The organism is Paenibacillus sp. 8b26, from assembly GCF_050626875.1.
Lineage (GTDB): Bacteria > Bacillota > Bacilli > Paenibacillales > Paenibacillaceae > Paenibacillus.
The window spans coordinates 4,012,501-4,069,528 of record NZ_CP192445.1 but is presented as its reverse complement, the minus strand read 5'-3'; the positions used below and the strand labels follow the sequence as shown (position 1 = coordinate 4,069,528).

67 protein-coding genes, 2 rRNA genes, 1 pseudogene and 1 other annotated feature (2 of these 71 running past the window's edge) are annotated in these 57,028 nt (G+C 46.5%); of the genes and pseudogenes, 1 reads left to right on the top strand and 69 read right to left on the bottom strand.

The genetic code is table 11. The annotated features are described in order from the left end of the window. Positions 1–1,214 (top strand): annotated as a pseudogene (locus tag ACQ4MX_RS18760) (NAD-dependent malic enzyme) (it extends 485 nt beyond the left edge of the window). 366 nt (positions 1,215–1,580) lie between these two features. Here ACQ4MX_RS18760 and rpsI read toward each other — a convergent pair. The 69 genes from rpsI to ACQ4MX_RS18415 all read right to left on the bottom strand — a co-directional run. Beyond that, positions 1,581–1,973: a 30S ribosomal protein S9 gene (gene rpsI / locus ACQ4MX_RS18755; RefSeq protein ID WP_013312140.1), complete on the bottom strand. Its 393-nt coding sequence runs from the start codon at positions 1,971–1,973 to the stop codon at positions 1,581–1,583. A gap of 20 nt (positions 1,974–1,993) precedes the next feature. Then, positions 1,994–2,431: a 50S ribosomal protein L13 gene (rplM, locus tag ACQ4MX_RS18750; protein WP_014278298.1), complete on the bottom strand. Its 438-nt coding sequence runs from the start codon at positions 2,429–2,431 to the stop codon at positions 1,994–1,996. A 183-nt stretch (positions 2,432–2,614) separates the two neighbouring features. Further along, complete coding sequence (gene truA, locus ACQ4MX_RS18745; RefSeq protein WP_431086598.1) at positions 2,615–3,400, bottom strand: tRNA pseudouridine(38-40) synthase TruA; 786 nt, start codon at positions 3,398–3,400, stop codon at positions 2,615–2,617. A gap of 150 nt (positions 3,401–3,550) precedes the next feature. After that, positions 3,551–3,916, bottom strand: a complete 366-nt coding sequence (gene rplQ, locus ACQ4MX_RS18740) for a 50S ribosomal protein L17 (protein WP_013312143.1) — start codon at positions 3,914–3,916, stop codon at positions 3,551–3,553. 34 nt (positions 3,917–3,950) lie between these two features. Then, on the bottom strand, positions 3,951–4,895 hold the full coding sequence (locus ACQ4MX_RS18735; protein ID WP_014278300.1) for a DNA-directed RNA polymerase subunit alpha: 945 nt from the start codon (positions 4,893–4,895) through the stop codon (positions 3,951–3,953). Positions 4,896–5,030: 135 nt separating this feature from the next. Continuing rightward, positions 5,031–5,426 carry a 30S ribosomal protein S11 gene (rpsK, locus tag ACQ4MX_RS18730; RefSeq protein WP_013312144.1) on the bottom strand — a complete coding sequence of 132 codons (396 nt, stop codon included), beginning with the start codon at positions 5,424–5,426 and terminating at the stop codon, positions 5,031–5,033. A 19-nt stretch (positions 5,427–5,445) separates the two neighbouring features. Continuing rightward, positions 5,446–5,814, bottom strand: coding sequence for a 30S ribosomal protein S13 (rpsM, locus tag ACQ4MX_RS18725; RefSeq protein WP_007432560.1), 369 nt, complete (start codon positions 5,812–5,814; stop codon positions 5,446–5,448). 21 nt (positions 5,815–5,835) lie between these two features. Further along, on the bottom strand, positions 5,836–5,949 hold the full coding sequence (gene rpmJ, locus ACQ4MX_RS18720; protein ID WP_003333770.1) for a 50S ribosomal protein L36: 114 nt from the start codon (positions 5,947–5,949) through the stop codon (positions 5,836–5,838). Positions 5,950–6,066: 117 nt separating this feature from the next. Next, positions 6,067–6,282 carry a translation initiation factor IF-1 gene (infA, locus tag ACQ4MX_RS18715; RefSeq protein WP_006212898.1) on the bottom strand — a complete coding sequence of 72 codons (216 nt, stop codon included), beginning with the start codon at positions 6,280–6,282 and terminating at the stop codon, positions 6,067–6,069. 2 nt (positions 6,283–6,284) lie between these two features. Further along, on the bottom strand, positions 6,285–6,593 hold the full coding sequence (locus ACQ4MX_RS18710) for a KOW motif-containing protein (RefSeq protein WP_431086595.1): 309 nt from the start codon (positions 6,591–6,593) through the stop codon (positions 6,285–6,287). Positions 6,594–6,602: 9 nt separating this feature from the next. After that, complete coding sequence (locus ACQ4MX_RS18705) at positions 6,603–7,142, bottom strand: M24 family metallopeptidase (protein ID WP_431086593.1); 540 nt, start codon at positions 7,140–7,142, stop codon at positions 6,603–6,605. Positions 7,143–7,147: 5 nt separating this feature from the next. Next, entirely contained in the window at positions 7,148–7,792 is a 645-nt protein-coding gene (locus ACQ4MX_RS18700; protein WP_431086591.1) for an adenylate kinase, read from the bottom strand. A gap of 90 nt (positions 7,793–7,882) precedes the next feature. Continuing rightward, on the bottom strand, positions 7,883–9,181 hold the full coding sequence (gene secY / locus ACQ4MX_RS18695; protein ID WP_025685931.1) for a preprotein translocase subunit SecY: 1,299 nt from the start codon (positions 9,179–9,181) through the stop codon (positions 7,883–7,885). Beyond that, positions 9,181–9,621, bottom strand: a complete 441-nt coding sequence (rplO, locus tag ACQ4MX_RS18690) for a 50S ribosomal protein L15 (protein WP_013312149.1) — start codon at positions 9,619–9,621, stop codon at positions 9,181–9,183. Before rplO ends, secY begins: the two co-directional genes overlap by 1 nt. A 43-nt stretch (positions 9,622–9,664) precedes the next feature. Continuing rightward, positions 9,665–9,850 carry a 50S ribosomal protein L30 gene (rpmD, locus tag ACQ4MX_RS18685; RefSeq protein WP_014278305.1) on the bottom strand — a complete coding sequence of 62 codons (186 nt, stop codon included), beginning with the start codon at positions 9,848–9,850 and terminating at the stop codon, positions 9,665–9,667. Between the two features lie 12 nt (positions 9,851–9,862). Further along, positions 9,863–10,360, bottom strand: coding sequence for a 30S ribosomal protein S5 (rpsE, locus tag ACQ4MX_RS18680; protein WP_013312151.1), 498 nt, complete (start codon positions 10,358–10,360; stop codon positions 9,863–9,865). Between the two features lie 27 nt (positions 10,361–10,387). Beyond that, the gene (gene rplR / locus ACQ4MX_RS18675; RefSeq protein WP_431086587.1) at positions 10,388–10,756 is read right to left on the bottom strand and encodes a 50S ribosomal protein L18; all 369 of its coding nucleotides are present in this window, start codon (positions 10,754–10,756) and stop codon (positions 10,388–10,390) included. A 115-nt stretch (positions 10,757–10,871) separates the two neighbouring features. Then, a complete protein-coding gene (rplF, locus tag ACQ4MX_RS18670) occupies positions 10,872–11,414 on the bottom strand; it encodes a 50S ribosomal protein L6 (RefSeq protein WP_014278307.1) in 543 nt (180 codons plus the stop codon). Between the two features lie 33 nt (positions 11,415–11,447). Next, complete coding sequence (gene rpsH, locus ACQ4MX_RS18665) at positions 11,448–11,846, bottom strand: 30S ribosomal protein S8 (RefSeq protein ID WP_014278308.1); 399 nt, start codon at positions 11,844–11,846, stop codon at positions 11,448–11,450. Positions 11,847–11,878: 32 nt separating this feature from the next. After that, a complete protein-coding gene (locus ACQ4MX_RS18660) occupies positions 11,879–12,064 on the bottom strand; it encodes a type Z 30S ribosomal protein S14 (RefSeq protein ID WP_013312154.1) in 186 nt (61 codons plus the stop codon). Positions 12,065–12,140: 76 nt separating this feature from the next. Then, entirely contained in the window at positions 12,141–12,686 is a 546-nt protein-coding gene (gene rplE, locus ACQ4MX_RS18655; protein WP_025685933.1) for a 50S ribosomal protein L5, read from the bottom strand. 31 nt (positions 12,687–12,717) lie between these two features. Further along, on the bottom strand, positions 12,718–13,071 hold the full coding sequence (rplX, locus tag ACQ4MX_RS18650) for a 50S ribosomal protein L24 (protein ID WP_013312155.1): 354 nt from the start codon (positions 13,069–13,071) through the stop codon (positions 12,718–12,720). A gap of 36 nt (positions 13,072–13,107) precedes the next feature. Continuing rightward, entirely contained in the window at positions 13,108–13,476 is a 369-nt protein-coding gene (gene rplN / locus ACQ4MX_RS18645; protein ID WP_007432573.1) for a 50S ribosomal protein L14, read from the bottom strand. A 34-nt stretch (positions 13,477–13,510) separates the two neighbouring features. Beyond that, entirely contained in the window at positions 13,511–13,774 is a 264-nt protein-coding gene (rpsQ, locus tag ACQ4MX_RS18640) for a 30S ribosomal protein S17 (RefSeq protein WP_025685934.1), read from the bottom strand. A gap of 50 nt (positions 13,775–13,824) precedes the next feature. After that, positions 13,825–14,022 (bottom strand): 50S ribosomal protein L29, encoded by a 198-nt coding sequence (rpmC, locus tag ACQ4MX_RS18635; RefSeq protein WP_014278310.1) that lies wholly within the window; start codon positions 14,020–14,022, stop codon positions 13,825–13,827. Beyond that, positions 14,012–14,446, bottom strand: a complete 435-nt coding sequence (rplP, locus tag ACQ4MX_RS18630) for a 50S ribosomal protein L16 (RefSeq protein WP_431086584.1) — start codon at positions 14,444–14,446, stop codon at positions 14,012–14,014. The genes rpmC and rplP overlap by 11 nt, the downstream gene beginning before the upstream one ends. A gap of 2 nt (positions 14,447–14,448) precedes the next feature. Continuing rightward, on the bottom strand, positions 14,449–15,114 hold the full coding sequence (rpsC, locus tag ACQ4MX_RS18625) for a 30S ribosomal protein S3 (protein ID WP_014278312.1): 666 nt from the start codon (positions 15,112–15,114) through the stop codon (positions 14,449–14,451). A 13-nt stretch (positions 15,115–15,127) separates the two neighbouring features. After that, positions 15,128–15,460, bottom strand: a complete 333-nt coding sequence (gene rplV / locus ACQ4MX_RS18620) for a 50S ribosomal protein L22 (protein WP_013312157.1) — start codon at positions 15,458–15,460, stop codon at positions 15,128–15,130. A gap of 36 nt (positions 15,461–15,496) precedes the next feature. Continuing rightward, entirely contained in the window at positions 15,497–15,775 is a 279-nt protein-coding gene (gene rpsS / locus ACQ4MX_RS18615; RefSeq protein WP_025685935.1) for a 30S ribosomal protein S19, read from the bottom strand. A gap of 72 nt (positions 15,776–15,847) precedes the next feature. Continuing rightward, complete coding sequence (gene rplB / locus ACQ4MX_RS18610) at positions 15,848–16,678, bottom strand: 50S ribosomal protein L2 (protein WP_134912313.1); 831 nt, start codon at positions 16,676–16,678, stop codon at positions 15,848–15,850. Positions 16,679–16,708: 30 nt separating this feature from the next. After that, positions 16,709–16,999 carry a 50S ribosomal protein L23 gene (gene rplW / locus ACQ4MX_RS18605; protein WP_013373266.1) on the bottom strand — a complete coding sequence of 97 codons (291 nt, stop codon included), beginning with the start codon at positions 16,997–16,999 and terminating at the stop codon, positions 16,709–16,711. Then, positions 16,999–17,622: a 50S ribosomal protein L4 gene (gene rplD, locus ACQ4MX_RS18600; RefSeq protein ID WP_025685937.1), complete on the bottom strand. Its 624-nt coding sequence runs from the start codon at positions 17,620–17,622 to the stop codon at positions 16,999–17,001. Before rplD ends, rplW begins: the two co-directional genes overlap by 1 nt. A gap of 26 nt (positions 17,623–17,648) precedes the next feature. After that, complete coding sequence (rplC, locus tag ACQ4MX_RS18595; RefSeq protein WP_013312161.1) at positions 17,649–18,272, bottom strand: 50S ribosomal protein L3; 624 nt, start codon at positions 18,270–18,272, stop codon at positions 17,649–17,651. Between the two features lie 32 nt (positions 18,273–18,304). After that, complete coding sequence (gene rpsJ / locus ACQ4MX_RS18590) at positions 18,305–18,613, bottom strand: 30S ribosomal protein S10 (protein ID WP_005544556.1); 309 nt, start codon at positions 18,611–18,613, stop codon at positions 18,305–18,307. A gap of 338 nt (positions 18,614–18,951) precedes the next feature. Next, the gene (gene tuf, locus ACQ4MX_RS18585) at positions 18,952–20,142 is read right to left on the bottom strand and encodes an elongation factor Tu (RefSeq protein WP_134912310.1); all 1,191 of its coding nucleotides are present in this window, start codon (positions 20,140–20,142) and stop codon (positions 18,952–18,954) included. Between the two features lie 93 nt (positions 20,143–20,235). After that, positions 20,236–22,314, bottom strand: a complete 2,079-nt coding sequence (gene fusA / locus ACQ4MX_RS18580; protein ID WP_431086578.1) for an elongation factor G — start codon at positions 22,312–22,314, stop codon at positions 20,236–20,238. A gap of 44 nt (positions 22,315–22,358) precedes the next feature. Continuing rightward, positions 22,359–22,829 (bottom strand): 30S ribosomal protein S7, encoded by a 471-nt coding sequence (gene rpsG, locus ACQ4MX_RS18575; RefSeq protein WP_007432586.1) that lies wholly within the window; start codon positions 22,827–22,829, stop codon positions 22,359–22,361. 50 nt (positions 22,830–22,879) lie between these two features. Next, a complete protein-coding gene (gene rpsL, locus ACQ4MX_RS18570; protein WP_007432587.1) occupies positions 22,880–23,302 on the bottom strand; it encodes a 30S ribosomal protein S12 in 423 nt (140 codons plus the stop codon). A gap of 143 nt (positions 23,303–23,445) precedes the next feature. Continuing rightward, the gene (locus ACQ4MX_RS18565) at positions 23,446–23,697 is read right to left on the bottom strand and encodes a ribosomal L7Ae/L30e/S12e/Gadd45 family protein (protein ID WP_044647204.1); all 252 of its coding nucleotides are present in this window, start codon (positions 23,695–23,697) and stop codon (positions 23,446–23,448) included. 231 nt (positions 23,698–23,928) lie between these two features. Next, complete coding sequence (gene rpoC, locus ACQ4MX_RS18560; RefSeq protein WP_044647203.1) at positions 23,929–27,543, bottom strand: DNA-directed RNA polymerase subunit beta'; 3,615 nt, start codon at positions 27,541–27,543, stop codon at positions 23,929–23,931. A gap of 144 nt (positions 27,544–27,687) precedes the next feature. Then, positions 27,688–31,233: a DNA-directed RNA polymerase subunit beta gene (rpoB, locus tag ACQ4MX_RS18555; RefSeq protein ID WP_044647202.1), complete on the bottom strand. Its 3,546-nt coding sequence runs from the start codon at positions 31,231–31,233 to the stop codon at positions 27,688–27,690. A 342-nt stretch (positions 31,234–31,575) separates the two neighbouring features. Next, the gene (locus ACQ4MX_RS18550; RefSeq protein ID WP_431086574.1) at positions 31,576–32,190 is read right to left on the bottom strand and encodes a class I SAM-dependent methyltransferase; all 615 of its coding nucleotides are present in this window, start codon (positions 32,188–32,190) and stop codon (positions 31,576–31,578) included. A gap of 147 nt (positions 32,191–32,337) precedes the next feature. Then, positions 32,338–32,703 (bottom strand): 50S ribosomal protein L7/L12, encoded by a 366-nt coding sequence (gene rplL, locus ACQ4MX_RS18545; protein WP_025685943.1) that lies wholly within the window; start codon positions 32,701–32,703, stop codon positions 32,338–32,340. A gap of 69 nt (positions 32,704–32,772) precedes the next feature. Next, positions 32,773–33,276 (bottom strand): 50S ribosomal protein L10, encoded by a 504-nt coding sequence (gene rplJ, locus ACQ4MX_RS18540; RefSeq protein ID WP_044647200.1) that lies wholly within the window; start codon positions 33,274–33,276, stop codon positions 32,773–32,775. 72 nt (positions 33,277–33,348) lie between these two features. Then, positions 33,349–33,500, bottom strand: a sequence feature (ribosomal protein L10 leader region). A 68-nt stretch (positions 33,501–33,568) separates the two neighbouring features. Beyond that, complete coding sequence (gene rplA, locus ACQ4MX_RS18535; RefSeq protein ID WP_014278322.1) at positions 33,569–34,261, bottom strand: 50S ribosomal protein L1; 693 nt, start codon at positions 34,259–34,261, stop codon at positions 33,569–33,571. 88 nt (positions 34,262–34,349) lie between these two features. Then, positions 34,350–34,775 (bottom strand): 50S ribosomal protein L11, encoded by a 426-nt coding sequence (rplK, locus tag ACQ4MX_RS18530; protein WP_014278323.1) that lies wholly within the window; start codon positions 34,773–34,775, stop codon positions 34,350–34,352. Between the two features lie 73 nt (positions 34,776–34,848). Then, positions 34,849–35,382, bottom strand: coding sequence for a transcription termination/antitermination protein NusG (gene nusG / locus ACQ4MX_RS18525; protein ID WP_014278324.1), 534 nt, complete (start codon positions 35,380–35,382; stop codon positions 34,849–34,851). Positions 35,383–35,404: 22 nt separating this feature from the next. Beyond that, positions 35,405–35,596, bottom strand: coding sequence for a preprotein translocase subunit SecE (gene secE, locus ACQ4MX_RS18520; protein ID WP_013312170.1), 192 nt, complete (start codon positions 35,594–35,596; stop codon positions 35,405–35,407). 20 nt (positions 35,597–35,616) lie between these two features. Continuing rightward, the gene (rpmG, locus tag ACQ4MX_RS18515; protein WP_023990562.1) at positions 35,617–35,766 is read right to left on the bottom strand and encodes a 50S ribosomal protein L33; all 150 of its coding nucleotides are present in this window, start codon (positions 35,764–35,766) and stop codon (positions 35,617–35,619) included. Between the two features lie 332 nt (positions 35,767–36,098). Then, positions 36,099–36,743, bottom strand: coding sequence for an RNA polymerase sporulation sigma factor SigH (gene sigH, locus ACQ4MX_RS18510; protein ID WP_016324748.1), 645 nt, complete (start codon positions 36,741–36,743; stop codon positions 36,099–36,101). Positions 36,744–36,920: 177 nt separating this feature from the next. Next, positions 36,921–37,442, bottom strand: coding sequence for an NYN domain-containing protein (locus ACQ4MX_RS18505; protein ID WP_431086568.1), 522 nt, complete (start codon positions 37,440–37,442; stop codon positions 36,921–36,923). A gap of 4 nt (positions 37,443–37,446) precedes the next feature. Continuing rightward, complete coding sequence (rlmB, locus tag ACQ4MX_RS18500) at positions 37,447–38,193, bottom strand: 23S rRNA (guanosine(2251)-2'-O)-methyltransferase RlmB (protein ID WP_431086566.1); 747 nt, start codon at positions 38,191–38,193, stop codon at positions 37,447–37,449. 59 nt (positions 38,194–38,252) lie between these two features. Next, complete coding sequence (locus ACQ4MX_RS18495; protein ID WP_134912295.1) at positions 38,253–38,711, bottom strand: Mini-ribonuclease 3; 459 nt, start codon at positions 38,709–38,711, stop codon at positions 38,253–38,255. Then, the gene (cysS, locus tag ACQ4MX_RS18490; RefSeq protein ID WP_431086562.1) at positions 38,708–40,111 is read right to left on the bottom strand and encodes a cysteine--tRNA ligase; all 1,404 of its coding nucleotides are present in this window, start codon (positions 40,109–40,111) and stop codon (positions 38,708–38,710) included. The genes ACQ4MX_RS18495 and cysS overlap by 4 nt, the downstream gene beginning before the upstream one ends. Before the next feature lie 24 nt (positions 40,112–40,135). Then, positions 40,136–40,816 carry a serine O-acetyltransferase gene (gene cysE, locus ACQ4MX_RS18485; RefSeq protein ID WP_134912291.1) on the bottom strand — a complete coding sequence of 227 codons (681 nt, stop codon included), beginning with the start codon at positions 40,814–40,816 and terminating at the stop codon, positions 40,136–40,138. 486 nt (positions 40,817–41,302) lie between these two features. Then, complete coding sequence (gene gltX / locus ACQ4MX_RS18480; RefSeq protein WP_431086560.1) at positions 41,303–42,763, bottom strand: glutamate--tRNA ligase; 1,461 nt, start codon at positions 42,761–42,763, stop codon at positions 41,303–41,305. A gap of 24 nt (positions 42,764–42,787) precedes the next feature. After that, positions 42,788–43,279, bottom strand: coding sequence for a 2-C-methyl-D-erythritol 2,4-cyclodiphosphate synthase (ispF, locus tag ACQ4MX_RS18475; RefSeq protein WP_134912287.1), 492 nt, complete (start codon positions 43,277–43,279; stop codon positions 42,788–42,790). Beyond that, complete coding sequence (ispD, locus tag ACQ4MX_RS18470) at positions 43,276–43,974, bottom strand: 2-C-methyl-D-erythritol 4-phosphate cytidylyltransferase (protein WP_192512910.1); 699 nt, start codon at positions 43,972–43,974, stop codon at positions 43,276–43,278. The genes ispF and ispD overlap by 4 nt, the downstream gene beginning before the upstream one ends. A 70-nt stretch (positions 43,975–44,044) precedes the next feature. Further along, positions 44,045–45,130 carry a PIN/TRAM domain-containing protein gene (locus ACQ4MX_RS18465; RefSeq protein ID WP_431086556.1) on the bottom strand — a complete coding sequence of 362 codons (1,086 nt, stop codon included), beginning with the start codon at positions 45,128–45,130 and terminating at the stop codon, positions 44,045–44,047. A 191-nt stretch (positions 45,131–45,321) separates the two neighbouring features. Continuing rightward, entirely contained in the window at positions 45,322–46,068 is a 747-nt protein-coding gene (pssA, locus tag ACQ4MX_RS18460; protein ID WP_134912282.1) for a CDP-diacylglycerol--serine O-phosphatidyltransferase, read from the bottom strand. Between the two features lie 54 nt (positions 46,069–46,122). Then, positions 46,123–47,199 (bottom strand): DNA integrity scanning diadenylate cyclase DisA, encoded by a 1,077-nt coding sequence (gene disA, locus ACQ4MX_RS18455; RefSeq protein WP_134912280.1) that lies wholly within the window; start codon positions 47,197–47,199, stop codon positions 46,123–46,125. A 12-nt stretch (positions 47,200–47,211) separates the two neighbouring features. After that, positions 47,212–48,585 (bottom strand): DNA repair protein RadA, encoded by a 1,374-nt coding sequence (radA, locus tag ACQ4MX_RS18450; RefSeq protein WP_134912279.1) that lies wholly within the window; start codon positions 48,583–48,585, stop codon positions 47,212–47,214. Between the two features lie 314 nt (positions 48,586–48,899). Continuing rightward, a complete protein-coding gene (clpC, locus tag ACQ4MX_RS18445; protein ID WP_137060438.1) occupies positions 48,900–51,344 on the bottom strand; it encodes an ATP-dependent protease ATP-binding subunit ClpC in 2,445 nt (814 codons plus the stop codon). Between the two features lie 44 nt (positions 51,345–51,388). Next, positions 51,389–52,453, bottom strand: a complete 1,065-nt coding sequence (locus ACQ4MX_RS18440; protein WP_134912277.1) for a protein arginine kinase — start codon at positions 52,451–52,453, stop codon at positions 51,389–51,391. Positions 52,454–52,482: 29 nt separating this feature from the next. Then, the gene (locus tag ACQ4MX_RS18435; protein WP_025685962.1) at positions 52,483–53,007 is read right to left on the bottom strand and encodes a UvrB/UvrC motif-containing protein; all 525 of its coding nucleotides are present in this window, start codon (positions 53,005–53,007) and stop codon (positions 52,483–52,485) included. Positions 53,008–53,070: 63 nt separating this feature from the next. Further along, entirely contained in the window at positions 53,071–53,535 is a 465-nt protein-coding gene (locus ACQ4MX_RS18430; RefSeq protein ID WP_014278341.1) for a CtsR family transcriptional regulator, read from the bottom strand. Between the two features lie 569 nt (positions 53,536–54,104). After that, a complete protein-coding gene (locus ACQ4MX_RS18425) occupies positions 54,105–55,292 on the bottom strand; it encodes a GNAT family N-acetyltransferase (protein ID WP_431086550.1) in 1,188 nt (395 codons plus the stop codon). A gap of 164 nt (positions 55,293–55,456) precedes the next feature. Further along, positions 55,457–55,573 (bottom strand): 5S ribosomal RNA (gene rrf, locus ACQ4MX_RS18420). A gap of 133 nt (positions 55,574–55,706) precedes the next feature. Continuing rightward, positions 55,707–57,028, bottom strand: a 23S ribosomal RNA gene (locus ACQ4MX_RS18415); it runs 1,605 nt beyond the window's last position.

The following is a 57,028-nucleotide window of genomic DNA, read 5'->3' as shown; positions in this document are numbered from 1 at the left end:
GTATCGGGAATTGGGGTGTGGGAGGCATTAAGATCGCCATAGGTAAGTTAGTGGTGTATACAGCGGCAGCTGGTATTAATCCGGGGCGTGTGCTACCTGTCGTTTTAGATGTTGGGACGAACAATGAAAAAACTGCTACAAGACCCTCTCTACATCGGTAATCGACAACAGCGGGTGCGTGGAGAGCAGTATACCGTTTAATTGAAGCGTTTGTACAGCATACATTGGGACAGTTCCCGAAGGCACTTCCTCATTGGGAAGATATGGGTAATGTTAATGCCCGTAATATTATGGAAAAGTACGGAGAACATATTCTCACGTTTAATGATGACATACAAGGAACGGGTGCGGTTACATTAGCAGCTGTTATTTCGGCGTTAAAGGTGACGGGAATTCCGCTGCAGAAGCAACGTATTCTTATTTTTGGCCCCGGTGCTGCAGGGATTGGAAATGCCGACCAAATTCGAGATGCTATGATGAAGCAAGGACTATCTGAGAAGGAAAGCAGCCAACGTTTTTGGACTTATGATTACCGAGGGCTGTTAACCGAGGGGATGGAGAATATATTCGATTTTCAAAAGCCCTATCTACGTTCCGAAGACGAAGTACGTTCATGGGCACGGTCCGATGACGGTAAAATTACTCTGCTTGAGGTCATTCGTCAGATTAAGCCTACTATACTGATAGGCACCTCAGGTGTCCACGGGGCTTTCTCAGAGAAAATTATAAAAGAAATGGCTAACCACGTTGAACGGCCTATCATTATGCCTATGTCTAACCCTACAGCGCTCGCAGAGGCAATTCCAGAGGATCTGATCCGCTGGACACAAGGTAGGGCGCTTATCGCTACTGGAAGCCCCTTTGAGCCTGCTACCTATGAAGGGACGGTTTATGAGATTGGACAATCGAACAATGCATTTGTGTTCCCAGGATTGGGGCTTGGCGCGATTGCAGTACAGGCCAAGACGATCACTGGAAGTATGTTTACTGCCGCTGCAAATGCTGTAGCCGAGATGGTGGACAGCACTAAACCCGGAAGCGCCCTTCTCCCCAGTGTACACAAGCTGAAAGAGGTATCCTTTGCTGTAGCCTTAGCTGTGGCCAAAGCAGCTATACAGGACGGTACAGCCAGTGTCCAACCAGATCATATAGAGCAGTCGCTTCGTGAACTCATGTGGAGACCGAACTATAGACGTATAACTGCGCTAAGCTAAGACGATTATACGGAAGTATGTTAAGTATTCACTTCTTGTTGTATTTAGTCACAGGTTATGAACATAACGGGATAACTGGATTTGAAATAAACAAATACGATTGTGCATAATATAACTGCCTTTGATCACAACGTGGACAACTTCGAGTGTTCCTTGCAATCAAGGCGGTTATTTTGTGTCCATACGGCTTTATAATTCACTCCTACCCTTTACTATCTGGTTACATAAAGGGTTGAGGATGAATCAAACATTCTAGTTAGGGCAGCTGTAGCACTTATCCACATGTGGATATTTTTTTAAAAAATATTTATAAAATCAAAAAAAGAACCCTTTCCATAAGGAAAAGGTTCTTCTGTATTCGAAATATTAACGTTTCGAGAACTGTGGTGCACGACGAGCGGCTTTGAGACCGTATTTTTTACGTTCTTTCATACGTGGATCACGAGTCAGGAATCCTGCTTTTTTCAAAGCTGGACGGAATTCCGGATCTGCTTTCAGCAGAGCACGGGAAATACCGTGGCGAATTGCGCCTGCTTGACCAGAGATACCACCACCATGAGCGATAACGAGTACGTCATAGCTACCCACTGTTTCAGTCAGGTTCAATGGTTGTTTTACGATCAGTTTGAGTGTTTCCAAACCGAAATATTCATTAATATCACGCTTGTTGATGACAATGCGTCCTTCACCCGGTACGAGACGAACACGAGCTACCGAATGTTTACGACGACCTGTCCCATAGTATTGTACTTGTGCCATGAAACTGTCCTCCCTTTTAATTATCCGCGAAGTTCGTAAACTTCAGGTTTTTGTGCTGCATGTGGATGCTCTGCGCCTTTGTAAGCTTTAAGTCTCAGCTTCATTTTCTCGCCTTGACGAGTTTTAGGAAGCATACCGTGAACAGCCAATTCCAGCATACGCTCAGGCTTGTTCTTAACCATGTCTTGTGCAACCGTTACTTTCAGACCACCCGGATGCAGGGAGTGACGGTAGTATTTCTTCTTCTCCATTTTCTTACCAGTCAATACGATTTTCTCCGCATTGATTACAACAACAAAATCACCTGTGTCCACATGTGGTGTAAACTGTGGCTTGTGTTTGCCGCGAATCAACGCAGCCGCTTCGCTTGCCAGACGGCCGAGCGTTTTGCCTTCGGCATCAATGATGTGCCAGTTGCGCTCAACTTCATTTGGCTTCGCCATATACGTAGTACGCATGAAAAGTTTCCTCCTTAAGTTCGTTAACAGAAATCATCATTTATCTTCGTTCGTTAAGTTGCTGCATTATTGATGGATTAGATGTTGTTTGAAAGTGATCGTCTTAATTGGGGCTGTGGGAAAGCCATTAAGAAAACACAACTTTTATATTACAGGATAACCATCAATTCTGCAAGGGTAAAATCAATGTTTTTTGATGTTTTCGTCGTACTCCACATTCCAGAGAATCAAAGCATGTCCAACAGCCGTAGGACCGGCCTTTGAGCGATTCTTGGCTTCTAAAATGGAAGGAATATCACCCGCCGATTTTTTGCCTTCTCCCACTTCCAGCAAAGTTCCCATAATGATCCGAACCATGTGCTGCAAAAAACCGCTGCCAGTAATATAAGTATGAATAATTCCCTGATCATCCGAATCCGGACGTGAAAAGGAATGGTCTACCATCATGTAGGCTTCGTAAATTGTACGGACATGGTTCGTTTTCTGGGAACGTCGGGATGCGAACGATGTATAGTCAAAAGTGCCGATCAAATGGGCCAGCCCTTCCTCCATCGCTCGTATATCCAAACTCGTCGGGTGATGTGCCTGTGTACGACGGTGAAAGATGTCCGGAAACCGGTTCGCATTAATGCTGTACCGATACGTCTTCCGCTTCGCCATACGGCGTGCATGAAAGGACAACGGCACCTCTTTCGCATCCGTAACGATGATATCACGAGGAAGCCAGGCATTGAGTGCCAGACACCAGCGCTGTACCGGAATCGGTGATTCAGTATGAAAATTGAATACCTGTCCATATGCATGTACACCTGCGTCTGTGCGGCCTGAGCCTGTGATTTTAAGACGTTCGCCCGTCAATGAGTAAATAGCATTTTCAAGATAGTCCTGAATGGTATTACCACTGGGCTGCGTCTGAAAGCCATCATAGCGGGTTCCGTCATAGTTCACCTTCATGCACAAGTTCCGCATGTCTCTCACACCTTTGCGGGGTATTCACTGGCCTTATAAGGAATAACCGTACATAACAAAGGAGAAGCCCCTCAAGGACTCCTCCAAGAGAAAAAAAGGGTTGTTCAGAATCAAGCTGATTCTGTCCACCCTTCCCTCATCTTCGCCTGTTTACGCGCGGTCAACCAGTTCCAGATATACCATTGGAGCGGCATCGCCACGACGAGGTCCCAATTTCAGGATACGAGTGTATCCACCTGGACGCTCAGTGTAACGTGTAGCCAATTCGCTAAACAGCTTTTGGATTGCATCCTGCTCACCATCCAAAGTTTCACGGCGAACGAACGCAGCCACTTGACGGCGTGCGTGCAGATCTCCTTTTTTCGCTTTAGTGATCAGTTTTTCAGCAATAGAACGAACTTCTTTCGCTTTAGCCTCAGTAGTTTGGATACGCTCGTACAAGAACAAATCGGTTACCAAATCACGAAACAAAGCTTTACGGGCACTGGAGTTACGGCCCAATTTTTGGTATGCCATGTAGTTTCCCCTCCTTCACAAAAACGTTGCTGTACTATTCTTCCGTACGAAGTCCTAAACCAAGTTCCTCGAGCTTCTCTTGTACTTCTTCCAAAGATTTGCGGCCCAGGTTGCGGACCTTCATCATATCTTCTTCAGATTTAGTAGTGAGTTCTTGTACCGTATTGATACCAGCGCGCTTAAGGCAGTTATAGGAACGGACGGAGAGATCCAGCTCTTCGATCGTCATTTCAAGAACTTTTTCTTTCTTGTCTTCTTCTTTTTCGACCATAATTTCCGCATCTTTTGCTTCGTCAGTTAGACCTACGAACAACATCACATGCTCGGTCAAAATTTTTGCTCCAAGGCTTACTGCTTCCTCAGGGCGGATACTTCCGTCAGTCCAAACCTCAAGTGTCAGCTTGTCATAATTCGTAACCTGGCCGACACGCGTATTTTCTATGCCATAGTTCACGCGTGAAATCGGAGTGTAGATGGAGTCGACGGGAATGACGCCGATCGGCTGGTCATCACGTTTATTCCGATCCTGCTTAACGTAACCGCGACCGCGATTGGCGAAAATACGCATGTGAAGTCTCGAACCCGGTCCGAGCGTAGCAATGTGAAGATCCGGATTAAGAATTTCCACATCACTGTCCGCACGGATATCTCCTGCCGTTACAACTCCTTCGCCTTCCGCATCGATTTCGAGTACCTTCTCTTCATCCGAGTGGATTTTAAGCGATAAAGCTTTCAGGTTCAGTATGATCTCCGTTACGTCTTCCTTCACACCGGGAACCGTTGCAAATTCGTGCAAAACTCCATCGATCTGAACCGATGTGACTGCTGCCCCCGGTAACGAGGATAACAGAATACGGCGAAGCGAGTTTCCTAGCGTCGTACCGTACCCGCGTTCCAGCGGTTCTACTACGAATTTTCCATAGGTGCCATCATCATTGACGTCTACCGTCTCAATTTTCGGCTTTTCGATTTCTATCACTGCAATATCCCTCCTTCAAAACGTCGCTCCTATATGAAACATTCACCTTATCCATAGTCTATCATGCAGTATGCCTAAACATCCATTCTTGGCAGTTTGCGCCGGATTTATACTACACGCAGAGGAGAAATCTCATTAGACGCGACGACGTTTTGGAGGACGGCATCCGTTATGAGGTACCGGAGTTACGTCTTTAATCAGGTTAACTTCCAGTCCAGCTGCTTGCAAAGAGCGGATTGCTGCTTCGCGTCCTGCGCCTGGTCCTTTAACCATGACTTCGACAGTCTTCATGCCGTGTTCCATTGCAGCTTTAGCAGCAGTTTCTGCGGCCATTTGAGCTGCGAATGGAGTAGATTTACGGGAACCACGGAATCCCATGCCGCCTGAGCTGGCCCAAGAGATTGCGTTACCGTGTGGATCTGTGATCGTAACGATCGTGTTGTTGAACGTGGAACGGATGTGTGCCACGCCAGTCTCGATATTTTTACGGTCACGGCGTTTTGTACGTACAACTTTTTTCGGTTTAGCCATTGAATGTTATCCTCCCTTCTTATTTCTTTTTGTTCGCTACAGTCCGACGAGGACCTTTACGGGTACGAGCATTAGTTTTGGTACGTTGTCCGCGAACAGGCAATCCACGACGGTGACGAACACCACGGTAGCAGCCAATCTCAGTCAGACGTTTAATATTTAAGGAAATTTCACGACGCAGATCGCCTTCTACTTTAACTTCTTTGTCGATCGTTTCACGTAATTTGCTCACTTCATCTTCAGTCAAATCACGAACACGCGTGTTTGCACTGATGCCTGTTTCCTTCAAAATTTTCTGAGAAGTCGTTTTACCGATTCCGAAAATGTAAGTCAAGGCGATCTCAACGCGTTTGTCACGTGGCAAATCCACACCAGCTATACGAGCCATTTTACGCTACACCCCCTTCTATTAACCTTGTTTTTGTTTGTGTTTCGGATTTTCGCAAATAACCATTACATTCCCTTTACGGCGAATGACTTTGCATTTCTCGCAAATAGGTTTTACAGAAGGTCTTACCTTCATGTTGATTACCTCCTCCAAGCTTTACCCTGGTAAAACTCGCTTCGTGAACATTCACATCGTTTTGCCGAGCAAAACAAGTTTTTTTAAATGACGTACGTTTAATTAAACCTGCATGAATTACTTGCGGTACGTAATACGGCCTTTAGTTAAATCGTAAGGCGATAACTGTACAACCACCTTGTCGCCTGTCAAAATACGGATAAAGTGCATCCGCAGTTTTCCGGAAACATGTGCAAGAATTTGATGACCGTTCTCCAGCTCTACCTTGAACGTAGCGTTCGGCAGTGGCTCGATTACCGTACCTTCAACCTCAATGACATCTTCTTTGGCCAAAGTCAGTCTCCTTTCTCTTCAGCTTGGTATTCGGACGACTCCAAGAAAGTTTTCACTGCATGACGCAGCTTTCCATTTGTCACCCGACCGCTTTCGTTTAAACTGTTTACAACCTCGCAACTAATCTTGGGCTGAGGCATCAGATGAAGAACGTTTTTCTTCTTCGACTGATCAAACTTTCGTTTGTCCCCATCCGCAATATATACAAACCTGCTGTCCGCTATAGAAACGACAACCGCAATCTGTCCGACATCTCTGCCTTTCAGAATCTTCACCAGCTGACCGATTTGCAGGTTTCCTTGCTGAATCATTCAAATCACCTACGCACTCAGTTTCGTGAAAATGTCCATGCCGTCCGTTGTGACCGCCACCGCTTGCTCGTTACGAGCACGAGAGGCCACGTTCACCGTTACGACCGTCCAGTTGTCTTCCAGCGCCCCCACATGGCGATAACCTATATGAACTATGAGTTCAATAGCTAGCACCATGCCAGTTTTCAGCCTCGGCCCCTGTTCGGGAATACCACGGTTTGGATTCTCAATATATTGCCGAATGGCATGCGACATTGTAAACTGGCGAGTCTTCGCGATGATATCGCCTTTGTTTAACTTGCGTTTGCCGGGAAATCCGTGCACCAGTTGTTCGTTGACTGAAGCGCAAATGCTGGCAGGAAAACCGTTATAACCTTTAAAAGACGGCACAGCTCCTTGACTGCGAATATACCGATCAGCTAAATGATCAAGTTCACCGGTCGTCATACCGGGCTCGATGTGTTCCACCAAGAAATGATTCGTTTCCGTATCCACTCTCTCAGCTTTCCTCATAAAGCTTAATTCCGTCCCCGACTTGCAAATGATCATTACAGCTAACCCCGCAACAAGGACACGATATTTTTGGAAACCACATCAATATCCTGTTCTCCGTCAATATGACGCAGAAGATTCTGGTTCTCATAAAACGTGAGGAGTGGTGCTGTTTTATTACTATATTCGTCAAGTCGTGTTCTTACGCTATCCTCGTTATCGTCAGGGCGCTGATAGAGCTCCCCGCCATCTTTATCGCAAATGCCTTCAACCTTCGGAGGATTAAAGACAACATGATAGCTAGTTCCACAGATTTTGCAAACTCGCCGTCCTGTGATTCGTACCAACAATTTGTCACGATCCACTTTCAGGTCGATGACATCATCAAGCTTCGTATCCAAACGGCCCAAAATTTGATCCAAGGCTTCAGCCTGAGCCAAAGTTCTTGGAAAACCGTCCAGCAAGAAACCTTTCTTACAGTCCGGCTGTTGCAGCCGCTCTTCAACGATGCCAATCGTTACATCATCCGGAACAAGTTCACCCTTGTCGATATATTCCTTGGCTTTAATGCCAATAGGTGTTCCCTGTTTCATCGCCAGGCGAAACGCGTCACCTGTCGAGATATGAGGAATGCCGAATTCCTTCACAATGACATCTGCTTGTGTACCTTTACCAGCCCCCGGAGGGCCCATGATTAAAATATTCACAATCTGTCACTCCTCAAGACGACCCCTACACAAGAAACAGCACAAAAGGTGCCGGTAAGTATGCGAACATCCTAAGCCGGAACCTGTTGCCTATTTGTTGATGAAGCCTTTGTAATGGCGTTTGATCAGTTGGCTTTCGATCTGCTTCATCGTATCCAATGCTACACCGATAATGATGAGCAATGAAGTACCGCCAATTTGCACGGAACGAGGCAAGCCCGAAAGCGAACCGAAGAATACCGGCAATACGGATATGACTGCCAGGAACAAAGCTCCTGTCATTGTCAAACGTGACATTACTCGTGTCAGGTATTTCTCCGTGGCTTTACCCGGGCGAATTCCCGGAATATAACCGCCGTTTTTCTTCATATTGTCGGCCATTTGCTGCGGATTCATCTGTACAAAGGTATAGAAGAATGTGAAACCGATAATCATTACGACATACAAAACCATACCCAGCGGCTTGTCATAATACAAGTAAGTGGTAATCCACTTCGCCCAAGCATGATCTGCCCAAAAACTCGCAATAATTGTCGGGAATTGCAGCAATGATACCGCAAAGATTACCGGAATAACGCCTGCCGCATTAATTTTCATCGGAATATGCGTATTCTGGCCACCGTACATTTTGTTACCAACTACACGTTTGGCGTATTGTACCGGGATTTTCCGAATACCTTGCTGGATGTAGATAACACCCACAATAATCAGAATAATCACCAAGGCAATAATAATTGCCTTCAGAATATTCATAAACAGTTGATCTGCCTGAATAAACTGGGATTCTACAACCGTCCGAATATGTCTTGGAATACCTGCCGCGATCCCTGCAAAGATAACGATAGAGATACCGTTGCCGATTCCCTTTTCGGTAATTTGCTCACCTAGCCACATAAGGAACGTAGTTCCTGCTGTAAGCACAATAGCTATTACCAGATAATCTGCAAAAGTGGCTCCTGGAATCATCGCTGCACCATACAGTCGGTTAAAGCCGATCGACGTTCCGAATGCTTGAATCAAGCCCAGTATTACCGTACCATACCGTGTAAGTTGAGCCAACTTCTTTTTACCATGCTCTCCTTGTTTAGCCCATTCCGCAAGTTTCGGAATAACGTCCATTGACAGCAACTGTACAATGATGGACGCTGTAATATATGGCATAATCCCGAGGGCGAAGATCGAGAACTGATACAAAGCGCCCCCTGAGAAGGTGTTAAGGAGTCCAAACAACTCGCTTCCTGCCTGATCCTGAGAAGTAAAGACTTGCTTGTTCACGCCGGGAACCGGCACGAAGGAGCCAATACGATATACAAACAGTATAAACAGGGTAAACAGGATTCGGGTTCTAAGATCCTCAACCCGCCATATATTTTTCAGGGTCTTGAACATTAGATCACCTCGGTTTTACCGCCGGCAGCTTCAATTTTCTCTACCGCAGATTGAGAGAACTTGTTCGCTTTAACTGTCAATTTCACAGTGATTTCACCGTTACCCAGAATTTTAATTCCGGATTTCGCGTTTTTCACAATGCCATTGTTCAGCAAAAACTCAGGGCTTACTTCTGTACCCGCTGCAAAACTGTTCAAATCTTCGATATTCAAAACCGCATACTCTTTACGAGTAGGATTTACGAAACCGCGTTTAGGCAAGCGACGATACAGTGGGTTTTGACCACCCTCGAAGCCCGGACGTACACCACCGCCGGAACGAGCGTTTTGACCCTTATGACCACGACCAGAAGTTTTACCCGTACCGCTACTAGGACCACGACCCAAACGTTTACGTTCTTTGCGGGAGCCTGGAGCTGGGGAAAGCTCATGTAACTTCATCGTTCGTTGCACCTCCTTGATTATTGTTAAAATGCTTTATTTCCTATGCCTCGATTTCTTTAACAGAAACCAAATGGCTAACTTGATTGATCATCCCGCGAATCGCTGGATTGTCGGGTTGAATTACTTTATGGTTGATTTTACGCAAGCCGAGCGTTTTAACAGTCGTTCTTTGTGTACCAGGACGACCGATCAACGAACGAACGAGGGTAATTTCTAATTTCGCCATGACATTCCCTCCTTAGCCCAGCAGCTCTTCGATGGATTTGCCGCGCAATTTTGCAACTTCTTCAGCGCGTTTCAAGCGGGACAAACCTTCCAATGTCGCATTGACCATGTTCATGGAATTCGAAGAACCCAGAGATTTTGTCAAGATATCACCTACACCAGCAAGTTCCAGTACAGCACGAACCGGACCGCCAGCGATAACTCCAGTACCTTCCGATGCCGGTTTCAACAGAACCCGGCCAGCACCGAACTTACCTGTAACAAGGTGAGGAATAGTTGTTCCTACAAGCGGAACGTGAACCAAGTTTTTCTTAGCATCTTCAATACCTTTGCGAATCGCATCAGGTACTTCGCCAGCTTTACCGATTCCGGCGCCTACCCAGCCGTTACCGTCGCCTACTACTACCAGAGCACTAAAGCTGAAACGGCGTCCGCCTTTGACAACTTTAGCTACACGATTAATATTTACTACTCTTTCAGTCAGTTCCAAAGTGTTCGGATCTACACGCAAGTCGTTAACCTCCTTTTGAGAAATGTCTTAGAATTCAAGGCCTGCTTCGCGAGCTGCATCAGCCAAAGCCTGAATCCGTCCATGATACAAGTATCCACCACGGTCAAATACGATGTTAGCATGACCTTGTTCTTTTGCACGTTTAGCAACGAGTTCGCCAACCTTACTAGCTGCCTCTACGCTACCACCGTTTTTGATCTCACTGCTCAGTTCTTTATCCATAGTGGATGCAGATACCAATGTTACACCAGCTACATCATCAATCAATTGTGCGTAGATATGTTTGGAAGAACGGAATACGTTCAAACGAGGACGCAAAGCCGTACCTTCGATTTTCTTACGTACACGCAGATGTCTTCTGACACGTGCTTTATTTTTATCTTGTTTTGTAATCATCTTAAGTTTTCACTCCCTTCAGTTTGCCTTTTAAAGCTTTATACTAAGACGCACTGGGTAAAAAAGAAGTACGAAGTCTTTCCGGCAGAAAGACCGCACAAAGTCGGTAAGAAACTTATTTCTTCTTACCGGCTTTACCTTCTTTACGAATGATGCGCTCGCCTTCGTATTTAATCCCTTTACCTTTGTACGGCTCAGGTTCACGAACGGAACGGATTTTAGCAGCATAGGCACCTACACGCTCTTTATCAATTCCGCGAACGATGATTTTAGTGTTCGAAGGAACTTCGAATTCGATGCCCGCTTCCGGTGTGATTTCAACCGGGTGAGAGTATCCAACGTTCAGAACGATTTTATCTCCGGATTTGCTTGCACGATATCCGACCCCAACCAGCTCCAGAGATTTTGAAAATCCTTCAGTTACACCACTTACCATGTTGTTGACAACGCTGCGGGTTGTTCCATGCAAAGAGCGGTGAAGTTTGTTGTCCGAAGGACGAATTACGTTGATTTCATTGTTTTCCACAGTAACGGACATGTCTTTATGAAGCTCACGAGTCAATGTTCCTTTAGGACCTTTAACTGTGATCGCTGTGTTGTTCAAAGTTACGTCAACACCACTTGGTACTGTGATTGGCTTACGACCAATACGGGACATATCTGTTGCACCTCCTATCTTTTAAACGTTATCTTACCAAACGTAGCAAACCACTTCTCCGCCGGCTTTAGACTGACGTGCTTCTTTGTCGGTCATGATACCTTTGGATGTCGAAATGATCGCAATCCCGAGTCCACCCAGAACGCGTGGAATTTCGTTGCTCTTCGTGTAAACACGAAGACCTGGTTTACTGATTCTTTTCAAACCTGTAATAACACGTTCGTTGTTTGCACCGTATTTCAAGAAAACACGGATGATCCCTTGTTTGCTATCTTCAACAAATTCCGCATCACGAATGAATCCTTCACGTTTCAGGATGTCGGCGATTTGTTTTTTCATTGTAGATGCAGGCATTTCTACTGTTTCGTGACGAACTGTGTTCGCGTTACGAATACGAGTAAGCATATCTGCAATTGGATCAGACATAGTCATTGTGTATAAACCTCCTTCCCAAACAGGACTTTTTACCAGCTTGCTTTTTTCACGCCAGGAATCTGGCCTTTATAAGCTAATTCACGGAAGCAAATTCTGCAGATCTTAAACTTTTGCAGTACCGAATGTGGACGACCACAACGCTCGCAACGAGTATAAGCACGAACTTTAAACTTTGGTGTGCGTTGTTGTTTGACTTTCATTGAAGTTTTTGCCACTTAGCCTGACACCTCCTAAATAGTTTCGGAGAACAGGGTGTCTCTTATATCAGACGCCCAAAACGTTATGCCAACATTACTTTGCGAAAGGCATGCCCAGTTGAGTCAGAAGCTCACGGGACTCTTCGTCAGTTTTGGCAGTCGTTACGATAACGATGTCCATACCACGAACTTTATCAACTTGATCGTACTCGATTTCCGGGAAGATCAATTGTTCTTTCAGACCAAGCGTGTAGTTACCACGTCCGTCGAAAGCTTTTGTTGAAACACCATGGAAGTCACGTACGCGAGGAAGCGTGATATTGAACAATTTGTCCAAGAAATAATACATACGCTCGCCACGAAGTGTTACCTTAACACCGATCGGCATGTTTTCACGCAATTTAAAACCTGCAATAGATTTTTTTGCGCGAGTGATTACTGGTTTTTGACCAGCGATCAACTGCATGTCGCTCACAGCCGAATCGAGAACTTTGGAGTTTTGGACAGCGTCGCCAACACCCATGTTGATTACAACTTTCTCGATTTTAGGCACTTGCATTACTGATGTATAGCTAAACTTCTGCATCAAGGCAGGAGTAATTTCTTTCAAGAAACGTTCTTTCATTCTTGTAGTTGCCATGAATCATAGACCTCCTTTCTTTGAAAATTAATTAGTCGATCACTTCGCCAGAACGTTTTGCAATGCGCACTTTTTTTCCGTTGTCCAATACTTTGTAACCAACACGAGTTACTTTTCCGCTCTTCGGATCAATGTGCATAACGTTGGAAACGTGAATCGGAGCTTCTTTCTCGATGATGCCGCCTTGTGGATTCAACTGATTAGGCTTTTGGTGTTTTTTAATCATGTTAACACCTTCCACAAGCACACGGTTTTGACGAGGGTAAGCAGCGATAACGCGACCTTTTTTACCTTTATCTTTACCAGTAATCACCAGAACAGTGTCGTCTTTTTTGACGTGCAGCTTGTTGTTATGGGATTCCAGAACTTTTTTCACTTTTGGCATTTCGTACACCTCCTACAGGCACATTTTAAGGTGAATTTAGATCACTTCCGGAGCCAAGGAAACGATTTTCATGAAGTCCTTGTCACGAAGTTCACGAGCAACTGGTCCGAAAATACGAGTACCACGTGGGCTCTTGTCTTCTTTAACGACCACTGCTGCGTTCTCGTCAAATCCGATATAGGAACCGTCTTTACGGCGGATAGAACGTTTAGTACGAACGACAACCGCTCTTACTACATCACCCTTTTTGACAACGCCGCCTGGTGTTGCTTGTTTTACGGAACAAACGATCAGGTCACCAATTTGAGCTGTACGACGTCCCGTACCACCGAGCACACGGATACACATCAGTTCCTTCGCGCCGGAATTGTCAGCTACAGTCAAACGTGTAAATGGTTGAATCATTTATTTATCCTCCTTTCGGAAAAACTACACTACATTAAATTATAACAGCTTTTTCAATGATTTCGACCAGTCTCCAGTTTTTGTCTTTGGACAAAGGGCGAGTTTCCATGATTTTAACAGTATCACCGATTTGTGCGGTGTTGTTTTCATCATGAGCTTTGAATTTCTTTGTTACTTTGATACGTTTATGGTAGAGATCATGTTTTTTGTAAGTTTCTACAGCAATCACAATCGTTTTATCCATTTTATCGCTGACTACTTTACCGACTAACACTTTACGGGCATTACGTTCGCTCATTGTTGGCCTCCTTCCTAATTACAGGCGGAATCTCCACCCGGTCTGATATCTTAGCTAATCCCAAGTTCTCTTTCACGGATCACGGTTTTAGCACGAGCAATTTCCTTACGTACATCGCCGATCCGAGTCGGGTTATCAAGCTGACCGGTAGCGAGTTGAAAACGAAGGTTAAAGAGTTCTTCTTTGAACCCAGAGATCTTTTGTTCAATTTCAGCAGTGGTTAGGTTGCGAAATTCACTAGCCTTCATTTGCTTCACCACCCAATTCTTCACGTTTCACAAACTTAGTTTTGATTGGCAGTTTGTGAGCGGCAAGACGCATTGCTTCACGAGCAACCTCTTCCGGAACACCAGCAAGTTCGAACATGATCTTACCTGGTTTCACTACTGCAACCCATTTTTCTACGTTACCTTTACCACTACCCATACGAACCTCAAGAGGCTTCTGAGTAATTGGTTTGTCAGGGAAAATTTTAATCCAAACCTTACCACCACGTTTGATGTAACGAGTCATCGCAATACGAGCAGCTTCGATCTGACGGTTAGTAATCCATGCAGGTTCAGTAGCTTGCAAACCATACTCACCAAAGTTCAGTGTAGTGCCGCCTTTTGCACGACCCTTCATATGACCACGCTGTTGCTTACGATGCTTTACGCGTTTTGGTACCAACATGATTAGTTGCCTCCTTCCTGAGGAGCTTGTTTCTTAGCTGGAGGAAGAACCTCTCCACGATAGATCCATACTTTTACGCCAATACGGCCGTAAGTAGTATGAGCTTCCGCTGTACCGTAGTCAATGTCGGCACGAAGCGTATGCAGTGGAACTGTTCCTTCGCTGTACCCTTCGGAACGAGCGATTTCGGCACCGCCAAGACGTCCGCCTACTTGAGTTTTAATTCCTTTTGCTCCGGAACGCATAGTTCTTTGGATCGCTTGTTTCAAAGCACGACGGAAAGAAACGCGACGTTCCAATTGTTGTGCAATGCTCTCAGCAACCAAGATTGCATCCAGCTCAGGATTTTTAATTTCAGAGATATTGATGTGTACCTTTTTACCGCCTGCGATTTTAGTGATTTCATTACGCAAGTTTTCAACTTCGGAACCACCCTTACCGATAACCATACCAGGTTTCGCAGTGTGAATCGTTACGTTGACGCGGTTAGCTGCTCTCTCGATTTCAACACGGGATACAGCGGAATCTTTCAATCTTTTTTTCAGATGTTCACGAATTCTAACGTCTTCCAGCAAAAGATCACCGAAATCTTTGCCTGCATACCATTTGGATTCCCAATCACGGATAATACCGATTCGGAGTCCGACGGGATTTACCTTTTGGCCCACACGTTTTCCCTCCTTATTTTTCAGATACCACCAGAGTAATATGACTGGTGCGTTTATTGATGCGGCTTGCACGACCCATTGCACGCGGGCGGAACCGTTTCATTGTAGGACCTTGGTTTACAAAAACTTGCGATACTACCAACTTGTTCACGTCCAAAGAGTAGTTGTGGTCTGCATTTGCAATAGCAGAGTTCAACAGCTTCTCAACGACCGGAGAAGCTGATTTCGGAGTGTGACGAAGAATTGCGATCGCCTCACCAACCTGCTTACCGCGGATCAAATCGATAACGAGTTTAACTTTACGAGCGGAAATCCGTACGGATTTAGCATGTGCTTTTGCTTCCATTGAGTTTACCTCCTCTCAAACACTACGCTGTGTTGATTATCTTCTTGTTTTCTTATCGTCATCCGTATGGCCTTTATAGGTACGTGTTGGAGCGAATTCGCCCAATTTGTGTCCGACCATATCTTCCGTTACGTATACTGGCACGTGTTTACGACCATCGTATACACCAAACGTATGTCCGATAAATTGTGGGAAAATCGTAGAGCGACGGGACCAAGTTTTGATCACGACTTTTTTGTCCGATTCGTTCAAAACCTCTACTTTTTTCAGCAGGTAACCATCAACGAATGGTCCTTTTTTGAGACTGCGACCCATGTATGAATCCTCCCTTCGTTAAAACGTTGTCGTTCCTTAATATGTTAACGTGCGACTTAAGCGCACGTCTTATTACTTAGTACGACGACGAACGATGTATTTATCAGATGCTTTACCTTTTTTACGTGTTTTGTAACCAAGGGTTGGTTTACCCCATGGAGACATCGGAGATTTACGTCCGATTGGAGCGCGACCTTCACCACCACCGTGTGGGTGATCGTTAGGGTTCATAACAACACCGCGAACTTCAGGACGTTGTCCCAACCAACGGCTACGTCCGGCTTTACCGATCTTCACCAATTCATGGTCTTCGTTACCAACAGAACCGATTGTAGCGCGGCAAACTTTCAGAACACGACGAACTTCACCAGAAGTCAAACGAATAGTTACATACTTCTCTTCTTTACCAAGAAGTTGGGCTTCCGTACCGGCAGCACGAACGAGTTGACCACCTTTGCCCGGTTTCAATTCGATGTTGTGGATAACCGTACCTACTGGAATGTTTTCCAAAGGCAAAGAGTTACCGATTTTGATATCGGAACCTACGCCGGATACCACTTCGTCTCCTACTTTCAAGCCTTTAGGAGCGATGATGTAACGTTTTTCACCATCCACATAGTGGATAAGTGCGATGTTGGACGTACGGTTCGGATCATATTCGATCGTAGCAACGCGGCCCGGTATTCCATCTTTGTTACGTTTGAAATCGATAATACGGTATTTACGTTTGTGTCCACCGCCATGATGACGAACCGTAATTTTACCTTGGTTATTACGTCCAGCTTGCTTGCTCAGAGGCGCCAGCAACGATTTCTCGGGCTGATTAGTTGTGATCTCCTCGAAAGTAGATACAGACATAGCACGTCTGGCCGGGGACGTCGGTTTATACTTTTTAATTGGCACTGAGTTTCCCTCCTTACTTTACAGTTTCAATTATACCGTTTCAAAAAACTCAAGCGGCTTACTGTCTTTGCTCAGCGTTACGAACGCTTTTTTCCACTCGCTCGTATAGCCGGAATGACGGCCGTAGCGTTTTGGTTTTGCAGGAACACGAAGCGTGTTTACGTTACTTACTTTCACGTTAAAGATCGCTTCGATTGCTTTTTTAACTTCGACTTTATTGGAACGAATGTCTACCTCGAAAACGTATTTCAAGTCATTCATCATACCAGCCGTACGTTCGGTGATTATCGGACGTTTGATAATATCACGAGGATCCTTCATTACGCGAGCACCTCCTCTACCTTCTGAACTGCTTCCTTCGTAATGATCAGTTTGTCGTGTCCAAGCACGTCAAGAACATTAATGCCGTCTGCGGATACAAACTTCACACCAGGAATATTACGAGCGGACAGAGCCACATTATCATCATAACTAGGAGCTACGATCAATGCTTTACGGTCAGCTTTAAGGTTGTTCAAAATGGCTGCGAATTCTTTCGTTTTAGGTCCGTTCAGTGTAAGAGCGTCCAATACGATGATTTCATTCTCAATCACTTTGGAAGACAAAGCCGATTTGATCGCCAAGCGACGAACCTTTTTAGGCAATTTGTAAGCATAGCTGCGTGGAGTCGGACCAAATACAGTACCGCCACCAACCCATTGCGGTGCACGGATCGAACCTTGACGAGCGCGGCCAGTACCTTTTTGTTTCCAAGGCTTACGTCCGCCACCACGTACTTCAGAACGTCCTTTTACTTTGTGAGTGCCTTGACGCAGGGAAGCCAATTGCATAACAACAGCGTCATGAAGAACGTGTTTATTCGGTTCGATACCGAATACTGCGTCGTTCAATTCAATTTCGCCAACTTGACTGCCGCTAATATTAAAAAGTGCTACTTTTGGCATTTCGTGTTCCTCCTTTCTTCAGTTGTTTATTTTTTCACCGTTTCTAGTACTTTAACGAAGCTGTTTTTAGGTCCTGGAATGGAGCCTTTCACGAGCAATACATTACGTTCTGTATCGATCTTAACAACTTCAAGGCGTTGGATCGTTACCGTTTCATGCCCCATGTGTCCTGGCAGGTGTTTACCTTTAGGAACGCGGTTAGCTTGAATGGAGCCCATCGAACCTGGACCTCTGTGGTAACGCGAGCCGTGTGCCATTGGTCCGCGGCTTTGTCCCCAACGTTTGATAACACCGGCAAAACCTTTACCTTTAGAAATACCTGTTACGTCAACGAATTCGCCTTCTGTGAAGACATCAGCCTTCAGTTCTTGGCCAACCTCGTACGCAGCAAGGTCGATGCCACGAAGTTCACGAACGTAGCGCTTAGGTGCAGTATTTGCTTTTTTCGCATGTCCTGCTTCAGGTTTATTGGATCTTTTTTCTTTTTTATCAGAGAAACCGAGTTGAATAGCTTCGTATCCATCGTTTTCCAGATCTTTCTTTTGCAGAACAACACAAGGGCCCGCTTCGATAACCGTAACAGCAAGTACGTTACCTTCAGGGGTAAACACTTGAGTCATTCCGAGTTTTTTTCCTAAGATACCTTTCATGTTGACACCTCTTTTCTTTTCCTAATCACAAATTACAATTTAATTTCGATATCTACACCGGACGGCAGGTCCAAGCGCATCAAGGCATCCACAGTTTGTGGAGTCGGGTTAACAATGTCGATCAGACGCTTATGTGTGCGCATTTCGAACTGCTCCCGGGAATCCTTGTACTTGTGTACCGCACGGAGAATAGTAATGATTTGTTTTTCAGTTGGCAGCGGAATTGGTCCGGATACACCTGCGCCCGAACGTTTAGCTGTTTCAACAATTTTCTCAGCGGATTGATCAAGAATTCTGTGGTCGTAAGCTTTCAAACGAATACGAATCTTTTGCTTTGCCATTTTAGTCCCTCCTTCTATCGCCCAATTTGGTATCGGACATACTCCGTGAAAATTTTCCGACATCCCTCCCATGGCAAAGGGGCCGGGTGTGTCAGTAACCTCTCACATCATCGCACAGTCACAAACAACATTAGTTATTATATCTAATAGTTCTGCCTATTGCAAGCAAAAACGAAAAAACAATGTATCTTATTTTGAAAAGATACAATTGTACTCGCAGCTCGCGATTTATTCAAGAGAAAAGCCCCCGCACTAGGGCGGGGGCTTCTTTTAGCTCCGTTCCAATACAATGTTACTCGTTCCAGTACAATGTTGCTTTATTTAAAGGCCAAAGCCTCTTATTTGGTGATTGTTGCTACCGCACCAGCGCCAACTGTACGTCCACCTTCACGAATAGAGAACTTAGTTCCTTCTTCGATAGCGATTGGGTTGATCAGTTGAACAGTAACTGTGATGTTGTCACCAGGCATTACCATTTCGGAACCTTCTGGCAAAGTGATGATACCAGTTACGTCAGTTGTACGGAAGTAGAACTGTGGACGGTAACCAGTGAAGAAAGGTTTGTGACGTCCACCCTCTTCTTTAGTCAAAACGTAGATTTGAGCAGAGAATTCTGTATGAGGTTTAACAGAACCTGGTTTAGCCAATACTTGGCCGCGCTCGATTTGTGCACGATCTACACCGCGAAGCAATGCGCCGATGTTATCGCCAGCTTGAGCGGAGTCAAGCAATTTGCGGAACATTTCTACGCCTGTTACTACGGATTTACGGGATTCTTCTTGAATACCGATGATTTCGATTTCGTCGCCCACTTTAACAGTACCACGCTCTACACGGCCTGTAGCAACTGTACCACGACCTGTGATGGAGAATACGTCCTCGACAGGCATAAGGAAAGGCTTTTCAGTGTCGCGTTCTGGAGTTGGGACGTAAGTGTCGATTATTTCGAACATTTCAACGATTTTCTTAGCATAGTCACCCTCTGGGTTTTGCAGAGCTTCACGAGCGGAACCACGAATGATTGGAGTGTCGTCGCCTGGGAAGTCATATTCGCTCAGCAAGTCACGAACTTCCATTTCAACCAGTTCCAACAACTCTTCGTCTTCAACCATGTCACATTTGTTCAGGAATACAACGATGTAAGGAACGCCTACTTGGCGGGACAACAGGATGTGCTCGCGAGTTTGCGGCATTGGGCCGTCAGCTGCGGATACAACCAGAATCGCTCCGTCCATTTGTGCAGCGCCAGTGATCATGTTTTTAACATAGTCGGCGTGACCTGGGCAGTCAACGTGTGCATAGTGACGGTTAGGTGTTTCGTATTCCACGTGTGCTGTGGAGATTGTGATACCGCGTTCGCGCTCTTCTGGAGCTTTATCGATTTGGTCGAATGCTACAGCAGCACCACCGTAAGTTTTGGACAATACAGTTGTGATTGCAGCAGTCAAAGTAGTTTTACCATGATCGACGTGACCAATAGTACCGATGTTAACGTGCGGTTTGTTACGTTCAAACTTAGCCTTTGCCATTTGAACAATTCCTCCTCAATAACTTGTTTTATTTTTAGGCTGCCGGTTCCTCTTGGAAAAACCTTGATTATACCGGTCAGCTGATACATTGTATTACTCGCCGCCTTTGGTTTTGGCAACGATCTCTTCAGCAATGCTCTTCGGAACTTCTTCATAATGAGAAAGCTCCATGGAGAACACGCCGCGTCCTTGTGTACCGGAACGAAGTGTAGTCGAGTATCCAAACATTTCGGACAAAGGCACCTTTGCACGAATGATTTGAGCTCCACTACGGGAATCCATACCTTCAATCCGGCCACGACGGGAGTTCAACATACCCATTACGTCACCCATGTATTCCTCAGGAACCGTTACTTCAACTTTCATAATCGGCTCAAGCAATACTGGTTTACATTTGTCTTTCGCTGCTTTCAGCGCCATTGATCCGGCAATTTTAAACGCCATTTCATTGGAATCGACATCATGGTATGATCCGTCCACGATTGTAGCTTTAACGTCCACAAGCGGGAAGCCTGCGATAACGCCGTTTTTCATTTGTTCCTCAATACCAGCAAGAGCAGGAGCGATGTACTCTCTAGGAACAGAGCCGCCGACTACCTTACTTTCGAATTGGCTACCAGTACCTGGCTCAAGCGGTTCGAACTCAACCCATACGTGACCATATTGACCACGACCACCGGATTGACGAACGAATTTACCTTCGACACGTGCTGGAGCACGGAACGTTTCGCGGTAAGCAACCTGTGGTTTACCCACATTGGTTTCCACCTTAAACTCACGACGCATACGGTCGATGATGATATCAAGGTGAAGTTCACCCATACCTGCCAAGATGGTTTGACCTGTTTCTTCGTTAGTATGAGCGCGAAGAGTTGGATCTTCTTCGGTCAATTTACCGAGGGCAACAGACATTTTATCTTGGTCAGCTTTGGTTTTAGGCTCAACTGCGATTTCGATAACCGGATCAGGGAAATTCATGGACTCGAGAATAACTGGATTCTTCTCATCACACAGTGTATCACCTGTACCTGTATCTTTCAAACCTACGGCTGCCGCAATATCACCGGAGTAAACTACAGTGATTTCTTGACGGCTGTTCGCATGCATTTGAAGAATACGTCCGATACGTTCGCGCTTGCCTTTTGTTGCATTCAATACGTATGAACCGGATTGAAGAGCACCGGAGTATACACGGAAGAATGTCAGCTTACCAACGTAAGGATCCGTCATGATTTTGAAGGCCAATGCGGAGAATGGCTCTTCATCGGAAGAGTGACGTTCAACTTCCGTACCGTCTTCCAAATGTCCTTGAATACTTGGCACGTCAGTAGGAGCCGGCAAGTAATCGAGAACAGCATCCAACATCAGCTGAACACCTTTGTTACGGTAAGAAGATCCACAGATAACTGGGAAGATTTTAACTTCTACAACACCTTTACGGAGAGCGGCTTTAATTTCGGCAACCGAAATTTCTTCACCTTCTAGGTATTTCATTGTCAAATCTTCGTCCAGTTCAGCAACCTTCTCAATCAATTCATTACGGAGTTCTTCAACTTTATCTTTGAATTCCGCAGGAATTTCGACTTCTTCGATATCTTGACCAAGATCATCTTTGTACATATGAGCTTTTTGTTCAACGATATCGATGATACCAGTAAAATCATTTTCTGCGCCGATTGGCAATTGAATCGCAACTGCGTTCGCTTGAAGGCGATCACGCATGTCGGAGACAACATTCAGGAAGTCGGCACCAATGATATCCATTTTGTTTACATATGCGATCCGTGGAACGCCGTAGCGATCAGCCTGTCTCCATACGGTTTCGGACTGAGGCTCAACGCCTTCTTTCGCACTGAAAACACCAACTGCTCCGTCCAATACACGAAGGGAACGTTCAACTTCAACAGTGAAGTCAACGTGCCCCGGGGTGTCGATGATATTGACGCGGTGACCTTTCCAGGCAGCGGTCGTCGCAGCGGAAGTAATCGTGATTCCGCGCTCTTGTTCTTGTTCCATCCAGTCCATTGTCGCAGCGCCTTCGTGAACTTCACCGATTTTGTGCGTACGTCCTGTGTAGAACAAGATCCGCTCTGTTGTTGTGGTTTTACCCGCGTCAATATGAGCCATGATCCCGATATTACGTGTATTCGTCAAGGAGAACTCTCTTGCCATGAAATGGGTCTCCCTTCAAAATTGAAATTTTTTTGAACTGAATCCTACCAACGGTAGTGAGCAAACGCTTTGTTCGCTTCAGCCATTTTGTGCGTATCTTCGCGTTTTTTCACGGAAGCGCCTGTGTTGTTGGAAGCGTCGATAATTTCAGCCGCCAAACGCTCTTCCATAGTTTTCTCACCGCGGTTGCGGGAGTAGTTCACGAGCCAACGTAAACCCAGGGAAGTACGTCTTTCTGGTTTTACCTCGATTGGTACTTGGTAGTTGGCACCGCCGACACGGCGTGCTTTAACTTCCAGGACTGGCATGATATTCTTAATAGCTGCTTCAAAAACTTCCATCGGGTCATTCCCCGTACGTTCTTGGATAAGCTTGAACGCATTGTACAGAATGCTTTGAGCAACGCCTCGTTTTCCGTCGAGCATGATGCGGTTGATCAGGCGGGTAACCAACTTGCTGTTATATACCGGATCTGGCAACACGTCTCTTTTGGTAACTGGACCTTTGCGTGGCATGGATATCCCCCTTTCTTACATGTTAAACCGATTTATTCGGTTTATATTCATTAGGATTTTTTAGCTTTGGGGCGTTTTGCGCCGTATTTGGAACGAGCTTGCATGCGGTTGTTTACGCCTGCAGTATCCAAAGCACCGCGAACGATATGGTAACGTACACCTGGAAGGTCTTTCACACGACCCCCGCGAATCAGCACTACGCTGTGTTCTTGCAGGTTGTGTCCGATACCCGGAATGTAAGCAGTCACCTCTACACGGTTCGTCAAACGAACACGAGCATATTTACGAAGTGCGGAGTTTGGTTTTTTTGGAGTCATAGTACCTACACGAGTGCATACTCCGCGTTTTTGCGGGGCACTGATGTCGGTAGCTTCACGTTTCAAGGCGTTAAAACCTTTTTGCAAAGCCGGTGATTTCGATTTCTCGATTTTGGCTTGACGTCCTTTACGAACCAGTTGGTTAATAGTTGGCATTGTGGTTGCCACCCCCTTCCTCAATTTTTCCTGTTGCTTCACAAACCATTTCTAAGCCCACAGACCCAGGCGGTTCATAAAAGAACAAATGAAAAGTCTTTGCCGCCAAGAATTCATTCTCTTAGACAAAAACGTTCCTTACCCTATTGTTTTACGATAGCAGCCATAGCGGCTCCCACTTCAATCCCACATGCAGCTCCGAGATTTTTCATTGTATCTACCAGAGTCACCTTGACTCCTTGCCTGTTGCACAAAGCAATGATGTTGGAAGTGAGACGTGGATCTGCGTCTTCTGCCACATATACTTCAGAGGCGAAGCCCAATTCGACCATACGTATGGTTTGTTTGGTACCGATTTTGACATGAGCATCTTGCAGTCCCTGTTCTTTAGACATATCTCATTCCTCCGAAAAGACACAATAGCATATAGGCTGCTCACGCACCTTTGCTATATTAGCATTGACTATAAGCAATGTCAAGAAAATTATCGACTATAGTCTACTTAACAAAGCAATATATTTCATTTCGAGAAAAAAGCGCCGGAACACCGTCTGATAGAGCATAATCTAAAAGCTCCATCAGAGAACGAATGTTCCGGGCCCATCATGCCATTTGTTAATGTTATATTACTCGGCCGAAATCGGTTCGAGTTCTTCGGAAGAGGATTGCTCCCCTTCCGGTTGGGCAAATTTCACACTGCGGTAACGGTTCATACCTGTACCCGCAGGGATCAACTTACCAATAATAACGTTCTCCTTCAGACCAAGCAACTGATCGACTTTGCCTTTTATAGCCGCATCGGTCAGCACGCGAGTGGTCTCTTGGAAGGAAGCTGCTGACAAGAAGGAGTCAGTTTCCAGAGATGCCTTGGTGATACCAAGCAGAACCGGTTTGGCTACCGCTGGCTCTTGGCCACTGAGAATTGCTGTCTTGTTCGCATTTTCATACTCGTGCACATCAACAAAGGAGCCTGGAAGCAGCGTGGTATTCCCCGCATCAAGGATACGGATTTTACGCAACATTTGACGAATCATAACTTCCACATGCTTATCATTGATTTCTACGCCCTGATTCCGATATACGCGTTGAACTTCCTGAAGGATATAGTTCTGTACCCCGCGAATACCTTTAATGCGCAGCATTTCTTTAGGGTCGATTGAACCGTCTGTCAGTTCATCCCCGGCTTCAACAGTCATGCCTTCGCTTACGCGCAGACGAGAACCATACGTAACCGAATAAGTTTTCGTTTCAGCTTCACCCTGAATATCGATCTCACGGCGATCTTTACCTTCACGAATTTCTTTAACTGTACCGTCAATTTCACTGATGGTTGCCTGACCTTTAGGATTACGTGCTTCGAAAAGCTCCTGAATACGCGGCAAACCTTGTGTAATATCGTCGCCCGCTACACCGCCTGTGTGGAATGTACGCATTGTAAGCTGGGTTCCTGGTTCACCAATGGATTGTGCCGCGATAATACCAACTGCTTCACCAATCTCAACGTGTTTGCCAGTAGCCAGATTGCGACCGTAGCATTTCTTGCAGACGCCATGTTTGGCACGACAGCTCAGTACTGAACGAATTTGAAGCTTTTGTACACCAGCTTTAACAATTGCTTCCGCTTTGTCGGAATCGATCAATTCGTTACGGCCAGCCAAAATCTCGCCAGTCTCCGGATGACGTACCGTTTCAAAGCAATAGCGACCTTCCAGACGGTCATACAGATCCTCAATAACTTCTTTACCGTCCTGAATACGGCTTACTGTAAAGCCTTTGTCCGTTCCGCAATCTTCTTCACGCACGATAACATCCTGCGCCACATCGACAAGACGACGAGTCAGGTAACCTGAGTCAGCCGTACGAAGCGCTGTATCCGCCAAACCTTTACGCGCTCCGTGAGTGGAGATGAAGTACTCGAGTACTGTCAAACCTTCACGGAAGTTCGATTTAATTGGGAGCTCGATAATACGACCGGATGGATTCGCCATCAGACCACGCATACCGCCGAGCTGGGTAATCTGTGATTTGTTACCCCGCGCTTTGGAGTCTACCATCATCATGATGGAGTTATAGCGATCCATGGACTTCATCAGCACTTCGGTAATATCATCTTTCGCTTTGGACCAAATATCAATAATCCGGTCATAGCGTTCCTCGTTCGTAATCAGACCACGACGGTATTGATTCGTTACGACTTGCGCTTTGTCCTCAGAACCTTTAAGAATTCCTTGTTTTTCCACCGGCACGATAACGTCCGACACAGCAACAGTTACACCTGAACGAGTAGAATACGTAAAGCCAAGCTGTTTGATTTTATCCAAAATCACAGCTGTTTCTGTTGTATGGTAAGTTTCAAAGCAACGGGCAATAATGTTACCAAGGTAATCCTTACCTACCCCGTTAGCTTGCGGAGCATTTTGAATCGCTTCTGTAAGGTTTACACCCTTTTCGTAAACAAAGAACTCCTCAGCAGTACCATAAAGCAGGTTAGCACGGGTAGCATCATTGATGTACGGGAAGCTGGCCGGAAAAATTTCATTAAAGATAATTTTACCAACCGTAGTGATCAGCATCGCATCCTGTTGTTTTTCCGTAAAGCTCGTTTTATTCAAAGCTTTAACCGGAATAGCTACACGAGCATGAAGACCCGCTGTACCGCGCTGGTAAGCGGATATAGCCTCGTTCATATTGCGAAGGATCATGTTGCTGCCTTCTTCTTCTTTGTTATCCATAGTCAGATAGAAAGAACCAAGGACCATATCCTGGGAAGGAGTAACAACAGGTTTGCCGTCTTTCGGATTCAAAATGTTACCGGATGCCAGCATGAGCAAACGAGCTTCTGCTTGGGCTTCCGCAGACAATGGAACGTGAACCGCCATTTGGTCACCGTCAAAGTCGGCATTATATGCCGTACATACGAGCGGATGCAAACGGATTGCACGTCCTTCAACCAAAATCGGTTCAAACGCCTGAATACCGAGTCTATGCAGCGTAGGGGCACGGTTCAGAAGAACCGGATGCTCCCTGATTACTTCTTCGAGCACATCCCATACTTCTGCGCTCACGCGCTCTACTTTACGTTTCGCGCTCTTAATGTTGTGTGCAAGACCTTTGTTCACAAGTTCTTTCATGACAAAAGGCTTGAACAGTTCCAATGCCATTTCTTTCGGCAAACCGCATTGGTACATTTTCAAGTACGGACCTACAACGATAACGGAACGACCGGAGTAGTCAACACGTTTTCCGAGCAAGTTTTGACGGAAGCGTCCTTGTTTACCTTTCAGCATATGGCTGAGGGATTTCAAAGGACGGTTACCCGGACCTGTAACAGGGCGGCCACGACGACCATTATCGATCAGGGCGTCAACAGCCTCCTGCAGCATCCGTTTTTCATTTTGTACGATAATATCCGGAGCACCCAGATCTAGCAGGCGTTTCAGACGGTTGTTACGGTTAATAACACGGCGGTACAAGTCATTCAAGTCAGAGGTAGCAAAACGTCCACCATCCAGCTGTACCATCGGACGAAGCTCCGGAGGAATAACAGGCAGCACGTCCATGATCATCCAGTCCGGCTGGTTGCCGGAGTTACGGAACGCCTCAATCACTTCAAGACGCTTGATCGCACGGTTGCGGCGTTGTCCTTGAGCTGTACGCAGCTCTTCTTTCAGGAATTCCAGTTCTTTGTCTATATCCAAATCTTGAAGGAGCTTCTTAACCGCTTCAGCACCCATACCTGCCTGGAATCCGTAGCCGTATTTTTCACGGTAGCTGCGGTATTCTTTCTCGGACAGGAGTTGCTTTTTCTCCAATGGCGTATCTCCTGGATCAGTTACAACATAAGATGCGAAGTAAATGATCTCTTCCAGAGATCTTGGAGACATATCAAGAGCAAGACCCATACGGCTCGGAATGCCTTTAAAGTACCAAATATGCGATACAGGGGCAGCCAGCTCGATGTGACCCATACGCTCACGACGAACCTTAGCGCGGGTAACCTCTACACCACAACGGTCACAGACAACACCTTTATAACGCACGCGCTTGTACTTACCGCAATGACATTCCCAGTCTTTCGTAGGTCCGAAAATTTTCTCGCAAAATAGTCCTTCTTTTTCCGGTTTAAGCGTACGATAGTTAATCGTCTCCGGTTTTTTGACTTCTCCGCGGGACCAAGAACGAATCTTTTCGGGGGAAGCAAGCCCGATTTTCATATATTCGAAATTGTTAACGTCCAACAAGGAGCAACCCTCCTTAACCAAATCCTGAGTTTTTAGGTTTGATACCGCCCGGCAGCACCGGGCGGTATCAAGAAGCCCGATCCATCCTGTAGAAAATGGATCGAGGCATATAACAAAGCTGATATGATTCAGTCAGCAGACAGACTACTCTACGCCAACCTCAGAGCCTTCCAGATTCAAACTCAGCTTGTCGCTGGTTGTATCATCTTCATCATCAAGCTCTCTCATTTCGATCTCTTGTTCGTCTCCGGACAGAATCTTCACGTCCATACCCAAGCTTTGCAGCTCTTTGATCAAGACCTTGAATGATTCAGGCACACCCGGTTCAGGTACATTTTCACCTTTGACGATGGATTCGTATGTTTTAACACGTCCAACCACATCATCGGATTTGACAGTCAAAATTTCCTGAAGCGTGTAAGCCGCGCCGTAGGCTTCCAGTGCCCATACTTCCATCTCCCCGAAGCGCTGACCACCGAATTGAGCTTTACCACCCAACGGCTGTTGCGTAACGAGAGAGTAAGGACCTGTAGAACGAGCATGGATTTTATCGTCAACCATGTGCGCCAGTTTGATCATGTGCATGACACCGACAGTAACTTCACGTTCAAAACGATCACCGGTACGTCCGTCATACAACACCGTCTTACCATTGCGCTGCATGCCTGCCTCTTCCATCGTATCGAACACGTCATACTCCTTGGCACCATCGAATACAGGCGTTGCTACATGAATACCAAGACGCATTGCAGCCATACCCAGATGAATTTCAAGCACCTGTCCGATGTTCATCCGTGAAGGTACACCCAGCGGATTCAGAACGACTTGTACTGGTGTACCGTCCGGAAGGAACGGCATATCTTCTTCAGGCAAAATACGGGCAACGACACCCTTGTTACCGTGACGTCCGGCCATTTTATCGCCTTCGGAAATTTTACGTTTTTGAGCAATATATACACGAACCAGTTGGTTTACGCCTGGTGGCAGTTCGTCGCCATTCTCACGTGTAAATACTTTTACGTCCACAACAATCCCGTCTGTTCCGTGAGGAACTCTCAAAGAAGTGTCGCGAACCTCGCGTGCCTTCTCACCAAAGATCGCATGCAAGAGGCGCTCTTCGGCTGTCAGCTCCGTTACACCCTTAGGCGTTACTTTACCAACGAGAATGTCACCTGCGCCGATTTCGGCACCAATGCGGATAATTCCACGCTCATCCAGATTACGGAGCGCTTCTTCACCGACATTCGGAATATCACGGGTGATTTCTTCCGGTCCAAGCTTCGTGTCGCGGGCTTCGGATTCGTATTCCTCAATATGAATGGAGGTGTATACGTCTTCCTTAACCAGCTTCTCACTCAGCAGGATCGCATCCTCGTAGTTGTAACCTTCCCAAGTCATAAAGGCAACGACAACGTTACGTCCCAATGCCAGCTCGCCCATCTCTGTGGAAGGACCATCTGCGAGAATATCGCCAGCTTTCACCACATCGCCTCTATTGACGATTGGACGTTGGTTAATGCACGTTCCTTGGTTTGAACGCATAAATTTGTGTAATTTATACTTAATTATGTCGCCCTTCACTTCAGAACCATCTACTGTTTCGATGCGACGCAGCCAAATTTCGTTAGCTGAAGAACGTTCGATTACACCGTCGTATTTGGATACAATACATACCCCGGAATCCTTCGCAGCCTTATGCTCCATTCCTGTTCCGACCAAAGGAGACTTCGGAATCAACAAAGGAACGGCCTGACGTTGCATATTGGAACCCATCAACGCACGGTTCGAGTCATCGTTCTCCAAGAACGGAATCAGTGCAGTTGCCACTGACACGACCTGCTTAGGCGAAACGTCCATATAGTCAACACGGCTACTTGCCATTGGAATGATGTTATCAGACTGCTTGTTGTAACGGACAATGACAACTTCTTCCTTAAAAGTGCTGTCCTCTGTCAGTTCCTCATTTGCCTGGGCTACGATGTAGTTATCTTCTTCATCAGCCGTCAGGTAATCAATTTGGTCTGTAACTTTTCCGGTTTTCGGATCTACCCAACGATAAGGAGCTTCGATAAATCCGTACTCGTTGATACGTGCGAAGGTAGACAAGGAGTTGATCAAACCAATGTTTGGTCCCTCTGGCGTCTCGATAGGACACATACGACCGTAGTGACTCGGATGGACGTCACGTACTTCCATGCCTGCGCGTTCACGTGTCAAACCGCCGGGTCCGAGTGCGGACAAACGGCGTTTGTGTGTCAATTCAGCAAGTGGATTCGTCTGATCCATAAACTGGGACAGCTGGGAGCTACCAAAGAACTCCTTGATCGAAGCAATAACCGGACGTATGTTAATCAGCGCCTGTGGCGTAATCACATTAGCATCCTGAATCGACATTCTTTCGCGCACCACGCGTTCCATACGGGATAAACCGATACGGAACTGGTTCTGGAGCAATTCACCGACAGAGCGCAAACGACGGTTGCCCAAATGGTCAATATCGTCCGTGCTTCCGATTCCGTGAAGTAAGTTAATAAAATAACTGATGGAGGAAATAATATCGGCAGGCGTAATATTTTTAACCGATTTATCAATATTTCCGTTGGCAATCAGCTTAACAACTTTACCATCCTCAATCGGCGAGAATATATCGATCGTTTGAAGAGGAATATCGTTGCTTTCCAGCACGCCAGTAGCAACATGATACGTACGGTGTCCTACCGATTCCTCAAGCTGGGCCAAAATCTCGTCCAACAGGCGGCGATCCACCATTTGTCCTGCTTCAGCGATGATTTCACCGGTTGTCGTATCAATCAAAGTCTCAGCAAGTCGTTGATTGAACAGACGGTTTTTGATGTGAAGCTTTTTATTGATTTTGTAACGGCCTACGTTGGCCAGATCATAACGTTTTGGATCAAAGAAACGTGCAACGAGCAAGCTCTTTGCATTATCCAGTGTAGGTGGCTCACCCGGACGAAGACGCTCATAAATCTCAATCAGCGCTTTTTCCGTAGAGTCCGTGTTGTCTTTATCAAGAGTATTACGGATATATTCGTCATTGCCGAGCAAATCCAGAATCTCAGCATCAGTGCCAAAGCCAAGCGCACGCAGCAACACCGTAACCGGAATTTTACGGGTACGGTCAATCCGGACATAGATAATGTCCTTCGCATCCATCTCCAGTTCGAGCCAAGCCCCCCGGTTAGGAATTACCGTTGCGGTGTATGTTGTTTTCGCATTCTTGTCGACTTTTGTGCTGAAATAGACGCTGGGAGAGCGAACCAACTGGCTGACAATAACCCGTTCCGCACCGTTAATAATAAACGTACCCGTATCAGTCATCAGCGGGAAGTCTCCCATGAATACTTCCTGCTCTTTCACTTCCCCGGTCTCTTTATTAATAAGCCGGACTTTTACCCGAAGCGGTGCTGCGTACGTTACGTCGCGTTCCTTTGCGTCGTCAACGGTATATTTGGGTTCTCCGAGAGAATAATCGATAAACTCCAAAATCAGATTTCCTGTGAAATCCTGAATTGGCGAAATATCCCGAAACATTTCCCGCAATCCTTCCTCCAAAAACCAATCATAGGATTTTTGCTGGATCTCAATCAGGTTCGGAACCTCGAGTACCTCGTTAATACGTGCATAACTGCGCCGAGTGCGTCGACCATATTGAACAAGATGTCCTGCCAACTTAAACTCACCCCTCATGTCTACTCACTTTAAAAATTCATTGCGAACCTTTGTTTGTGACCTTATAATAAGACACATACAGAAGATTCAATCCACAAATACAGAAAAGCCCTTACTCGAATGCATTCGAAAAAAGAGCGACGTATCTGCAGAATCCTCTTACCGGAAGATCTTCATCACTTGTAGATTTGCCCAAAATGATTGTATTATACGTAATAGGTATAAATACTATACCCTTCTACGCATAAATCTATTGACATTTCAACAAACTAAAGCCATGGAGGGCATCCTAATACTGACATTTTATAATAATATCACAGACCAGGACTCAAGTCAATGGTCCTATTGCATTTTTCTAAAACTTTTTTTCGCCTTCAAAATACGATAACCTTTATCCTTCGTAACTTCCTCCACACGTCCGAAAAGGCTCTCGATTTTAGCGCTTGCCGAAGGGGCACCCTGCTTTTTCTGTATAACCACCCACAAAGTTCCACCTTCATTTAAATGTTCATAGGCAAGCTCGAAAATGGTATGCACCGTTTCCTTACCCGCACGTATAGGTGGATTCGTTAGAATCACGTCAAAACGATCATCTTTCACTTGCTCAAACAGATCGCTTTGCTTTATGGTCACATTGGTAATCCCATTCCGTTCCGCATTCTCTATTGCTAGTTGAACGGCTCGCTCGTTAATATCCACCATTGTAACGTGACCATGCGGTACAAGCGTAGCTGCCGTCAAACCAATCGGTCCATAGCCACACCCTACATCCAGCACTGAAGCCTGCGCAGGAAGCTGCATCGCCTCAATCAACACACGGCTACCGTAATCAATTCCCTGCTTCGAGAAAACGCCTGAATCGCTGGCAAAACGGTATGTCAGCCCCCGCAGCACTGTTTCCAGGCTCCGCCGTTCGTGTGCCGTCTCTGGCCGTTTGGAGTAATAATGATCAGACATTCATGACCACCTCCTTGGTTGTAATACCATCATAGCCTTCACTATTACGTTTCAGACATGCTTGTACTGCCGATTTACAGCAACAAACCCCTTGAAGATCACCTCAAGGGGTTTGTTTTAGTGCATTGTCTGCTAAATAGCAGTCAATTATTTCACTTCTACGGAAGCGCCTGCTTCTTCCAATTTTGCTTTCAAGGAATCAGCTTCTTCTTTCGCGATTTTTTCTTTCAGTGGTTTTGGAGCGTTGTCAACCAGTTCTTTTGCTTCTTTCAGGCCAAGACCTGTGATTTCGCGAACTGCTTTGATAACGTTGATTTTGGAAGCGCCAGCGCTTGTCAAAATTACGTCGAACTCGGATTGCTCAGCTTCTGCTGCGCCACCTGCTGCGCCGCCTGCTACAGCTACTGGAGCTGCTGCAGTTACGCCGAATTCTTCTTCGATTGCTTTCACGAGATCGTTCAGTTCCAATACGGACATACCTTTAATTGCTTCCAAGATTTGCTCTTTACTCATGGTTGAACCTCCATTTAAATTCTTATTTTTTTGTTTTCAATCTGCTATACAGCAGCTTTAATCCTTAACTTATGCGCTTTGCTCTTCTTTTTCTGCAACAGCTTTAACTGCAAGCGCAAAGTTGCGCATAGGAGCTTGAAGCACGCTGAGGAGCATGGAAAGGAGACCTTCGCGGGATGGCAGTTCTGCCAGCGCTTTAATTTCCTCAACACCGATAACACGGCCTTCTACAACTGCACCTTTCAGTTCCAGCGCAGTGTTTTTCTTAGCGAAATCATTCAAGATTTTAGCTGCAGACACTGCATCATCTTTGCCGAACGCGATTGCAGTAGGACCTGTCAATACTGCGTCCAGTTCAGTCAATTCTGCTGCCGCAGTTGCACGACGGAGCAGCGTGTTTTTCAGCACTTGAAATTCGATTCCGGCTTCGCGAAGCTGCTTACGCAGCTCAGTTACTTGGGCAACATTCAGACCGCGATAGTCAGCAACCACAGTTGTTACGCTCTCGCGCAATTTTGCAGCTACAACTTCAACAGCTTCTTGTTTTGCTTGAATCACTTTTGCATTTGCCAAACTGTACACCTCCTGATCAATTTATCCGCTTTGCTCGACCGACCTATCCGGCGGTCGCACAAAGCTACCTTCATGAGCATGAAAAAAGCCTCCGTAGAGTACGAAGGCTTGATAAATCTACATGAACAGGACAAGCCCGTCACATGAAACGTTCTATCATAACACCTCGGTAGGAGATTAAGCCCGAAGGCCCCTACTGTCTACGGTAAGCATATTCAACTTTAATGGTCAGTCACACGGACTCACAACTTTTACAGAATAACAAAATCAATTGAACGTGTCAATCAAAATATTATTTGTAAACAGATGCGTTCACACGAGCACTTGGTCCCATAGTCGAAGAAATAGCGATGTTTTTCAGGTAAACACCTTTAGCAGCCGCTGGCTTCGCACGGTTCAAGGCTTCGATCAAAGCTTTAAGATTCTCGTTCAGTTGTTCAGCACTGAAGGATGCTTTGCCGATTGGCGCATGAATTTGACCCGCTTTGTCGAGACGGTATTCGATTTTACCAGCTTTGATTTCTTGAACAGCCTTGGCAACGTCGAAAGTAACTGTGCCTGCTTTAGGGTTTGGCATTAAGCCTTTACCACCGAGCAAACGACCCAGTTTACCAACCTCACTCATCATATCAGGTGTCGCAACGCAGACGTCGAATTCGAACCAGCCTTGTTGAATTTTGTTGATCATATCTTGATCGCCAACAAAATCAGCGCCAGCCGCTTCGGCTTCTTTCACTTTGTCACCTTTTGCAAATACCAGAACGCGTTGTGTTTTACCCGTACCATGTGGCAGGACAACAACACCACGAACAGCCTGGTCTTGTTTACGGGAATCTACGCCCAGACGGACTGCTGCTTCAACAGTTTCGTCAAATTTAGCAGTTGCGCCTTTTTTCACCAATTCAACGGCTTCTAAAGGCTCATAAGTCGCTTCGCTGTCGATCAGCTTAGCGGCTTCCAAGTACTTCTTACCATGTTTAGCCATAATCTTTTCCTCCTTATGTGGTATTAGCGGATATTCCTCCCACACTTGCCGGACAGTCAAACTGCCGGCACACGAAGACTAATATAAATTAATCTACGATGGTGATACCCATGCTGCGAGCAGTACCTTCAACCATACGCATTGCCGATTCTACGGAAGCTGCGTTAAGGTCAGGCATTTTTTGCTCAGCAATTTGACGAACGGTAGCGCGATTTACAGTTGCAACTTTCGTTTTGTTCGGTTCACCGGAACCTTTTTCGATTTTAGCAGCAACTTTCAACAGCACAGCAGCCGGTGGAGTTTTGGTGATGAACGTAAAAGAACGATCTTCAAACACCGAAATTTCAACCGGGATGATCAGGCCTGCTTGATCAGCAGTACGAGCATTGAACTCTTTACAGAATGCCATGATGTTGACACCTGCTTGACCCAAAGCTGGACCTACTGGAGGCGCTGGATTAGCTTTACCTGCAGGGATCTGCAGTTTTACCATTTTGATTACCTTTTTTGCCACGGATGACACCTCCTTGACTCAATAGTGGTAGACGGACCTAATGATCCTCCCACAAGAAACCTGTAAGAAAAATCTATATTTTCTCCACCTGAGTATAATCTAACTCAAGCGGGGTTTCCCGTCCAAACATGTTGACGTGAACCTTAAGCTTGCTCTTCTCAACCAAAATTTCTTCCACGGAGCCCACAAAATTCGCAAAAGGACCAACTTTAATTCGCACGGATTCCTTAACATCGAATTCAATCTTCGGTTTCGGCTCTACCATGCCCATATGCTTCAGAATCTGTTCAACTTCTTCTGGAAGCAAAGCTGTCGGTTTGGAACCCGAGCCTGTTGATCCTACAAATCCCGTAACACCTGGTGTGTTGCGCACAACATACCAAGAGTCGTCGGTTTGAACCATTTCGACCAAGACATAACCAGGGTATACTTTACGCATAACGGTCTTTTTCTTACCGTCCTTGGTTACCAGTTCTTCTTCCATTGGAACAAGAACGCGGAAAATCTTGTCCTCCATGCCCATGGACTCAACGCGTTTCTCCAAATTGGCTTTGACTTTGTTCTCATACCCTGAATAGGTATGAACGACGTACCATCTTTTTTCCATATCAAGCCACCTGGAACCCTTCCTAGATAATCGCTTCGATCACAGCGGAAATGCCGATATCGAGAACCCAAAAATAAATCGTGACAAACGCAATCGTCCCAATGACAATCAGCGTATAGTTGGTCAGTTCTTTACGATTGGGCCAGCGAACCTTCTTGAGTTCAGCCCAGCTTTCAGAGAAAAAGGAAAACAGAGACTTGAAACTGCGTTTCACGCCGACTACACCTCCAAAAACTATCTGGTTTCCCGATGAGAAGTCTGTTCGTTACAGGACTTACAGAATTTCTTCATCTCCATGCGGTCGGGGTGATTACGCTTGTTTTTAGTCGTTGTGTAATTTCTTTGTTTGCATGTTGTACAAGCCAAAGTAATAATTACCCGCATGATGTGCACCTCCCGAAGACATCCAACACCGGAAGTCTCATAATTGATCCTAAAAAAAACCGCGAATTTAGGCCTACCTAAAACACTTTATCACACGCGGTTTTCCATGTCAACGAATGTTTGCATACATTTCGCAGTCCCGGCTGTGGTGCATTTTAACATCTGTTCATCCTTATAAAATCATCTCTGAAAAACCTCTCCAAGATCCATGCGATATCTATTATTTATCTTTTTAGTATAAATCATTCTTCACACATATAAACCTGCATATCCTGCCCTTAACGAATAAAAAAAGACTCGGACTCGAGCCTTTTCCCTGCCAGCCTCTACTTTCAGCTATCCCTTACTTCCAAATACTTTTCAAGTTTGCGCTTGACCCGTTGCAGCGCATTATCAATAGATTTCACGTGGCGGTCAAGATCCTCGGCAATTTCCTGATATGAACGTCCGTCCAGATACAGCATAAGTACCTTCCGTTCCAGCTCGCTCAGAATCTCGGACATTTTGTCCTCAAGGCCTACAAACTCTTCCTGATTGATAATCAGTTCTTCAGGATCACTTACCTGTGTTCCGCAAATCACGTCCAGTAACGTCCGATCCGACTCTTCATCATAAATGGGCTTGTCCAGAGATACGTAGGAATTCAGAGGAATGTGCTTTTGTCGTGTGGCCGTCTTGATTGCCGTAATAATCTGCCTTGTAATGCACAGCTCGGCGAAGGCCTTGAACGAAGCAAGCTTGTCTCCCTTAAAATCACGAATAGATTTGTAGAGACCAATCATGCCCTCCTGAATAATATCCTCGCGATCAGCGCCGATCAGGAAGTAGGATCTGGCCTTGGCCCGCACGAAGTTCCGATATTTATTAATCAGAAACTCCAGTGCCTCCCCATCACCTTCATGGACTGCTCCGACAATGTCTTCATCATTTTTGTAATCAAACTTTGACAACATGATATCCTTGAGGTCCACACTCACTAACAATCCCTCCGGCTGCAACGCAAGATACCCGTTACTCTCTCAAATATAGGACAAGTATACGCGATGTAACCTGATACCGTCAACCACAACAGCCTAAAAAAGAAGAGCACTAACAAAATTGTCAATGGTTTCAAAATGGGGAACTATCCAATTACTGGATTTTCTTTTTCTGGATTATTCTCTTCTCCAGCGCTCGAACAGTTTTCGAAGCTCCGGGCTTAGCTTGGCATCCAGCGAATTGCGGGACAATTTGGCGCTATCCTGCTCTATCCGCTTTTTCACTTCCTTTTCAGATTCCTCAATCTCAATCAAAAGTTCACGCGCCGACACCCTGAGCGCTCCTTGTCCAAAAGCGACATGTTGTTCCACCTGATCACTTGTTGCTACATAAATGCTTCTTCTTCGGCTGCTTAGCTCCCGAACCAATCGCTCGATACACTCGTCAGCGGTCTCTTTTTCTTTTGTAAAATAAATCTGGACTTTACTCTGGGCATACGTTTTACCCAATCCTGGCACCCGGTAAGCATCAAATACGACGATGACTCTTCTGCCGGAATACGCCTGATGATCCGCAAGTCGTTCAAGCAGTCTGTCCCTCGCTTCCTGCATACCAGATTGTACCATTGCGGAAAGTTCGGGCCAGGCTCCAATCATGTTGTAACCGTCCACAAGCAGAACATCCCGCGTGTCAGCCATATCATCAGCCCCGTGCCTGTCGTCCGCGCAAAACTTCGTACATCACGACACCTGCGGCTACAGAAGCATTCAGGGAATTGATTTGCCCAGCCATCGGCAGCTTAACGAGTACGTCACATTTCTCACGGATCAAACGGCCTATCCCTTTATTTTCGTTACCAATGACAATAGCCACTGGTCCCGTGAATACACCATTTCCAAAAACCGGGTCCGTAGCTGTCACATCTGTGCCGACTACCCATACGCCTTCCTCTTTGAGGCGGTCGATCGTTTGCCCCAAATTGTTCACACGCGCCACTGGAACGTACTCAACCGCCCCCGCCGATGTTTTGGACACCGTTACAGTTACTGCCGCCGAACGTCTTTTGGGTACGATTACGCCATGTGCACCTGTACAGTCCGCTGTCCGAAGGATAGACCCCAGATTATGCGGATCTTCAATCTCATCCAATAGGATTAAAAACGGCTCCTCTCCCTTGCTACGAGCAGTTGTGAGCAGTTCTTCCACTTCAACGTAGGCAAAAGGTGCAGCCTGTGCAACCACTCCCTGATGCTGTATTCCCGGAACCATTTGATCAAGCTTACGCTTGTCCACCTGTAACACAATGATCCCCGCTTTTTTAGCCTCAGCCGTAATGGGCAATGTCAGGTGCTTTTGTGCATTATCCGCAATCCATATTTTATTTATCGTTCTGCCTGAACGAAGCGCCTCCGTTACCGAATGCTTACCGGCAATCCATTCTTCTTCCATATCTAGCTTCCTCCCGGGAAACGGCCAATGCTCAATGCATTTGATCCGCTCGTTCCCAATTAAGATTTTTCTGTATTTTCCATTTGTGCAATGCCGTACGTAATCAATTCTCTCATTCTGTCCAAACGTCCGTCACAATAAAGAAAACCGAACAGTCCCTCCAGCGCAGTAGCATGACGATACTCAAGCACATCAGCATTTTTGGGCAGGCTTCCTGACTTGGCATTTCTGCCTTGTCTAACAATATCACGTTCTTCCTCCGTCAGTACCGTCTCCAGCAGCGTGAGCATACGGCTCTGCGCCTTGGCAGAGACTAGCCCTGTGGCTCGCCGATGTAAATGGTTCGGGCGCAGATTGGGCTGCGCCAGCAAATATTGCCGCACCGCAACCTCATACACGGCATCGCCAATGTAAGCCAGCGCAATCGGCGGCATCAGGCGGGCCGGCTTGGACGCAGGATACGGGAACCAGTTTCCCGCACCTTCCGAAGCTCCCGTATTCAATGGCTTATCACTCATTTTCGCCGCCACCGCATACCCTGTGCTGTATCCTCAAGCACGATTCCTTTGGCAGCCAGCAGATCGCGAATTTCATCGGCTCTGCCCCAGTTCTTGGTTTTGCGTGCCTCGACACGTTCCGCAATCAATTGTTCAATTTCATCATCCAACAATTCTTCTCTCGGTTCCGCATAAATACGAAGTACGTTGTTCATCGTATGAAAGGTATGCAATACAGCCTTCAATTCCGCCTGATTTACGACATCGCGCTGCAACAGATGATTCGCTTCGCTAACCCAGCCAAATACAGCAGTAATCGCGTCAGGTGTATTGAAATCATCATCCATTTTTTCGCCAAACTGCTGCAAGATCCCGTCAAGCTTGGCTTGCAGTTCCACTGACACTTCCCCGTTGCCTTCCAGCGCATTGGCTAAACGATGCTTCACGTTGGTAACTGCATTGGCAATCCGTTCGACACTATTCTCCGCCTGACTCATCGTCTCTTGGTTGTAGTTCAACGGATTCCGGTAATGAGTCGAAAGCATAAAATAGCGTAAAGCCTCTGGCTTGTGACGAGCGCGCAAATCTTTTACCAAAATACCATTACCGAGTGATTTCGACATTTTTTCATTATCAATGCGAATATATCCGTTATGCATCCAGTAGCGAGATAGTGGCTTACCCGTAATCACTTCGGATTGTGCGCATTCACATTCATGATGCGGAAATTGCAGATCCTGTCCGCCCCCATGAATATCCAGTGTGTCCCCCAAATAATGGCGAGCCATAGCAGAGCATTCGATATGCCAGCCTGGTCGTCCATCTCCCCAAGGGCTCGACCAATAAATTTCGCCCGGCTTTGCTGCCTTCCAGAGTACAAAGTCCTCGGCATTTTCCTTGCGTTCATCCACATTGATGCGAATTCCGAACTGAAGCTCTTCCAGATTTTGACCTGATAGTTGTCCGTAATCTTTGAACTTTTTGGTCCGATAGAACACATCGCCATCATTCTCATAGGCATAGTCTTTGTCTACCAATTCCTTAATAAAATCAATAATCAGGTCCATGCTCTCTGTTACACGAGGGTTCATGCTGGCAGCAGGAACATTCAATCCTGCCAGATCCTCATGGTAGGCAGTAATAAATTTCTCAGCAACTGCCGAAACATCCATATCAAGTTCCCGAGCTTTGCGGATTAATTTATCATCGACATCCGTAAAATTCACCACATAGTTTACATCATAGCCCAAGTACTCCAGGTAGCTGCGCACCACGTCAAATACAATTACAGGTCGTGCATTGCCAATATGAATGTAATCATACACGGTAGGTCCGCATACATACATTTTAACCTTTCCAGGCTCCAGTGGCACAAAAGGCTCCCGACTCCTCGTCATTGTATTATAAATTTGAAGCGGCATTGTTATGTTCCTCCCTCATGAAAATCATCCTTGTATTTTATTCTCTTGGGCCACCTGATGTTTCTGAGCGGATCGCCCATCCTTCAAATCAGATATTTCTGCACGCAATCGTTCTATTTCCAGTTGAAGCTCCCGCATAGAATCCACGACCGGATCGGGTAACTGGTGACTTAGTCGGTCTGGACGCCTACCATCCTGTCTGACAACTCGCCCCGGGATGCCCACCACCGTACTGTTTGGCGGTACCTCTTTTAGCACAACCGAGTTGGAGCCAATGTTGGACTGCGCCCCAATCGTAAAAGAGCCTAATATCTTGGCCCCAGAGCCTATAACCACATTATTCCCAATCGTAGGGTGGCGCTTCCCTTTCTCTTTCCCCGTCCCTCCAAGAGTGACCCCCTGGTATAATACGACATCATCCCCAATCTCGCAGGTTTCCCCAATGACAACTCCCATGCCATGGTCAATGAACAGCCGATCTCCAATACGAGCACCGGGATGGATTTCAATCCCTGTCATAAACCTCGATACTTGCGATATAAAACGGGCTAGAGTACACCAGTTTCGCAGATAAAACCAATGTGCGGTTCGATGTGCCCAAAGTGCATGAACACCGGAATACGTAAAAATAACCTCCAGCTTGCTCCGGGCGGCCGGATCATTATCCAAAACAGTCTGAATGTCGGATTTGATATGTCTGAACATGTCGCCCCTCCTATTTCCCCCAATTCCTTGCCGCATCTCCACACCACTTCGCGTTTCGCCAATTTTTGCATTCGACAGCACGCTTCGACATTTTTCACCTTTAACAAGTTTGAGTCTGATAAAAATGAAAAAGCGTCTCCGCAGCCTAAGCTGCAGAGACGCATGAACGTGGTCCCACTCTGCTTCGGGCATACCTGCTGCATATAAGCAGAGAAGCCCGTCTTTGGCGTCCGGTAACGAGAACGATTCGGCACACCCTTGCCACATCAGCAGTCGACGCTAATTGGGTTCGGGCGCACGGCTCCCAGGCGCATTTCCTCCGCAGGTCATCTGGACGGCTTCCAGCCCCGGGGTTCCCCTCGGCCGTCCTCTCTGGCAAATGCCCCTTATGCAGTGTACTTCTCCTGTTCTCAGCCTTTACACGTAAATATCAATCCGTATCAATGGAGTCATTATAGCGAAAAGACAACAAATTGACAAGAAATATCAGCCTTTAATTTGTGCCTTGAGACGATCCAGGACCTTGTCACGTCCGAGCAGGAAGATCGTTTCGTTCAAATCGCGTCCATGAGTTTGACCTGTAAGGGCCACACGAATCGGCATGAACAACTGTTTCCCTTTAAAGCCGGTTTCCTTTTGAACTTCCTTGATCAGCTTGGCCATTTGTGGAGCGGTAAATTCCTCGCTCACTTCAACCTTGCCAGCAAAGGCTTTAAGTACTTCAGGAACCTGCTCTTCGGCCAATACTGCCACCGCTTCAGCATCAAGCTCCAGATGCGAACGGAAAAACAGCTCAGACAAAGCCACAATGTGGGACGCAGAGGTCATTTGTTCCTGATATAAGCGAACAAGAGCCTTAGCCCAATTCTGTTGTTCCTCCGATAATTCATTCGGTAACAGCCCTGCTGCTTGCAAATGAGGAATCGCCATACCAGCAATCCGCTCAGGATCGGCTTTTTTAATATAATGATTGTTCAGGTAAGCCAGCTTGTTGGTATCAAAGACAGCCGGACTTTTGGACAAACGATTGGGATCGAAAATCGAAATCAATTGTTCCCGGTCATAAATTTCTTCTTCGCCTTCCGGGGACCAACCCAGCAGCGCAATGAAATTGAATATAGCTTCTGGCAAGTAGCCCAATTTGTCGTACTGCTCCATGAACTGAATAATGGACTCGTTGCGTTTACTAAGCTTTTTGTGATCATCGCCCACGATCAGTGTCATATGACCAAAGATTGGGGGCTCCCATCCAAGCGCTTCAAAGATCATCAATTGTCGCGGTGTATTGGAGACATGGTCCTCGCCCCGCAACACATGTGATATTTTCATCAAATGATCGTCTACTGCTACAGCGAAGTTATATGTCGGAATACCGTCTTTTTTGACGATAACAAAATCGCCGCTTTCCTTCGAATTAAACGTAATTTGGCCTTTGACCATATCACTAAACGTATATTCGCGATCTTCTGGTACGCGGAAACGGATACTTGGTACACGACCCTCCGCTTCGAATGCCTGACACTGTTCCTCCGTCAGATCACGGTGTTTCCCGGAGTAGCGTGGTGTCTCCCCACGTTCCGTCTGTTCTTCACGTTCGCGTTCCAGTTCTTCTTCGGTGCAGTAACAGCGGTAAGCCAGGCCACGATCGAGCAGATCCTGCCAATAGGTTTTGTATATATCCAAACGTTCAGTCTGACGGTAAGGTCCATACTCGCCTCCGACATCCACGCTTTCATCCCAATCCATACCCAGCCATTTCAGATATTTAAGCTGGCTCTCTTCCCCGCCTTCAATGTTGCGTTTCACATCTGTATCTTCAATACGAATAATAAATTTGCCACCTTGGTTCCGAGCATACAAATAATTAAACAATGCCGTTCTGGCATTTCCAATATGCAGATGCCCTGTTGGGCTTGGGGCATAACGTACACGAACTTCCGTGCTCATAAAATCTCCTCCAAATCTAAGTTCTCAAGATGATAGCATACCCTTTACAAGACAGACAACCGATTGAGCCGCGATTCCTTCACCCCGCCCAGCAAAGCCAAGCTGCTCCGTCGTAGTTGCCTTAACGTTTACTTGGGAAGGATCTTCTGCTTCCAACGCACGAGCGATAACTTCATTCATCTGCGGGATGTAAGATGCCATTTTGGGTTTTTGCGCAATAATCGTAGAATCAATATTCCCCAAGCGGTATCCCCGCTCTTTGGCCAAACTCCATACATGCTCCAGCAACTTGAGACTGTCGGCATCCTTGAATTCGGGATCGTTATCCGGAAAGTGCTTCCCGATGTCACCCAGACCGAGCGCGCCCAGAATAGCGTCGCTAACCGCATGCAGCAGCACGTCAGCATCGGAATGACCCAGCAATCCCTTTTCATAAGGAATATTCACGCCCCCGATAATGCACGGCCTTCCTTCCACCAGTTGGTGGACGTCAAACCCTTGTCCCACTCTGATCATCTGATATCCTCTCCCTCTGTCTTTACCCATAACGCCGCCATATCCAAATCCTCAGGCGTGGTAATTTTGATGTTTTTGTAGCTGCCCTGAACGACAGTCACCGGAATCCCTAATCGCTCCACCAGCATAGAATCGTCTGTCCCCAAAAATCCCGCCTGGTCGGCTTTCTCATAGGCCCGCAACAGATCGGAAAGACGAAAAGTCTGTGGCGTTTGAATACTCCACAGACTTCGGCGATCCGGCGTTGCTGTAATGATACCATCCCCGTTCACTTGCTTGACTGTATCCTTTACAGGCACCGCCGCTACAGAAGCACCGGTACGCATAGCTGTCTCTAGGCATGAACGTATAAGCTCAGGCTGAATGAGTGGACGCACACCATCATGCACCATCACCCAATCTGCTTGCAGGTGGCTCAGACCGCGATATACCGAATGCTGGCGTTCACTGCCACCAGCTACCACTTGTACATCCTTGCTGATCCGGTATTGACGAATCCATTCTTGGCAGCGTTCGACATCTTCTGCCCCCGTCACCATCACCATTTCATCCACTTCGGGCATGGCTGCGAATATTTCAAGTGTATGTATGAAGATGGGCTTGTCCCGCAAAAGCAAAAATTGCTTGCTTTCCGGCGTTCCCATACGGGAGCCGCGCCCGGCCGCCACAATGACGACTCCTACCCGATTGTTCATTGAAATGACTCCTGCCTTGATCGCATCTGGACGATCCGTATGATTACACATCTACTTCATCATACCGCGTTTATTGAGCTTTTTCCAATAATTTCGGTTTGGCAAAAATCATACGCCCCGCAGAGGTCTGAAGTACGCTTGTAACCAGCACCTCCATCAGCGAACCGATGTAGTCACGTCCGCCTTCCACAACGATCATCGTACCATCATCCAGATAGGCCACACCTTGCCCATGCTCCTTGCCGTCTTTGATAATCTGCACCATAATTTCCTCACCGGGCAGCACTACAGGCTTCACTGCATTTGCCAAGTCATTAATATTCAGCACCGATACACCTTGAAGCTCGCACACCTTATTCAGGTTAAAATCGTTCGTTACCACCTTACCCTGTAGCACCTTTGCCAGCTTGACCAGCTTGCTGTCGACCTCTGAAATCTCCTCAAAATCGCCTTCGTAAATCAATACATTTACATCCAACTCTTTTTGAATCTTGTTCAAAATATCCAGACCTCGCCGCCCGCGGTTACGCTTGAGCAAATCCGACGAATCTGCAATATGCTGAAGCTCCTCCAGCACAAATTCCGGAATAACAATCGTGCCTTCGATAAAACCCGTCTTGCAAATATCCGCAATACGTCCGTCTATAATCACGCTGGTGTCCAAAATTTTATGTTCCTCCAGCTTGCGTTCTTCCACACCCGTACCTCGACCAAAAAATCCCGAACTCCAAAATGAGGACAGCTCGTCCCGCTTTTCCAGTCCGACCATCACACCCACATATCCGCATACGATGGTAACAGCCGTTTGAATCAGTTGACCTGGTGCCCCCAGCCATGACAAGAGCGGGTAAACTGCTAAGGAAAGGATCAAGCCCACCGCCAATCCAATCGCACCTGCCATCATCTCGTTCATTGGAATCCGTACCAAACCTTCGATCCCCTGCTGTAAACGATTCGCCACAGCTGTTCCGGCGAGCGAACATCCAGCCATAAATAACACAGCTCCCGCAATCATCCAAACAGCCATTCCCGGTAAAGAACCATCACTCAACCACTGGGGCAGCCATGATACGATACCTCCTACCCGATGGTATAACGTATAGCCGAACCATGCTCCGCACAATCCTGTAAAAGTTAAAATAGCCTTTCTTAACATCGAGTCTCTATACCTCCTTTGTTTTCTTTTTGCACCCTGGTATTTATTGGTTATACATCACTTTCCTTACCAGTATGATCCAATTCTCACGCAACTAACCCTATGTATTTGATTTTTTATGCATAAAAAAAGCATCTATCTCCCTAAAATGATTCAAGGATATAAATGCTTTATTGTTTTCTCGCCTAATTCTAATGTTGTGAATGACGATATTGGTCATCCTGTTCTTCCTGAGTGGAACGTCCCCGTCCGCGCCCGCGTCTACGTGACAGCTTACGGATATTCAGTTTCATGCCATACAATGCATACAGCACCAACGGTACGAAAATCAGCTTCGATAATTGATCCGGGAATTTAACTGCCAGTACAACGGCAGCAACCACAACCCATGGAGCGATCCAGATCGCTTTCTTCGGAAGGCCCACCTTTTTTAAATTCGGATATTTCATCGAGCTGACCATCAAATAAGAGACAAGCAGCATCGCAACCGACATGTATAACATAGAGACATCATTATGAAACAAGGATAAAGTCGCCAGCACTCCACCCGCTGCCGGAATCGGCAAGCCTGTAAAATAACCCGGTACACCGGGACGTACATTAAAACGAGCCAAACGTAACGCTCCGCACATCGGAAAAATAGCCGTAACCGTCCAGGCCAAAGCCGAATTAGCATCATGAAAAGCAACCATGTACATAATAACTGCGGGAGCTACACCAAAAGATATCATATCTGATAAGGAGTCCAGTTCTTTACCGAATTCGCTCTGGGCATTTAGCGCCCGGGCCATTCGTCCATCCAGTCCGTCCAACAACATGGCGACAATAACCATAATAGCGGCAAGACTGTATTTTCCGTCTACGGCCAATAAAATGGCGATCATTCCGAGAAACAAGTTACCTAAGGTACACATGTTCGGAATTGATTTGGTAATCATCTCTTCACCTCAATGTATGAATTGTTCCATTATAATCCTTTCACTGTATTACATTTACATTTGCCTGTCAATGAAAACTTGTTCCTGCAATCGTTTGAGTCCCTCTTTAATGGTACGCGCACGGACTTCTCCAATGCCATCTACTTCATCCAGTTCTTCAATCGTCGCTGTCATAACATGCGGAAAACGTCCAAACCGCTCCACCAGATTGTGAATGATCACATTCGGTAGACGTGGTATCTTGTTCAGCACCCGATAACCGCGCGCCACGATATATTCTTCTGATGTCGCAGCCGAAGACGGGTATCCCAGCAAACGCACAATATGATTTGCATCCAGCAGCTCATCGTCCGTGGAACGCTTGAGACCCAATATAATGCCACGAATTTTCTCATCGCTATCGTCTTTGGCATAATCCTTATACAGTAGCCAAGCCTCTTCCTCGATATTACTGACAAGCTCATCCATCTGCATGCTAATTAAACGGCCCTCATTCCCAAGCTCGTTAATAAATCGTTTGATTTCCATTTTGATGCGCAGCACCATTTCGATCCGTTGGATAACATTTACCACTTCGGGCATGGTCACTAATTCTTCAAATTCGGATGCCGTCAAATTCGTCGAGGCTTGCCCCAACACGGATCTATACTTTTCCAGCGTCTGAATGGCCTGATTGGCTTTGGTTAAAATTACTCCGATTTCCTTGAGCGCATATCTCAGCGTTCCCTGATACAATGTAATAATATTACGCCGCTGCGAAATAGATACGACTAACTTGCCAGTTTGCTTGGCAACCCGCTCCGCTGTCCGGTGACGAATACCCGTTTCAATCGATGAGATAGAAGAATCGGGAATCAATTGCGTATTTGCGTATAAAATCCGTTTCAAATCCTCACTCAGTATGATGGCACCGTCCATCTTAGCCAGTTCATACAAATAGTTCGGTGAAAAATCACAGTTAATTGAGAAGCCGCCGTCCACGACCTCCATTACCTCCGGGCTATAGCCAACGACCAGAAGAGCGCCCGTTTTGGCGCGCAGCACGTTTTCCAGTCCGTCGCGAAAGGGAGTTCCCGGTGCCACAAGCCGCAGCAAATCATTCATTTTATCCAGTTGGCTCGCTTCTTTCATTCTCATTGCCCCCTAATCTAATGCGGCTGCCAATGCATCTGCCACCGTTCCTACTCCTACAATTTGTATCCCTTTCGGATGCGTCCAGCCCTTCAGACTCTTCTCCGGCATAATCACCCGTTTAAAACCCAGCTTCTCTGCTTCCCGCACACGCTGCTCCGCTCGGGATACAGCGCGCACCTCACCCGTCAACCCCACCTCGCCAAAAATCACATCGTACGGCTTGGTAGGCGCATCCCGAAAGCTGGAAGCAATACTCACCGCTATAGCCAGGTCCACCGCTGGTTCATCCAGTTTTACGCCCCCGGCCACATTTAGATACGCATCCTGATTTTGCAAAAACATACCCATCCGCTTTTCCAACACGGCTATAATCAATCCCATTCGGTGATGGTCAACCCCTGTACCCATTCGGCGCGGAGAAGGAAAATGTGTAGTCGCAATCAGCGCTTGCAGCTCAACTAATACAGGTCGGGTTCCTTCCATACTGGCGACGACTGTGGAACCAGCCACCCCTAGAGGTCGTTCGGACAAGAACAGCTCGGAAGGATTCGACACCTCACGCAAGCCGCTTTCAGCCATTTCAAAAATACCAATTTCATTCGTAGAGCCAAAACGATTCTTAACCGCACGCAACAGCCGATACGTATGATGGCGCTCTCCTTCAAAATAAAGCACACAATCGACCATATGCTCCAACAGACGCGGGCCTGCAATGGCCCCTTCCTTGGTTACATGTCCTACCAGCACCGTTGCAATACCTAATCCCTTGGCAATCCGCATAAAACGTGAAGTACATTCCCGTACCTGTGCTACACTCCCCGGCGCACTCGTCACCTCAGGCAAATATACAGTCTGGATAGAGTCAATCACCAGAAACTCCGGTTTCAAGCTGTCTACTGCTTCTTCAATCGTCTCCAAATTCGTCTCACATAATACGTATAAATTGGGGGACAGGGCACCGAGACGGTCTGCACGCAGCTTCGTCTGACGAACGGATTCCTCACCTGACACATAAAGCACCTTTAAACCGGTTAAAGCCAGCTCATTCGATGTCTGTAGCATAAGCGTAGATTTTCCAATCCCCGGATCACCACCCACCAGAACAAGTGAACCCGGCACCACACCTCCCCCGAGCACGCGATTCAATTCGCCAATTCCCGTCAAAATTCGTGCTTCTTTGCCACTCTCCACTTCGATAATAGGGAGCGGTTTATCTTTTGTGCTATGAGTAAGAAGGGAAGAACCCATTCCTTGAGTTTTAACAACGCTTTCCGTTTCCTCCACCATGGAATTCCATGCCTGGCATCCGGGACATTTTCCATACCATTTGGGCGATTCATAACCGCACTCCGTACAGGAAAATTTAGTTTTCACTTTAGCCATACTTTGTTCCTTGGCTCCTTATATGACAACGATCAATGTCGGATTTATCTTCACACAGCCCGGAAAGAGCTGTAACAATAAAAGTTTACCATTGAAGCTTGGCGGACGTAAAGCGATATCACAAACTTTTCCAAAGCACTTATCCGACCGTTCCACAGTGCTTTATGCACAAAAAGGGTGCCTTCGCCACAGCCTTTCAGCCTGCGAGACACCCTTTCTGACCACTTTTATTGTGCTAACCTATCGTACTTCTGTCCTTTTGGGCAAAAGCCGAGGATTATCGATAACTCTTATTGCCTATTTCAGTACAACGCTCAGGACTTCGCGGATACGTTATCCTTTTTCGTTACGGTCAACGCACCGTTCTCTTCATCAATGAAGAGAGAATCACCTTTAGTGATATTACCCGACAGCAACTCCTCGGACAGACGGTCCTCGATATGCTTCTGGATTGCACGACGCAATGGACGCGCACCATACGCCGGATCAAAGCCTTCTTTCGCAAGGAATGCCTTAGCCTTGTCTGTCAACTCAAAGTCCACCTCGTACTCATTCAGACGCTTACGCAGCTCTTCGGACATAAGCGACACGATTTCGGCAATGTGTTTTTCTTCGAGAGAATGGAAAACGATAATTTCATCAATCCGGTTCAAAAACTCGGGACGGAAGCTTTTCTTCAGTTCATCCATCACTTTGCCCTTCATGTTATCATAATCCGCTCCAGCGTCCACAACAGCTGTAAAGCCGAGCGTGGAGTTACGTTTGATCGCCTGTGCACCCACATTGGATGTCAGGATGATGAGTGTGTTGCGGAAATCGACAACACGGCCTTTGGAATCCGTCAGACGTCCATCTTCCAACACTTGCAGGAGAATGTTGAATACTTCTGGATGTGCTTTTTCAATCTCATCCAGCAGTACGACGGAGTAAGGTTTACGACGTACCTTCTCAGTCAATTGACCGCCTTCTTCATATCCAACATATCCTGGAGGCGCTCCTACCAGACGGGACGTGGAATGCTTCTCCATGTATTCGGACATATCGATTCGGATAACCGCATTTTCATCTCCGAACATGGATTCAGCCAAAGCGCGTGCCAGCTCGGTTTTACCAACCCCGGTTGGACCGAGGAAAATAAAGGAGCCGATTGGACGTTTCGGATCTTTCAGCCCGGCACGTGCCCGGCGAATAGCCCGGCTAACTGCCTTCACTGCTTCATCCTGCCCAATTACCCGCTCATGTAACAACTCTTCCATATTCAGCAAACGATGCGTTTCTTCCTCTTTCAGCTTGCTGACCGGAACACCTGTCCAGATCGCAACGACCTGAGCAATATCCTCCGGTGTTACTTCGGAATCTGTACGTCCCTGTTGCTCTTTCCACTGGTTTTTCGTAACATCTAGCTCTTCACGAATTTTCTGCTCTGTATCACGCAGTGCAGCAGCCTTTTCGAATTCCTGGCTTTGTACAGCCGAATCCTTTTCCTTACGGATATCTTCCAGACGGTTTTCCAGTTGTTTCAGGTTTGGCGGTACCGTGTAAGAATTCAGCCTTACCTTGGAACCTGCTTCATCAATAAGGTCAATTGCTTTATCCGGCAGGAAGCGGTCTGTGATATAACGATCTGACAATTTTACTGCCGCTTCAATGGCTTCATCCGTAATTTTCACACGGTGGTGCGCTTCATAACGGTCACGCAGGCCGTACAGAATTTGAATAGCTTCTTCTGGAGAAGGCTGATCTACCGTAATCGGCTGGAAGCGACGTTCCAAAGCAGCGTCCTTCTCAATATATTTGCGGTATTCGTCCAGCGTTGTCGCACCGATGCATTGCAGCTCGCCACGTGCCAGAGCAGGCTTTAAAATGTTGGAGGCATCAATTGCACCTTCAGCTCCACCAGCACCAATCAGCGTATGCAGCTCATCAATGAACAATACGATGTTTCCTGCTTGACGAATCTCGTCCATAATCTTTTTCAAACGATCCTCAAATTCACCACGATATTTGGTACCTGCTACCACAGAACCCATATCCAGTGTCATAACACGCTTGTCACGCAGCGTTTCGGGAATCTCATTGGCAATAATTTTTTGAGCCAGTCCTTCGGCAATTGCCGTTTTACCTACCCCTGGCTCACCGATCAGAACCGGATTGTTCTTCGTACGGCGGCTGAGCACCTGAATTACACGCTCAATTTCCTTACTACGCCCAATGACAGGGTCCAGATTGTTTTCCTTCGCAGATGCCGTCAAATCACGTGCCAAGCTGTCCAGCGTTGGTGTGCTGACATTAGCCGGAGCACCGTGATGGCTGGAAACAGCCTCGCTGCTGCCAAGCAATTGAAGCACTTGCTGACGTGCTTTGTTCAGGCTGATACCCAAGTTATTCAGTACACGGGCTGCTACACCTTCGCCTTCACGAATAAGACCGAGCAAAATATGTTCTGTACCTACATAGGTATGGCCCAGCTTACGAGCTTCATCCATAGACAGCTCGATAACCTTTTTGGCGCGTGGAGTATAGGCAATGTTCGTCGGTTGTTCTTGACCGCGTCCAATCAGCGTTTCCACTTCATCCTGAATTTTTTCCAGTCCCAGCCCTAAACCAATCAAGGCTTTCGCTGCAATTCCTTCACCTTCACGAATGAGGCCGAGCAAAATGTGCTCCGTGCCAATGTTGTTGTGTCCCAATCGAACAGCTTCTTCCTGAGCCAAGGCAAGCACTTTTTGTGCGCGTTCCGTAAATCTTCCAAACATCATATATCCTGCACCTCCACAGTGTGTATTTCAGATCATTCTATATATTAAAGGGTTGTGCCTAATTTTTGCCGGATCAGCTTCGCACGGTACATATCGCGCTCACCGGTATTCATTTTATCACCAAAGCTTTTTTGCAGAAATCCGGGTTGCGTCATCACATTCAGCTCATTCATCGCTGCGGTGGATGGACGCTCCAAAATCCCCAAGTCCACGCCAAGACGTACATCGGACAACCGCTGTGCGGCCTCCTTGGAATCCAGTACCGCTGCATATGACAAAATACCGAATGAACGCATCACCCGATCTGTAATCCGCAGCATGGACTCATTCATCAGCCGTTCCCTGGCGGAACGTTCGTGCTCTATAATTTGCAGCACAACGCCATGCAGATTTTCGATAATTTCCGCTTCGGTTTGTCCCAGTGTAATCTGATTGGATACCTGAAACAGATTGCCGACCGCTTCGCTGCCTTCACCATAAATACCGCGAACGGTAAGACCTACCTGTGAAACAGCAGACAAAATGCGGTTAATCTGATGAGTCATGACCAATGCGGGCAGATGCATCATCACTGAAGCTCTCATCCCTGTGCCAACATTCGTCGGACAACTGGTCAGAAAGCCTCTACGATCATCAAATGCATAATCGACATGCGCCTCAAATGCATCATCAATAACCATAGCACGTTCCCAAGCTTCTCTAACCTGACATCCCGGATATAAGCACTGGATACGCAGATGATCCTCTTCGTTTATCATAACACTAACCGATTCATCATCGCTAATCAAAACAGCACCGTTACGAGATTCGTTCGCCAAATTAGGGCTAATCAAATGCTTCTCAACTAGCACCTGCTTGTCGATCTCATCCAACTCGGATATTTTCAGGGTATGAAAGGTACCAAAGCGTCCTAAATCATCATACTGAAGGATATCCGTCAAGCGTTGAAGTGCTTCTTCCGACTGCTGGTTGGTAGCAAGCATGGGAAAAGGCAGATGCTGCAAGTTACGCGCAATTCTCACCCGGCTACTAATGACAATCTCTGAATCCGCAGCATCACCACGCATCCAATCACTTAGCGGCTTTTCCGTAAACCGGATATTAGGCATTACGCATCCCCTCCTACTCTTCACAAACTTTACTCTTCAGTCATTTCTTTTTCAAGCTCTCTGATTTGATCCCTAAGCTCAGCGGCTGATTCGAATTCTTCCTGTACAATATGTTGTTGCATCTCTTTTTTCAGATCGTCAATTTGCCGTTTAACCTTCAATCGACCTCCGGTGCGAACCGGAACCTTGCCCACATGGCTCGTACTGCCATGCACACGCTTGAACAACGGGTCCAGACGGCTGTCAAAATATTGATAGCACGACGGGCACCCAAAGCGTCCCAGCTTACTGAACTGTGCATAGGTCATGCCACACTCCTTGCATTGCAGGTTCTGCGGACCGCTATGGCCTGGCGACTGGCTCTTTGTACTGGATTCGAAATCCAGCATACCCGACAATAGGCTATGAATTGAAAAGCCATTAGGTGTACCAGGGATCATCTCCCCTTTTTCCTTCGCACACGTCTCACAAATATGAAACTCTGTCTTTTCGCCATTCACAATTTTGGTGAAATGCAAAGTTGCCGGCCGTTTATTACATTCTTGGCACAGCATAAAAGCACCTCCTTCAGCGTCAGGATTTTTACAAATCCCTACATCCAAATCTTGAATCACACGCTATCTGGCCACCAGCAACGAAATCAGCATAGCCTTAAGCAGCCTCGCCCGTAGCTGGTCACGATAGGGAAGTTTCAGCAATAATGTGTCCCTTGATAAAGCGGCCTTCATTAAACCAGCTTCCCTTTTGCTTAAAAAATGAGCTTCCTCCAACTGATAAATCAGCCCTTCCGCTGCCGATTGACTAATTTCCTCTCCAATGCTTTGATGGAGATGGGTATGGATCGCATGCTGTGCGGGCAGTTGAATTCGCTGAATGCGAATGTATCCCCCACCACCGCGCTTACTTTCCACCACATAGCCTTTTTCCAGCGTAAAGCGGGTACTGATTACATAATTAATTTGCGACGGCACGCAGGAAAAGCGGTCAGCCAAATCATTACGCTGAATTTCCACTAAACCTTTGGGACTTTCCAGCAATATGCTCTTCAAATATTGTTCAATAATGTCGGAAACATTGCGCATTTCATCATCCTCCACTAACGGAAACGCAAATATTCAGTACATTTCACGCTCCACAGAGTCCGCCGTATATTGAACTTAACCAAACGGTAAAGTCACGAATCTAAGCCAGTAGCGGAGCTAATTCACCCTCCGTCCTCACTTAAAAACATCCCGTTTAGCTTCTAGTGTGACCTTTAATCGTAATAGATCATACACCTTTCCTCACGCCCATGAGATTACAGTGGATGTTTATCAACAAATCAGGTCCATCTTTTCATGCTGTGTTGGTGTCAATGTATTATATACGGCTAAAAACTCAGCGTATTCACACCATTCTAATGAAGCACTACAGGCCCCATTGACTTTGACTTTCTTTGACTATATTCACATTATAGCACAAAATATATTTTTGCCAAGGGGTCAATATCATTTTTCGCAATCTAATTATGTTTTATACAATATAAGAAAAACTCTTCCCTTTACGGAAAGAGTTCTGAAAAATATCGTTAAAATCATCCACACCTCATGCAAGGTATTTAAGCCAGACTCCCTAAAAAATGAAGACTCAAGAGCATTTAAGAGCATTACAATTAGAAAAAATCCAGCAAAAATGTTTGTGTTACCGGTATTACACGTTCTAATGCAGATACAGACTCGCTGCGCCCTGTAATACGACTCCACTTATACAGATCATCAGGCCGCTGATAGCCAAGCATCAGGGTGGTCAGCGATTGGATACTCACACTCAAGTCAGCTTCTATTACGTCCTCGGAAGAACTGTTTGAATCCACTCTGTCCAAATGTCCTTGCCCTTCCGCGGTGACCGTCAATGTCCATATTCCTTCATTCCATGGAGCATAACGATCTGTCAGATATAAGGTCAAATGTGTTTCCTCTCCAATGGCCTCAAAAGGATATTTCTCCACAAAAGCAGCAGCATCTACAATACGGCCCATAAAATAAGGCACTGTTTCCTGCTGAATTCGTGGATCATCCAGTAGAAATGGCAGCTTATCATCGGCCGGAATGTAAATAAATTTACCTTGGGTTATCATCGAATCATGATTGACAAAATACGTCCACAACGCCCGCCGTGCCGTTTCATTAATATATACCAGTTCGTCGCAATTCAATTGCTTATCTTCAATTTTGTATAAAGCATATCCCTGAGGATCGCCTGCTTCAGAGTAGTACACTGCGGTCCGGTAGTTTTTATTTAATGTCCGCTCTTGCCACCATTCCTTGTTTCGTACCAGTGTACCATTATAACGCGAAGCATAGGCTTGATACACTTGGTCCAGATCAGAAATATCCTTCACATCCCGTTTGACCGTTCCTTCGGTTTTAAGCTTGGCAGGGAACTTATCGATCGGAATAATATACTTTTTGTATTCAATATACGTTTCCCATCCAAATTTACGATAGAAGGCAAAGGAGAAAGGATGTAAAAAAGAAAGACTCTGCCCCGCACCCTTCATCTCTTCAAGCGCATGCGTTAAAAGGCGTGAAACCAGACCTCCGCGCCGTTTTTCCGGCCACGTTGCCACACCAGCGATGCCCCCCATGTCAAAAATCTGACCTTGTATGTATACCTGTAGCGGTAACAAAGTCAGCTTTGCATTCAAGTCATTTCCATCGAATATCCCCCAAGTTTGTTCTGGTTTGAATTTCTTTTTGGATTTCTCCAGATCCTCCGGGGACATTGTAAACTGAAAAGCATATTGAGACAGCTCAATAGCAGCTTCAAATTCCTCACGTTGTAATTGCCTGATTTCCATAAGTTCGTCACCTCGCTCGTATACTTGGACTTCCACAAAAAGATCACACCTTTAGAGTGTCGCAAAGCCTTAGTTCTCTGTCAACCTTAGGAACAGATGGTTATAGTAAAAATGTATAAAAAAAGAACCACAATCTCAAGGAGATCATGGTCCTTCTTCCTTTTGCTTGGCGACGTCCTACTCTCCCAGGACCCTGCGGTCCAAGTACCATCGGCGCTGGAGGGCTTAACGGTCGTGTTCGGGATGGGTACGTGTGGAACCCCTCCGCTATCGCCACCAAACATGAATTTGTAAAACAAATTCTACCGTATGGGTATTCGGTTCATCACTAATCGTGTGAATGAATAACCATGCGCTTTTCTTCAAGGTGTTACACCCTGAAAACTGGATCCGAAACTCCATTGCATCTTATCTTAGGATAAGCCCTCGACCGATTAGTATTGGTCAGCTCCATGCATTACTGCACTTCCACCCCCAACCTATCTACCTCGTCGTCTTCAAGGGGTCTTACTAATTGGGAAATCTCATCTTGAGGGGGGCTTCACGCTTAGATGCTTTCAGCGCTTATCCCTTCCGTACATAGCTACCCAGCGGTGCTCCTGGCGGAACAACTGGTACACCAGCGGTACGTCCATCCCGGTCCTCTCGTACTAAGGACAGCTCCTCTCAAATTTCCTACGCCCACGACAGATAGGGACCGAACTGTCTCACGACGTTCTGAACCCAGCTCGCGTACCGCTTTAATGGGCGAACAGCCCAACCCTTGGGACCTACTTCAGCCCCAGGATGCGATGAGCCGACATCGAGGTGCCAAACCTCCCCGTCGATGTGGACTCTTGGGGGAGATAAGCCTGTTATCCCCAGGGTAGCTTTTATCCGTTGAGCGATGGCCCTTCCATGCGGTACCACCGGATCACTAAGCCCGACTTTCGTCCCTGCTCGACTTGTAGGTCTCGCAGTCAAGCTCCCTTCTGCCTTTGCACTCTTCGAATGATTTCCAACCATTCTGAGGGAACCTTGGGGCGCCTCCGTTACTCTTTAGGAGGCGACCGCCCCAGTCAAACTGCCCACCTGACACTGTCCTCGTACCGGATCACGGTACCAAGTTAGAACCTAGATACGATCAGGGTGGTATCCCAAGGATGCCTCCTCTCAAGCTGGCGCTCAAGTCTCTTAGGCTCCCACCTATCCTGTACAGATCGTACCCAAATTCAATATCAAGCTGCAGTAAAGCTCCATGGGGTCTTTCCGTCTTGTCGCGGGTAACCTGCATCTTCACAGGTATTAAAATTTCACCGGATCTCTCGTTGAGACAGCGCCCAAGTCGTTACGCCATTCGTGCGGGTCAGAATTTACCTGACAAGGAATTTCGCTACCTTAGGACCGTTATAGTTACGGCCGCCGTTTACTGGGGCTTCGGTTCATAGCTTCGCCCCGAAGGACTTACCACTCCCCTTAACCTTCCAGCACCGGGCAGGCGTCAGCCCGTATACTTCGCCTTGCGGCTTCGCACAGACCTGTGTTTTTGCTAAACAGTCGCTTGGGCCTTTTCACTGCGGCCCCCTCGGGCTATTCACCCTACCGAGGCACCCCTTCTCCCGAAGTTACGGGGTCATTTTGCCGAGTTCCTTAACGAGAGTTCTTCCGCGCGCCTTAGAATTCTCTTCTCGCCTACCTGTGTCGGTTTGCGGTACGGGCACCTTCTCCTGGCTAGAGGCTTTTCTTGGCAGTCTGAG

Bases quoted from the DNA above. Each gene is read 5' to 3' on its own strand.
- ACQ4MX_RS18495 (WP_134912295.1), bottom strand. From the start codon at position 38,711: ATGAGTGATAAGCCATTGAATACGGGAGCTTCGGAAGGTGCGGGAAAC.
- secY (WP_025685931.1), bottom strand. From the start codon at position 9,181: ATGTTCAAGACCCTGAAAAATATATGGCGGGTTGAGGATCTTAGAACC.
- rplD (WP_025685937.1), bottom strand. From the start codon at position 17,622: ATGCCAAAAGTAGCACTTTTTAATATTAGCGGCAGTCAAGTTGGCGAA.
- pssA (WP_134912282.1), bottom strand. From the start codon at position 46,068: ATGATTACCAAATCAATTCCGAACATGTGTACCTTAGGTAACTTGTTT.
- cysS (WP_431086562.1), bottom strand. From the start codon at position 40,111: ATGCCGCTTCAAATTTATAATACAATGACGAGGAGTCGGGAGCCTTTT.
- rpsI (WP_013312140.1), bottom strand. From the start codon at position 1,973: ATGGCACAAGTACAATACTATGGGACAGGTCGTCGTAAACATTCGGTA.
- rplW (WP_013373266.1), bottom strand. From the start codon at position 16,999: ATGAAGGATCCTCGTGATATTATCAAACGTCCGATAATCACCGAACGT.
- truA (WP_431086598.1), bottom strand. From the start codon at position 3,400: ATGCGGAACTTGTGCATGAAGGTGAACTATGACGGAACCCGCTATGAT.
- rplC (WP_013312161.1), bottom strand. From the start codon at position 18,272: ATGAAAGGTATCTTAGGAAAAAAACTCGGAATGACTCAAGTGTTTACC.
- rplO (WP_013312149.1), bottom strand. From the start codon at position 9,621: ATGAAGTTACATGAGCTTTCCCCAGCTCCAGGCTCCCGCAAAGAACGT.
- rplF (WP_014278307.1), bottom strand. From the start codon at position 11,414: ATGTCCCGTATTGGTCGTAAGCCAATCACAGTACCAAGTGGTGTTGAC.
- ACQ4MX_RS18710 (WP_431086595.1), bottom strand. From the start codon at position 6,593: ATGATTCAGCAAGGAAACCTGCAAATCGGTCAGCTGGTGAAGATTCTG.
- rplP (WP_431086584.1), bottom strand. From the start codon at position 14,446: ATGTTGGTACCAAAACGCGTAAAGCATCGTAAGCAACAGCGTGGTCAT.
- rplX (WP_013312155.1), bottom strand. From the start codon at position 13,071: ATGCCAAAAGTGAAAAAAGTTCTGGAATCCCATAACAACAAGCTGCAC.
- rplM (WP_014278298.1), bottom strand. From the start codon at position 2,431: ATGCGTACTACGTATATGGCGAAGCCAAATGAAGTTGAGCGCAACTGG.
- tuf (WP_134912310.1), bottom strand. From the start codon at position 20,142: ATGGCAAAGGCTAAGTTTGAACGTAACAAACCGCACGTTAACATCGGT.
- ispD (WP_192512910.1), bottom strand. From the start codon at position 43,974: ATGAACAATCGGGTAGGAGTCGTCATTGTGGCGGCCGGGCGCGGCTCC.
- ACQ4MX_RS18550 (WP_431086574.1), bottom strand. From the start codon at position 32,190: ATGTCTGATCATTATTACTCCAAACGGCCAGAGACGGCACACGAACGG.
- radA (WP_134912279.1), bottom strand. From the start codon at position 48,585: ATGGCTAAAGTGAAAACTAAATTTTCCTGTACGGAGTGCGGTTATGAA.
- rlmB (WP_431086566.1), bottom strand. From the start codon at position 38,193: ATGGAAGAAGAATGGATTGCCGGTAAGCATTCGGTAACGGAGGCGCTT.
- rpsH (WP_014278308.1), bottom strand. From the start codon at position 11,846: ATGACTATGTCTGATCCAATTGCAGATATGCTTACTCGTATTCGTAAC.
- fusA (WP_431086578.1), bottom strand. From the start codon at position 22,314: ATGGCAAGAGAGTTCTCCTTGACGAATACACGTAATATCGGGATCATG.
- ACQ4MX_RS18465 (WP_431086556.1), bottom strand. From the start codon at position 45,130: ATGTTAAGAAAGGCTATTTTAACTTTTACAGGATTGTGCGGAGCATGG.
- ACQ4MX_RS18435 (WP_025685962.1), bottom strand. From the start codon at position 53,007: ATGCTGTGCCAAGAATGTAATAAACGGCCGGCAACTTTGCATTTCACC.
- rplQ (WP_013312143.1), bottom strand. From the start codon at position 3,916: ATGGCATACCAAAAATTGGGCCGTAACTCCAGTGCCCGTAAAGCTTTG.
- rpsG (WP_007432586.1), bottom strand. From the start codon at position 22,829: ATGCCACGCAAAGGTCCAGTTACCAAAAGAGACGTGTTGCCAGATCCG.
- rpsL (WP_007432587.1), bottom strand. From the start codon at position 23,302: ATGCCAACTATTAACCAACTGGTTCGTAAAGGACGTCAAGCCAAAATC.
- rplN (WP_007432573.1), bottom strand. From the start codon at position 13,476: ATGATTCAACCATTTACACGTTTGACTGTAGCTGACAATTCCGGCGCG.
- ACQ4MX_RS18705 (WP_431086593.1), bottom strand. From the start codon at position 7,142: ATGATCATTTGCAAGTCGGGGACGGAATTAAGCTTTATGAGGAAAGCT.
- ACQ4MX_RS18425 (WP_431086550.1), bottom strand. From the start codon at position 55,292: ATGGAAATCAGGCAATTACAACGTGAGGAATTTGAAGCTGCTATTGAG.
- ACQ4MX_RS18505 (WP_431086568.1), bottom strand. From the start codon at position 37,442: ATGGCTGACACGCGGGATGTTCTGCTTGTGGACGGTTACAACATGATT.
- rplE (WP_025685933.1), bottom strand. From the start codon at position 12,686: ATGGCAACTACAAGAATGAAAGAACGTTTCTTGAAAGAAATTACTCCT.
- rplR (WP_431086587.1), bottom strand. From the start codon at position 10,756: ATGATTACAAAACAAGATAAAAATAAAGCACGTGTCAGAAGACATCTG.
- rpsQ (WP_025685934.1), bottom strand. From the start codon at position 13,774: ATGAGCGAACGTAATGCCCGTAAAGTGTTAGTCGGTAAAGTAGTCAGC.
- clpC (WP_137060438.1), bottom strand. From the start codon at position 51,344: ATGATGTTTGGAAGATTTACGGAACGCGCACAAAAAGTGCTTGCCTTG.
- rpsJ (WP_005544556.1), bottom strand. From the start codon at position 18,613: ATGGCAAAGCAAAAGATTCGTATTCGTTTGAAAGCTTACGACCACAGA.
- ACQ4MX_RS18440 (WP_134912277.1), bottom strand. From the start codon at position 52,453: ATGCCTAATATCCGGTTTACGGAAAAGCCGCTAAGTGATTGGATGCGT.
- rpsM (WP_007432560.1), bottom strand. From the start codon at position 5,814: ATGGCTCGTATAGCTGGTGTGGATTTGCCACGTGACAAACGCGTTGAG.
- rplV (WP_013312157.1), bottom strand. From the start codon at position 15,460: ATGGAAGCAAAAGCACATGCTAAATCCGTACGGATTTCCGCTCGTAAA.
- rplA (WP_014278322.1), bottom strand. From the start codon at position 34,261: ATGGCTAAACATGGTAAGAAGTACTTGGAAGCCGCTAAGCTGATCGAC.
- rpsK (WP_013312144.1), bottom strand. From the start codon at position 5,426: ATGGCTAAACCGAAAAAAGTTGTACGTACAAAACGCCGTGACCGTAAA.
- rplL (WP_025685943.1), bottom strand. From the start codon at position 32,703: ATGAGTAAAGAGCAAATCTTGGAAGCAATTAAAGGTATGTCCGTATTG.
- cysE (WP_134912291.1), bottom strand. From the start codon at position 40,816: ATGTTCAGACATATCAAATCCGACATTCAGACTGTTTTGGATAATGAT.
- ACQ4MX_RS18565 (WP_044647204.1), bottom strand. From the start codon at position 23,697: ATGTCTAAAGAACAGGGACTGCAAGATGCTCATGTCAAAATCGGTACC.
- gltX (WP_431086560.1), bottom strand. From the start codon at position 42,763: ATGAGCACGGAAGTTCGTGTACGTTATGCCCCAAGCCCAACAGGGCAT.
- ispF (WP_134912287.1), bottom strand. From the start codon at position 43,279: ATGATCAGAGTGGGACAAGGGTTTGACGTCCACCAACTGGTGGAAGGA.
- rpmD (WP_014278305.1), bottom strand. From the start codon at position 9,850: ATGGCGAAATTAGAAATTACCCTCGTTCGTTCGTTGATCGGTCGTCCT.
- rpmC (WP_014278310.1), bottom strand. From the start codon at position 14,022: ATGAAGGCTAGTGAATTTCGCAACCTAACCACTGCTGAAATTGAACAA.
- disA (WP_134912280.1), bottom strand. From the start codon at position 47,199: ATGAAAGAAGCGAGCCAACTGGATAAAATGAATGATTTGCTGCGGCTT.
- rpmJ (WP_003333770.1), bottom strand. From the start codon at position 5,949: ATGAAGGTAAGACCTTCTGTAAAACCTATTTGCGAGAAATGCAAAGTC.
- rpsS (WP_025685935.1), bottom strand. From the start codon at position 15,775: ATGGGTCGCAGTCTCAAAAAAGGACCATTCGTTGATGGTTACCTGCTG.
- nusG (WP_014278324.1), bottom strand. From the start codon at position 35,382: ATGGAAAAAAGATGGTACGTCGTTCATACCTATTCAGGGTATGAGAAC.
- rpmG (WP_023990562.1), bottom strand. From the start codon at position 35,766: ATGCGGGTAATTATTACTTTGGCTTGTACAACATGCAAACAAAGAAAT.
- ACQ4MX_RS18430 (WP_014278341.1), bottom strand. From the start codon at position 53,535: ATGCGCAATGTTTCCGACATTATTGAACAATATTTGAAGAGCATATTG.